The sequence below is a fragment of the Streptomyces sp. NPDC008137 genome (assembly GCF_042957035.1).
GTDB lineage: Bacteria > Actinomycetota > Actinomycetes > Streptomycetales > Streptomycetaceae > Streptomyces.
Genome location: NZ_JBIBHN010000042.1, coordinates 1 through 56,794 on the forward strand (window position 1 = coordinate 1; position 56,794 = coordinate 56,794).

49 protein-coding genes (1 of these 49 cut by a window edge) are annotated in these 56,794 nt (G+C 72.1%); 23 read left to right on the top strand and 26 right to left on the bottom strand.

The features are described from left to right. Window positions 1-118 precede the first annotated feature (118 nt). Window positions 119-1,681, bottom strand: coding sequence for a DUF692 family multinuclear iron-containing protein (locus ACFZBT_RS37500; protein ID WP_391113885.1), 1,563 nt, complete (start codon window positions 1,679-1,681; stop codon window positions 119-121). A 162-nt stretch (window positions 1,682-1,843) separates the two neighbouring features. Between ACFZBT_RS37500 and ACFZBT_RS37505 the strand changes: the two genes are divergently transcribed. Then, window positions 1,844-2,416: an ion channel gene (locus tag ACFZBT_RS37505; protein WP_391113888.1), complete on the top strand. Its 573-nt coding sequence runs from the start codon at window positions 1,844-1,846 to the stop codon at window positions 2,414-2,416. A gap of 12 nt (window positions 2,417-2,428) precedes the next feature. On the opposite strand, the gene ACFZBT_RS37510 is transcribed toward ACFZBT_RS37505, so the two are convergent. Together ACFZBT_RS37510 and ACFZBT_RS37515 are read right to left on the bottom strand one after the other, a co-directional pair. Then, window positions 2,429-2,878, bottom strand: a complete 450-nt coding sequence (locus ACFZBT_RS37510) for a hypothetical protein (RefSeq protein ID WP_391113890.1) — start codon at window positions 2,876-2,878, stop codon at window positions 2,429-2,431. A gap of 111 nt (window positions 2,879-2,989) precedes the next feature. Then, the gene (locus ACFZBT_RS37515; protein WP_391113893.1) at window positions 2,990-3,922 is read right to left on the bottom strand and encodes a LysR substrate-binding domain-containing protein; all 933 of its coding nucleotides are present in this window, start codon (window positions 3,920-3,922) and stop codon (window positions 2,990-2,992) included. A 116-nt stretch (window positions 3,923-4,038) separates the two neighbouring features. Here ACFZBT_RS37515 and ACFZBT_RS37520 point away from each other — a divergent pair, with 116 nt between their 5' ends. Further along, a complete protein-coding gene (locus ACFZBT_RS37520) occupies window positions 4,039-4,404 on the top strand; it encodes a darcynin family protein (protein WP_391113896.1) in 366 nt (121 codons plus the stop codon). Window positions 4,405-4,415: 11 nt separating this feature from the next. Here ACFZBT_RS37520 and ACFZBT_RS37525 read toward each other — a convergent pair whose 3' ends face one another. Then, on the bottom strand, window positions 4,416-5,156 hold the full coding sequence (locus tag ACFZBT_RS37525) for a peptidyl-tRNA hydrolase (protein WP_391113899.1): 741 nt from the start codon (window positions 5,154-5,156) through the stop codon (window positions 4,416-4,418). A gap of 42 nt (window positions 5,157-5,198) precedes the next feature. On the opposite strand from ACFZBT_RS37525, the gene ACFZBT_RS37530 reads away from it, so the two are divergent. Then, on the top strand, window positions 5,199-6,065 hold the full coding sequence (locus ACFZBT_RS37530) for an ATP-binding cassette domain-containing protein (protein ID WP_391113902.1): 867 nt from the start codon (window positions 5,199-5,201) through the stop codon (window positions 6,063-6,065). Then, a complete protein-coding gene (locus ACFZBT_RS37535) occupies window positions 6,062-6,733 on the top strand; it encodes an ABC transporter (protein ID WP_391113905.1) in 672 nt (223 codons plus the stop codon). The genes ACFZBT_RS37530 and ACFZBT_RS37535 overlap by 4 nt, the downstream gene beginning before the upstream one ends. Here ACFZBT_RS37535 and ACFZBT_RS37540 read toward each other — a convergent pair. The 3 genes from ACFZBT_RS37540 to ACFZBT_RS37550 all read right to left on the bottom strand — a co-directional run bounded on the left by ACFZBT_RS37540 (window position 6,725) and on the right by ACFZBT_RS37550 (window position 9,339). Continuing rightward, window positions 6,725-6,904 carry a hypothetical protein gene (locus tag ACFZBT_RS37540; protein WP_391113908.1) on the bottom strand — a complete coding sequence of 60 codons (180 nt, stop codon included), beginning with the start codon at window positions 6,902-6,904 and terminating at the stop codon, window positions 6,725-6,727. The genes ACFZBT_RS37535 and ACFZBT_RS37540 overlap by 9 nt on opposite strands. Window positions 6,905-6,922: 18 nt before the next feature. Continuing rightward, on the bottom strand, window positions 6,923-7,759 hold the full coding sequence (locus ACFZBT_RS37545; RefSeq protein ID WP_391113911.1) for a polysaccharide deacetylase family protein: 837 nt from the start codon (window positions 7,757-7,759) through the stop codon (window positions 6,923-6,925). A gap of 62 nt (window positions 7,760-7,821) precedes the next feature. Next, window positions 7,822-9,339: an FAD-dependent oxidoreductase gene (locus ACFZBT_RS37550; protein WP_391113914.1), complete on the bottom strand. Its 1,518-nt coding sequence runs from the start codon at window positions 9,337-9,339 to the stop codon at window positions 7,822-7,824. 86 nt (window positions 9,340-9,425) lie between these two features. On the opposite strand from ACFZBT_RS37550, the gene ACFZBT_RS37555 reads away from it, so the two are divergent. Together ACFZBT_RS37555 and ACFZBT_RS37560 are read left to right on the top strand one after the other, a co-directional pair. After that, window positions 9,426-9,827 (top strand): metalloregulator ArsR/SmtB family transcription factor, encoded by a 402-nt coding sequence (locus ACFZBT_RS37555; protein ID WP_391113917.1) that lies wholly within the window; start codon window positions 9,426-9,428, stop codon window positions 9,825-9,827. Further along, complete coding sequence (locus ACFZBT_RS37560; RefSeq protein ID WP_391113920.1) at window positions 9,824-10,309, top strand: SRPBCC domain-containing protein; 486 nt, start codon at window positions 9,824-9,826, stop codon at window positions 10,307-10,309. The genes ACFZBT_RS37555 and ACFZBT_RS37560 overlap by 4 nt, the downstream gene beginning before the upstream one ends. Before the next feature lie 114 nt (window positions 10,310-10,423). On the opposite strand, the gene ACFZBT_RS37565 is transcribed toward ACFZBT_RS37560, so the two are convergent. The 6 genes from ACFZBT_RS37565 to zapE form a co-directional block, all read right to left on the bottom strand. After that, window positions 10,424-11,809: an alkaline phosphatase PhoX gene (locus tag ACFZBT_RS37565; RefSeq protein ID WP_391113923.1), complete on the bottom strand. Its 1,386-nt coding sequence runs from the start codon at window positions 11,807-11,809 to the stop codon at window positions 10,424-10,426. Window positions 11,810-11,899: 90 nt separating this feature from the next. Next, window positions 11,900-12,811: an SPFH domain-containing protein gene (locus ACFZBT_RS37570; RefSeq protein ID WP_391113926.1), complete on the bottom strand. Its 912-nt coding sequence runs from the start codon at window positions 12,809-12,811 to the stop codon at window positions 11,900-11,902. A 199-nt stretch (window positions 12,812-13,010) separates the two neighbouring features. Further along, a complete protein-coding gene (locus ACFZBT_RS37575) occupies window positions 13,011-14,510 on the bottom strand; it encodes a SulP family inorganic anion transporter (RefSeq protein WP_391113929.1) in 1,500 nt (499 codons plus the stop codon). Window positions 14,511-14,518: 8 nt separating this feature from the next. Further along, window positions 14,519-15,100, bottom strand: a complete 582-nt coding sequence (locus ACFZBT_RS37580; protein ID WP_391113932.1) for a carbonic anhydrase — start codon at window positions 15,098-15,100, stop codon at window positions 14,519-14,521. An 84-nt stretch (window positions 15,101-15,184) separates the two neighbouring features. Then, entirely contained in the window at window positions 15,185-15,610 is a 426-nt protein-coding gene (locus ACFZBT_RS37585) for a hypothetical protein (RefSeq protein WP_391113935.1), read from the bottom strand. Between the two features lie 198 nt (window positions 15,611-15,808). Continuing rightward, window positions 15,809-16,909, bottom strand: a complete 1,101-nt coding sequence (zapE, locus tag ACFZBT_RS37590; protein ID WP_391113938.1) for a cell division protein ZapE — start codon at window positions 16,907-16,909, stop codon at window positions 15,809-15,811. Between the two features lie 37 nt (window positions 16,910-16,946). Here zapE and ACFZBT_RS37595 point away from each other — a divergent pair, with 37 nt between their 5' ends. The 4 genes from ACFZBT_RS37595 to msrB all read left to right on the top strand — a co-directional run bounded on the left by ACFZBT_RS37595 (window position 16,947) and on the right by msrB (window position 20,349). After that, on the top strand, window positions 16,947-17,753 hold the full coding sequence (locus ACFZBT_RS37595; RefSeq protein WP_391113941.1) for a dihydrofolate reductase family protein: 807 nt from the start codon (window positions 16,947-16,949) through the stop codon (window positions 17,751-17,753). Window positions 17,754-17,917: 164 nt separating this feature from the next. Continuing rightward, complete coding sequence (locus tag ACFZBT_RS37600; RefSeq protein ID WP_391113944.1) at window positions 17,918-18,391, top strand: indole-3-glycerol phosphate synthase; 474 nt, start codon at window positions 17,918-17,920, stop codon at window positions 18,389-18,391. A 144-nt stretch (window positions 18,392-18,535) separates the two neighbouring features. After that, window positions 18,536-19,927, top strand: a complete 1,392-nt coding sequence (gene murC / locus ACFZBT_RS37605; protein ID WP_391113947.1) for a UDP-N-acetylmuramate--L-alanine ligase — start codon at window positions 18,536-18,538, stop codon at window positions 19,925-19,927. Window positions 19,928-19,941: 14 nt separating this feature from the next. After that, complete coding sequence (msrB, locus tag ACFZBT_RS37610) at window positions 19,942-20,349, top strand: peptide-methionine (R)-S-oxide reductase MsrB (protein ID WP_391113949.1); 408 nt, start codon at window positions 19,942-19,944, stop codon at window positions 20,347-20,349. An 8-nt stretch (window positions 20,350-20,357) separates the two neighbouring features. Here the strand turns inward: msrB and ACFZBT_RS37615 are convergent, their stop codons facing one another. Beyond that, a complete protein-coding gene (locus ACFZBT_RS37615; protein WP_391113952.1) occupies window positions 20,358-23,252 on the bottom strand; it encodes an ABC transporter substrate-binding protein in 2,895 nt (964 codons plus the stop codon). Window positions 23,253-23,475: 223 nt separating this feature from the next. On the opposite strand from ACFZBT_RS37615, the gene ACFZBT_RS37620 reads away from it, so the two are divergent. Next, complete coding sequence (locus tag ACFZBT_RS37620; protein ID WP_391113955.1) at window positions 23,476-24,960, top strand: glycoside hydrolase family 3 N-terminal domain-containing protein; 1,485 nt, start codon at window positions 23,476-23,478, stop codon at window positions 24,958-24,960. Between the two features lie 4 nt (window positions 24,961-24,964). Here the strand turns inward: ACFZBT_RS37620 and ACFZBT_RS37625 are convergent, their stop codons facing one another. Beyond that, window positions 24,965-26,233 (bottom strand): glycosyl hydrolase, encoded by a 1,269-nt coding sequence (locus ACFZBT_RS37625; RefSeq protein WP_391113958.1) that lies wholly within the window; start codon window positions 26,231-26,233, stop codon window positions 24,965-24,967. Between the two features lie 18 nt (window positions 26,234-26,251). On the opposite strand from ACFZBT_RS37625, the gene ACFZBT_RS37630 reads away from it, so the two are divergent. Both ACFZBT_RS37630 and ACFZBT_RS37635 read left to right on the top strand, forming a co-directional pair. Then, entirely contained in the window at window positions 26,252-27,382 is a 1,131-nt protein-coding gene (locus tag ACFZBT_RS37630; protein ID WP_391113961.1) for a BadF/BadG/BcrA/BcrD ATPase family protein, read from the top strand. After that, window positions 27,379-29,667 carry a glycoside hydrolase family 3 N-terminal domain-containing protein gene (locus ACFZBT_RS37635; protein ID WP_391113964.1) on the top strand — a complete coding sequence of 763 codons (2,289 nt, stop codon included), beginning with the start codon at window positions 27,379-27,381 and terminating at the stop codon, window positions 29,665-29,667. The genes ACFZBT_RS37630 and ACFZBT_RS37635 overlap by 4 nt, the downstream gene beginning before the upstream one ends. Here the strand turns inward: ACFZBT_RS37635 and ACFZBT_RS37640 are convergent. From ACFZBT_RS37640 to ACFZBT_RS37665, 6 genes are all read right to left on the bottom strand, one after another. Continuing rightward, the gene (locus ACFZBT_RS37640) at window positions 29,631-30,509 is read right to left on the bottom strand and encodes an ABC transporter permease subunit (RefSeq protein WP_391113967.1); all 879 of its coding nucleotides are present in this window, start codon (window positions 30,507-30,509) and stop codon (window positions 29,631-29,633) included. The genes ACFZBT_RS37635 and ACFZBT_RS37640 overlap by 37 nt on opposite strands. Further along, window positions 30,506-31,543: an ABC transporter permease subunit gene (locus ACFZBT_RS37645; protein ID WP_391113971.1), complete on the bottom strand. Its 1,038-nt coding sequence runs from the start codon at window positions 31,541-31,543 to the stop codon at window positions 30,506-30,508. The genes ACFZBT_RS37640 and ACFZBT_RS37645 overlap by 4 nt, the downstream gene beginning before the upstream one ends. Before the next feature lie 2 nt (window positions 31,544-31,545). Then, window positions 31,546-32,919, bottom strand: coding sequence for an extracellular solute-binding protein (locus ACFZBT_RS37650; RefSeq protein ID WP_391113974.1), 1,374 nt, complete (start codon window positions 32,917-32,919; stop codon window positions 31,546-31,548). 114 nt (window positions 32,920-33,033) lie between these two features. Then, the gene (locus ACFZBT_RS37655; RefSeq protein ID WP_391113977.1) at window positions 33,034-33,633 is read right to left on the bottom strand and encodes a peptidyl-prolyl cis-trans isomerase; all 600 of its coding nucleotides are present in this window, start codon (window positions 33,631-33,633) and stop codon (window positions 33,034-33,036) included. Window positions 33,634-33,683: 50 nt separating this feature from the next. After that, on the bottom strand, window positions 33,684-37,892 hold the full coding sequence (locus ACFZBT_RS37660; protein ID WP_391113980.1) for an NEW3 domain-containing protein: 4,209 nt from the start codon (window positions 37,890-37,892) through the stop codon (window positions 33,684-33,686). Between the two features lie 108 nt (window positions 37,893-38,000). Continuing rightward, window positions 38,001-38,885, bottom strand: a complete 885-nt coding sequence (locus tag ACFZBT_RS37665; protein WP_189721595.1) for a MurR/RpiR family transcriptional regulator — start codon at window positions 38,883-38,885, stop codon at window positions 38,001-38,003. A gap of 121 nt (window positions 38,886-39,006) precedes the next feature. Here ACFZBT_RS37665 and ACFZBT_RS37670 point away from each other — a divergent pair, with 121 nt between their 5' ends. Further along, complete coding sequence (locus tag ACFZBT_RS37670) at window positions 39,007-39,771, top strand: sugar isomerase domain-containing protein (RefSeq protein WP_391113985.1); 765 nt, start codon at window positions 39,007-39,009, stop codon at window positions 39,769-39,771. Between the two features lie 55 nt (window positions 39,772-39,826). On the opposite strand, the gene ACFZBT_RS37675 is transcribed toward ACFZBT_RS37670, so the two are convergent. Then, entirely contained in the window at window positions 39,827-42,955 is a 3,129-nt protein-coding gene (locus ACFZBT_RS37675) for a beta-N-acetylglucosaminidase domain-containing protein (protein WP_391113989.1), read from the bottom strand. A 235-nt stretch (window positions 42,956-43,190) separates the two neighbouring features. Between ACFZBT_RS37675 and ACFZBT_RS37680 the strand changes: the two genes are divergently transcribed. The 6 genes from ACFZBT_RS37680 to ACFZBT_RS37705 all read left to right on the top strand — a co-directional run bounded on the left by ACFZBT_RS37680 (window position 43,191) and on the right by ACFZBT_RS37705 (window position 50,630). Beyond that, window positions 43,191-44,249 (top strand): substrate-binding domain-containing protein, encoded by a 1,059-nt coding sequence (locus ACFZBT_RS37680; protein ID WP_391113992.1) that lies wholly within the window; start codon window positions 43,191-43,193, stop codon window positions 44,247-44,249. Window positions 44,250-44,277: 28 nt separating this feature from the next. Next, complete coding sequence (locus tag ACFZBT_RS37685; protein WP_391113995.1) at window positions 44,278-45,627, top strand: extracellular solute-binding protein; 1,350 nt, start codon at window positions 44,278-44,280, stop codon at window positions 45,625-45,627. A gap of 90 nt (window positions 45,628-45,717) precedes the next feature. Continuing rightward, a complete protein-coding gene (locus ACFZBT_RS37690) occupies window positions 45,718-46,659 on the top strand; it encodes an ABC transporter permease subunit (RefSeq protein ID WP_391113998.1) in 942 nt (313 codons plus the stop codon). Next, complete coding sequence (locus ACFZBT_RS37695) at window positions 46,656-47,474, top strand: ABC transporter permease subunit (protein ID WP_391114001.1); 819 nt, start codon at window positions 46,656-46,658, stop codon at window positions 47,472-47,474. Before ACFZBT_RS37690 ends, ACFZBT_RS37695 begins: the two co-directional genes overlap by 4 nt. Before the next feature lie 29 nt (window positions 47,475-47,503). Then, on the top strand, window positions 47,504-49,564 hold the full coding sequence (locus ACFZBT_RS37700; RefSeq protein ID WP_391114004.1) for a beta-galactosidase: 2,061 nt from the start codon (window positions 47,504-47,506) through the stop codon (window positions 49,562-49,564). 127 nt (window positions 49,565-49,691) lie between these two features. Beyond that, entirely contained in the window at window positions 49,692-50,630 is a 939-nt protein-coding gene (locus ACFZBT_RS37705) for a Dyp-type peroxidase (protein WP_391114007.1), read from the top strand. Window positions 50,631-50,654: 24 nt separating this feature from the next. Here the strand turns inward: ACFZBT_RS37705 and ACFZBT_RS37710 are convergent, their stop codons facing one another. Genes ACFZBT_RS37710 through ACFZBT_RS37725 form a run of 4 tightly spaced genes read right to left on the bottom strand, consistent with a single transcriptional unit; the run spans window position 50,655 to window position 53,753 of the window. Next, window positions 50,655-51,197: an MOSC domain-containing protein gene (locus ACFZBT_RS37710; protein ID WP_391114010.1), complete on the bottom strand. Its 543-nt coding sequence runs from the start codon at window positions 51,195-51,197 to the stop codon at window positions 50,655-50,657. Between the two features lie 41 nt (window positions 51,198-51,238). Beyond that, a complete protein-coding gene (locus tag ACFZBT_RS37715; protein WP_391114013.1) occupies window positions 51,239-51,982 on the bottom strand; it encodes an FAD:protein FMN transferase in 744 nt (247 codons plus the stop codon). A gap of 3 nt (window positions 51,983-51,985) precedes the next feature. After that, the gene (locus ACFZBT_RS37720; protein ID WP_391114016.1) at window positions 51,986-52,399 is read right to left on the bottom strand and encodes an FMN-binding protein; all 414 of its coding nucleotides are present in this window, start codon (window positions 52,397-52,399) and stop codon (window positions 51,986-51,988) included. Window positions 52,400-52,412: 13 nt separating this feature from the next. Next, complete coding sequence (locus ACFZBT_RS37725) at window positions 52,413-53,753, bottom strand: ferric reductase-like transmembrane domain-containing protein (protein ID WP_391114018.1); 1,341 nt, start codon at window positions 53,751-53,753, stop codon at window positions 52,413-52,415. A 152-nt stretch (window positions 53,754-53,905) separates the two neighbouring features. Here ACFZBT_RS37725 and ACFZBT_RS37730 point away from each other — a divergent pair, with 152 nt between their 5' ends. From ACFZBT_RS37730 to ACFZBT_RS37740, 3 genes are all read left to right on the top strand, one after another. Further along, entirely contained in the window at window positions 53,906-54,604 is a 699-nt protein-coding gene (locus tag ACFZBT_RS37730) for a response regulator (RefSeq protein WP_391114035.1), read from the top strand. Continuing rightward, window positions 54,601-56,082, top strand: coding sequence for an ATP-binding protein (locus tag ACFZBT_RS37735; RefSeq protein WP_391114021.1), 1,482 nt, complete (start codon window positions 54,601-54,603; stop codon window positions 56,080-56,082). The genes ACFZBT_RS37730 and ACFZBT_RS37735 overlap by 4 nt, the downstream gene beginning before the upstream one ends. 67 nt (window positions 56,083-56,149) lie before the next feature. Next, window positions 56,150-56,794 carry the 5' portion of an ATP-binding cassette domain-containing protein gene (locus ACFZBT_RS37740; protein ID WP_391114023.1) on the top strand. The gene runs 501 nt beyond the window's last position, so the window shows 645 of its 1,146 coding nt (coding positions 1-645); it begins with the start codon at window positions 56,150-56,152; the stop codon falls past the right edge of the window.

Consider the following 56,794-nt stretch of genomic DNA (forward strand, 5'->3'; position numbering starts at 1 on the left):
ACGGCTCGATCACCGCCCACGACTCATCAGTCAGCTCATGACGACGCACCACGAACAAACCAACGATGCCGCCACTTTGCGGACACGACCTAGAGGCTCCTTCTCGGAGTGGGTTCCCTCAACGCCGCAGCAGGACCCTGCGTGTGGCGCGAGCGAGCCGGTGGGCCGGGCGCCGGGAGCGCGGCTCCGGGCCCGACCGCTCCAGCCACCACTCCCGTAGTTCCCGCCGCGCCTGCGCGTCCCCGGGCCGCCCGGCGGACAGCAGGTGCTCGGCGAAGGTGAGGGCGTCGCGTCGGTAGCCGTCGGTCATGGGGTGGGTCTGGGCGTACCCGAGGAAGGCGGTGCGGTAGTCCTCCCCGAGGATCACCGGCAGCTCGGGCGCGACCTTCCCTACAACATCCGCCCGCTTCGCGGCGAGCGCCCGCGCCTGCACGCCGACCCGCACCCGGTCGAACCCCTCGGGCACGGGCGTCCCCGCGACCAGCGCGGACAGCAACGCGGCCTGCGCGAGCCCCACCCGCTCACGCGCACCGGGGTGGGGCAGGTCGAAGGCGCCCCGTGTCGCCCCGACCGCCCCGGTCTCATCGCCCCGCTGCGGGGCATCGGCGTGCAGCCGGCGTCCGGCGCTCAGGGCCCCTTCTCCCTGGCGCTCGGCGTCGGCGAGCGCCGGGCTTTCGGCTGCCTGGGCCTCTCGGGCCGTCCGTCCGATACCGGCTGCCGTGAGTGCCCCCTGGGCTCGCCCGGACGCCTCGGTTTCCCCGGGTGTGTCGCCGTTCCCGGTTCCGACCGTCTCTGCCTCCGCCCGCCGGGTGGCCGCGGCGCCCGCCTCCAGGAGCTGTGTCTTCACGCGCTCGACCGCGCCTGCCTCCAGCGCGCGCCGGATCGCGCCCAGCTCCCGCTCCAGTTCCGCCGGTTCCGGGAAGTTCTCGTCGCGTTCCAGGAGGACGCCCGGTGGACAGACGCGGGAGGCGAGGTCGGTGAGGATGTCGAGGACCGGGCGGGGGACGGGGTGGGCGTGGCTGTCGTGCCAGACGCCGTCGCGTTCGAAGCCGCCCGCGACATGGACGTAGGCGATGGCCTCCAGGGGCAGCTCGGCGAGGGCCTTGGCCGGGTCCTCGCCGCGGTTGACGTGGTTGGTGTGCAGGTTGGCCACGTCGATGAGGAGACGGACGCCGGTGCGGTCGGCCAGTTCGTACAGGAACTGGCCCTCCGTCATCTCCTCGCCCGGCCAGGAGATCAGCGCGGCGATGTTCTCGACGGCCAGCGGCACGGGCAGTGACTCCTGCGCGATGCGGACGTTCTCGCACAGGACGTCGAGGGCGTCCCGGGTCCGGGGCACGGGCAGCAGATGGCCCGCCTCCAGGCGCGGGGACGCCGTCAGCGCACCGCCCGCCCGTACGAACGCGATGTGCTCGGTGACCAGCGGCGAGCCGAGCGTCTCCACCCGCTCGGCCAGCGCGGCGAGCCGCCCTTCGTCGGGCCGCTCCGCGCCCCCGAGGCCCAGCGAGACGCCGTGCGGCACCACGGCGATGCCGCGCTCGCGCAGCCGCTCCAGCGACTCGGGCAGATGCCCGGGGCAGACGTTCTCGGCCACGGCCTCGACCCAGTCGATCCCCGGCATCCGCTCCACGGCGTCCGCGATCTCCGGTCGCCACCCGATGCCCGTCCCCAGTCGCTCCATTCGTCCCCCTCCTCCGCACGGCCCGTTCCTCGAACGTGAGGGGGGTATGGCCCAGCCGCCCGGCCCCGAACCCTGCCGCGGACGCCTTCAGAGGAACATTTGAGGTTCACCGACGGAGGCACCGGGCTCGCGCCGCCCCCTGATACGCCGTAGACCGGAACTGTGCCCGAAGGCAGCGAGCAGCCGCAGCGCCCCGCGCGTGGGCGTGAGCCGGATCCCGGGGCGGCCGGTGTCCGCCGGCTGCGGATCGGGGCCGGAGCCCTGCTCGTGGCGGGCGGCACGGCCTACTTCCTGTTGCCGCTCGAAGGGCTCGGCGCCGACCGCCCCTGGCTGGGCTGGCCGCTGTTCGTGCTGTGCCTGACGCTCGTGGCCGCGCTGCTGCTGCGTCATGTGCGCGACGTGGTGCTGGAGAAGCCGCAGGCACGGTCGGGCCTCATGATCTCGCTGCTGATGTGCCTGGCCGTACTGGTCTTCTCGTCCGGCTACTACGCCCTCGCCCAGCAGCCGGGCCAGTTCGTCGGTCTGCGCACCAGGGTCGACGCGCTGTACTTCACCGTCGTCACGCTCGCGACCGTCGGCTACGGCGACATCACGCCGAGCGGACAGGAGGCCCGCATGGTGACCGTCCTGCAGATCCTGTACACGTTCGTCTTCCTCACCGCGGCGGCCACCGCGCTGACCCGTCGGCTGCACACGGTGGTCGCCGACCGGGACCGGCGTCCGCCGCCGAACTGACCCGGCCGGTGCCTACGCCGTGCTTGAGGCGCGGTAGTTGAACACCGACCACAGCACGAACAGACCGGTCACGATCATGATGATCGACCAGAACGGCTGGTACGGCAGCCAGATGAAGTTCGCGATCAGCGCCAGCCCGACCACGCCCGCGCCGACGACCCGCGCCCAGGTGGCCCCGGTGAACAGGCCGAACCCGGCCAGCACCACGAGCACCCCGACGACCAGGTGGATCCAGCCCCACGCGGTCAGGTCGAACGCGAAGACGTAATCGCCGAAGCTCGTGTACACCTCGTCGTTCGCGATCGCCGCGATGCCCTGGAACACCGCGAAGAGGCCGTAGACGACCATCAGAGTGCCGCCGAGGGTGAGCCCCCCTGCCGCCCAGGAATCGGCGTCGCTGCCGGAGCCGCCGGGCGTCCGGTCGGGGGCGGGCGGAGTGGGAGGGTGCGCTGCACTGGTCATGACTGCCTCCTGGGTCGGGTCGACTCGTCATCCCACTGGAGCACCCGCCCGCGACCGGCGCGTCCGCGGCTGCGCCGAACGGGTGGACGTCCCGCGGCCCCGTCAGGGACGTCAGGGACTCGGCCGGAGGGTCCGGCGGACCGCGTCCCGGAGCCAGCGGTGCGCTCCGTCGGCGGCGTGGCGGGGGTGCCAGGCGATGCCGATGACCAGGGGCGGCAGCGGCACGGGGATGTCGAGCAGGCCGAGTCCGAGCGCGGTGGCGGCCTCGGTCAGGGGTGACGGCTGGGCGCCGGGCAGCGCGGCGGGGACGAGGCAGACGACGTCGCCGCGGGCGGCGAGGTGCAGCGCGGCCAGGTGGCTGGGGAGCACGGCGGTGACCCGCCGGCGGAGGTTCCGCTCGGCCAGGGCGGTGTCGAGGGGCCCGGTGAACCGGCCGCGGCGGCTGACCACCACGTGCTCGGCGGCGGCGAGCCGGTCCGGGGTCAGGGTGTCCCGGGTGAGGGGATGACCGTCCCGGACCGCCGCCACCATCCGCAGCCTGACCAGTTCCTCGACCTGGGTCTCGGGATCGACGTGGTCGATCGATCCGATCTCCAGGTCGATCCGGCCGTCGCGGAGGGCCGGCCCGGCCTCCAGTTCCTCGGCGCGCAGCCGCAACGAGACGCCCGGTGCCTCCTCCCGGGCCAGGTCCAGCAGCCCGGGGGCCAGCGCCGCGGCCACCAGGTCGGAGGCCTGGAGGGCGAAGGTGCCGCGCAGGGTGGCGGGGTCGGCCTCGGAGCCGGGGCCGAGCAGTGCCCCGAGGCGGCGCACCACCGCGGCGGCCTCGTCACGCAGCGCCTGGGCCCGGGGGGTGGGGACCATGGCCTGCCCCGCCCGGACCAGCAGGGGGTCCTGGAGGAGACGGCGGAGACGGGCGAGGGTGCGGCTCATGGCCGCGGGGGAGGTGTGCAGGCGTTCGGCGGCGCGGGTGACGCTCTGCTCGTCGAGCAGGGCGTGCAGGGCCACGGCGAGATTCGCGTCGACGACCGGATCCGTGCTGTTCACCAGAGTAATTCCGTTCCAGGCAATGATCCCTTGCTGAAGTTCCCATTGTGGCAACGGTGTTGGGCTCCGGAGGATGAGGAACGTCAGCCGCTCGACGACCCACCGAAGGAGCCACGATGTCCACCGAGGAAACCACTGTGCCCGTGACGGCTTTCATGCTCGTCAAGACCACACCCGAATGGCTCGCCATGACCCCCCAGGAGCGCGTGAACGCCTTCGCCACCGAGGTCGTCCCCGTGGTCGAGGCCAGGACCAAGGGCGTCCGGTCGCGCTTCTACGACACGGAGTTCTACTCCGCGCGCGTCACCGACGTCTGGGTCTGGGAGGCGGACGACCACCACGCCTACCAGCTCCTCGTCGACGCCCTGCGGGAGACGCTCTTCTGGGACCGCTGGTTCGAGGTCGTCGACCTCCTCGTCGGCACCGAGAACGGCTACGCGCGCACCTACGGCGTCGACGCCGTGACCACCATCACGACCTGACGCGCGCCGCCCTACGGCCGTCCCTCGCGCGCGAGGGCACGGATCCGGTCGACCCCCTCCACCGCGAAGGTGGCACCGGGGGCGATCTCCGTGAACCCCGCGTCCCGGACCACCGGCAGCCCGCTGTCCGTCAGTTCCGGCCAGCGGGCCGCGGCGGCCGTCCGTACGGCGAGCGGGAAGCCCGCGTCATGCCAGGCGGCCCGCTCCTCGTCGGTCAGTTCCCACCAGGCCAGCTGGGCGGCGTGGCCCGCCTGGGCCATCGCCTTGCCGGCCGTCATGCCGAGGTGCGGGTTCACCCACAGCACGGCGGCGGCCGGGTCCGCGTCCACCGGCGGCTCCGGGTCGTCCAGGTCGGTGCCGGAGACCTGGAGCCGAGCCAGGTCCTTGGGCCAGCCGTCCAGCGGGACCGGCGGGAAGACCCGCACCTGGGCCGACTCGCCGGTGACCGTGATGCCGGGCAGCGCCTCGGCCCGCCGCCACTCGGCCCCGCGCGCCCGCCGCACCACCTTGCGGATCCGGGCGTCCTGCCAGTCCCGCATGGCCTGGGCCCACTCGCCGTCGCCGGCCGACCGCTCGTCGCCCAGGATCGTCAGCACGGCCAGCGCGGCCGTCTCGAGCGCGTCCGTACGCGCCGGCGGTTCCGCCCGCTCGATCCGCACGACCAGCGGAAGCACGAACTGCGGTGCCGTGTCGCGCGCCGAGGGCTCGGACCGGAAGGGGCTGTCACTGACGGGCGTCGGGTGTTCGTTCACGAAGCCCAGTCTGCCAGCCGCAAGATCGTGCAGGATGGGCCCATGCGACCCGACCTGTCCCTGGAGAACGCGGGCCGCCGCTACGGCCTGCGCGGCCCCTGGGTGCTGCGTGGCGTCGACCTGACGGTGGCCCCGGGCCGGCTTGTCCGCGTCGAAGGCGCCAACGGCACGGGTAAGTCCACCCTCCTGCGCCTGCTCGCCGGTATCGACGCTCCCAGCGAAGGCCGGATCACCGGCCGGCCGCGCACGGCCTACGTCCCCGAGCGGTTCCCGCCGGCCCTGCCCTTCACCGCCGTCGGCTACCTCACCCACCTCGGCACCGTGCACGGCCTGTCCCGCACGACTGCCGCACGGGCCGCCGGTGAGTGGCTGGAGCGCCTCGGAGCCGCCGCCTACGCCGATACGCCGATGGCCCGGCTGTCCAAGGGGAGCAGCCAGAAGGTCGCGGTCGCCCAGGCCCTGCTGGCGGAGCCGGAGCTGCTGGTGCTGGACGAGGCGTGGACCGGTCTGGACACCGATGCCCGCGCCGAGTTGGAGCGTGCGGTCGCCGCGCGCACGGCGGCGGGTGGATCCGTGGTGTTCGTCGACCACGATCCGCGCCGCCTCACGGGTCTGCCCGACGCGACGTACGCCGTGCGCGACGGGAGCCTTGTTCCGTGCGAGGTGCCGGGACCCCGGCCGTCCGGACCGCGCGTCACCGTCGAGGCGCAGGGCCCGCCGGACGGTCGGCTTCCCGACGACGTGCGGCGGACCGCCGCCTTTGCCGAGGAGACCGGGCCGGGCCGCTACCGCCTGACCGTTCCCGCCCCGCACTCCGACATCCTGCTCCGCGCCCTGCTCTCGGCCCGGCCTCCCTGGCACGTGGTGCGCGTGGCTCCGCAACCGGATGCCCCCGGGAGCAGCCGATGACCGCCCTCATGCGCTACCACGCCGCCCTGCTGCTGCGCTCGCAGCGCTGGCTGCCGCCGTTCCTGCTGTACGCCGCCTTCCTCGCCATCAGCGTCCGGGCCGGACAGCCGGTGCTCGACTCGCTCGGCTACTCCGCCGCCGCGCTGCTGCCCGTCGCGGCCTGGCTGGCGCGGATCTGCGTCACGGGCGAGCCGGAGCCCGCTCGCGGCTGCGTGGCGGCGGCCGCCGGGCCCGCCCGGGCCCATGTGGCCTGCCTGTTGGTGGCGCTGGCCGGCGCGGCGGCACTCGGCTCGGTCACGACCCTTCTCGTGACACTGCTCAGCGACCCGGTCGCCTCGGACCACCGCACCCGGGTGCCGCTCGCCCCCGCCTGCGGTGCCGGGCTGCTCGCCGCCCTGGCCTGCGCCCTGCTCGGCACGGCCGTCGGCGCGCTCACGAGTCGGCCGCTGCTGCGGTCGCGAGGCCGTGCCGTCCTGGCGCTGCTGCTCGCGGCGCTGTTGTCCCTGGTGGCCACCGGCTCCCCGGCGCAGGCGGCGGTGCAGGGCCTGGTGGCCGGCTCCCGGTCGGGCACCGTCCCGCTCCCGCTGCTGCCCCTGACCGCAGCGGCCCTGGTCACGGCAGCGGCGCTGGCCCTGGCCGGTGCGCTCGCCTCCCGTCGATCACCCTGAGCAGGCCGTGCGCTGTGCCTCCTGCCACTCGCAGACCGGGCAGAGCGTGATGCCCTTGTACGACTCCGGGTACTCCGTGGGCTCGCGGCACAGCACGCACTCGGCGTACGGCGGGCCCTCCGCGAGGGGTGGCCTGGCCGAGGCGATCAAGCAGTAGTCGTCCTCGCTCATACCTCCAGCGTAGGCCGGTCAGGGCCGCTCGCCCACGGCCCCGAGCAGGTCGGACACCTTCACGAACCGGAAGCCCCTGCGGCGCAGCTCGGGCACGATCGTCCGCACGGCCCGTTCGGTCGCCGGGGCGGCGCTGCGGGTGCAGTGCAGGACGACCACCGAGCCGGGCCGCACCCCGTCCAGCACCTGCCGGACGATCACGTCCGGGTCCGTTTCGAAGGCGTCACCGCCGACCACGTCCCACTGCACGGCGGTCACCCCGGTCGGGGCCAGGGCCTTCAGGGCCCGGCGGTCGTAACAGCCGCCGGGGAAGCGGAAGTACGGCATCGGATTCCGTACGCCGGCCTTCCGGAACGCGGCGTAGGCCCGCTCCACATCCGACCGCTTCCGCTCCTCGGGCACGGTCGGGAGGTCGTAGCAGTCCGGTGTGTAGGCGTAGTGGCTGTAGGAGTGGTTGGCGACCTCGAAGAGCGGGTCCCGGCCGATGGAGCGGGCCTGGTCGGGGTACTGCTCGGCCCAGCGGCCGGTCATGAACACCGTGGCCCGCACCTTCAGCGCGCGCAGCGTCGAGATCAGCCGCGGGTGGTCGAACCGCTCGCCCGCCGCCGCCCGCGCCCCCTGCCCGGCGGTCATGTCGGCGTCGAAGGTGAGCGCGACGGTCCGGCCGCGGGTGCGGGGGCCGTGCTCGAAGACGGGAGTGAGGCCGGCCGGACCGGGGGCGAGGGTGGGGGGCCTCGGCGGTGGTGCGGGTACCGGAGTGGTGACCGCCCGCGGGGGATGGGTGGTGGTACCGCAGGCGGCGAGGGCCGTGCTCAGGGCGCACATGACGGTGGCACGGCGGAGAAGGGCGATCACCGTATGAAGATATGGGCGGAAGCGTGCCCTTATGCGTGACGACCGCGGGTGTCACCCGGCCGTCAGATGTCCCGCTGCTCCAGCGGCTTCGTTGCCGGGCCCTGGATCACCTTGCCGTCCGTGTCGAAGCGGGAGCCGTGGCAGGGGCACTCCCAGGCGCGCTCGGCCCCGTTGAAGGCGACCAGGCAGCCCAGGTGGGTGCAGCGGGCGGAGACGGCGTGCAGGCTGCCGTCGTCGTCCCGGTAGACCGCGAGGCGGTGGCCGTCGGCGCGCACCACGGCGCCCTCGCCGGGCGGCAGGGCCTCCACGGGCGGCACCGGCCGCAGCCGGTCGCCCACGAAGTGGCCGGCGACCTTGGCCTGCGTCCTGAGGAACGACGGGGCCTCACGCACGGCGGGCCTCAGCCGGCGCGGGTCGTACAGCCCGCGCCACTCGCACTCCTCGCCCGTGATCCGCGCGGTGAGCAGACGGCCCGCCATCATGCCGCCGCTCATGCCCCAGCCGCCGAAGCCGGTGGCCACGTACGTGTGCCGCGCACCCGGGTGCAGCGGGCCGACCATCGGCACGGTGTCGGTGGGGTCGATGTCCTGGGTGGCCCAGCGGTGGGTGACGTCCAGGTCCGGGAAGTGGTCCCGGGCCCAGGCGGTGAGGTGTTCGAAGCGGGCCCGCGGGTCGCCGGTGCCCGGTGTGAAGTGCTCGCCGGTGACCACGAGCAGCCGCCGATCGCCCTCGTACGGTGCCGTGCGCACCGAGCGGATGCCCTCGTCGGGCGTGATGAACATGCCGTCCGGGTCCCGGTCCGCGGGGATCGTCCCGGCCACGACCAGCTCGCGGCGCGGCGACAGCCGGGCGAACAGCAGAGCCCGGTCGAAGATCGGGTAGTGCGTCGCGACGACGACGTCCCGGGCCCTGACCGTCGCCCCGGTCGTGGTCGACAGCCGGCACGGCTCGCCCTCGTCCAGGCCGAGGACGGCGGTGTCCTCGTGGATCCGCCCGCCGCGTCCGGTCAGGTCGGAGGCGAGTGCCAGCAGGTACTTGCGCGGGTGGAACTGGGCCTGCCCGGTGACCCGGACCGCGCCCGCCACCGGGAAGGGCAGCCCGGTCTCCGTCACGAACGAGGCGGGCAGTCCGGCCTCGGCGGCCGCCCGTGCCTCGGCGCGCAGCTCGTCCACCCGGCCCGCGTCGCACGCGTAGGTGTAGGCGCTCCGGCTCTCCCACTCGCAGTCGATGCCGAGTTCCTCCACGATCCCGGCCGCGCGCTCGATCGCCTCGGACTGGGAGCGGGCGTACAGCCGCGCGCCCTCGGGGCCGCGGGTGCGCCGCAGTTTGTCGTAGACGAGCGTGTGCAGGGCGGTGACCTTGGCGGTGGTGTGCCCGGTGACCCCGGCCGCGACCCGCCCGGCCTCCAGCACCGCCACGCTCCGTCCGGCCCGCGTCAGCTCCCACGCCGTGCACAGTCCGGCGATCCCGGCGCCGATCACCGCCACGTCGACGTCGAGGTCCTCGGCCAGGGCCGGGTGACGGCCGTCCGGTGCCGTCTGAAGCCAGTACGAGCTGCTGACCTGCTCCTTCTCGCGCATGGGTCGCCGAGTACCCCCGAGGGTCCGCTTCAACGGGCGGGCGTGTCGTTTTACAGGACGGGGCAGCGGAGCTAACGTACAACCAAATGGTTGTAGATGAGTTGGGTGACGAGACGGTGGACCGGCTGTTCCACGCCCTGGCCGACACCACGCGCCGGGACATACTGCGCCGCTGCGTGCGCGGGGAGCTGTCGGTGTCGCGGCTGGCCGCGTCCTACCCGATGAGCTTCGCGGCGGTGCAGAAGCACGTCGCCGTGCTGGAGCGGGCGGGCCTCGTCACCAAGCAGCGCAGCGGACGGGAGCAGCTCGTGTGCACGGACCCCGAAGCGGTGGGCCGCGCACGCCAGGCCCTCGACGAACTCGAGTCGGCATGGCGCGGGCGCGTGGACCGGATGGCCCGGCTGCTCGCCGAGGACCCCGGAACGGACGAGAACGACGAGAACGACGAGAACGACGAGAACGACGCCACGGAAGGACCCCGGAGATGAGTGTCACCAGTGTCGACAAGGACCTCGACCACCTCACCCTCACCCTGATCGCCGACTTCGCCGCCCCCGTCGAGCGGGTCTGGCGGCTGTGGGCCGACCCCCGGCAGCTGGAGCGGTGGTGGGGACCGCCGACCTACCCGGCGACCGTCGAGCAGCACGATCTGACCGCGGGCGGGGAGGTCGCGTACTTCATGACCGGCCCGGAGGGCGACCGGCACCGCGGCTGGTGGCGGATCACCTCGGTCACCGCGCCCACGGCCCTGGAGTTCACGGACGGCTTCGCCGACGACGACGGAAAGCCCAAGGACGACATGCCGACCATCTCCGTGCGGGTGACCCTCACCGAGCACGGCGGCGGCACCCGCATGGAGATGCGTTCCCTCTTCGACTCCCGTGAGCAGATGGAGCAGCTGGTCACCATGGGCATGGAGGAGGGCCTGAAGGAGGCCGTCGGCCAGATCGACGCCCTGCTCGCCGCCTGACCGGCCCGCCCTTGCCACCGGTGCCCATGCCCTGGAGGGCCGGCGGGACTCGGCGCCCGTCGCCCGCGGCGCCGGGTTCGGCACCCGGCGCCCCGGTGCGGAGCGCGGTCCCGGCTACCGGCGCCAGGGGCCCGTCACCGCGAACGTGGTGCCGGGTGTGTAGCAGTTGACGTACATCGTGTCGCCGTCGGGAGAGAAGGTCACTCCGGCGAACTCACCCCACTCGGGCTTCTCGGGGGTGCCGATGTTCTGCCGGCCGCGGGCCATCGCGTACACCTCGCCGCGCCGGGTCACGCCGTAGACGTGCTGGGCGCCGTTGCCGTCCTCGCAGACCATGAGGCCGCCGCTGGGCGCCAGGCAGATGTTGTCCGGTGAGTCTCCCGGCAGCTGGATGTCGCTGTCCGGACCGAAGACGATCACCAGGGTCAGCCGGCGGCGCTCGGGGTCGTAGCGCCAGACCTGCCCGTAGTGGTCGGCCGTCGAACCGTCCGAGCGGTGGGCGAAGGACGACACGAAGTACACCGAACGGCCGCCCCAGTAGCAGCCCTCCAGCTTCTGCGCGTGGGTGATGCCCCCGCGGCCGAAGTCCTGGAAGCGGATCGGCGTCTGCGCGGCCAGCGGATCCGGTACGTCCACCCACTCGATGCCGTCGAACTCGGCGCCGATCTCCTGGATCGTGGACAGATCGGGTACGCCGGGCACCCGCATGGCCTGCAGCCGGCCGCCCGCGCGCAGCGAACCCCGGCCGCCCAGCGGCTTCTTCGGCAGGAAGCGGTAGAAGAGGCCGAAGGGTTTGTCGAAGGCGTCCTCCGTCTCGTACACCACACCCCGCCGGGGGTCGACGGCGATCGCCTCGTGCGCGAAGCGGCCCATCGCGGTCAGCGGTACGGCTCCGGTGCGGTGCGGGTCGACCGGGTCGACCTCGAAGATGAAGCCGTGGTCCTTGGTGTAGCCGTTGGTGCCCGCCTTGTCCTCGGTCTCCTCGCAGGTCAGCCAGGTACCCCAAGGGGTGGGGCCGCCCGCGCAGTTCACGGCGGTGCCGGCGATCGCGACGCGTTCCGACAGGACGTGGTTGCGGGAGTCCAGCGTCAGGGCCGTACAGCCGCCCTTGCCCGCCGGGTCGTACGTGAGGCCCTCGACGGTGGGGACCGGGACCTTGCCGGTGGCGCGGTTCTCGTGATTGCGGACCAGGTGGACCCGGCCGCCCTTGCCCGCGAAGGCCGACATGCCGTCGTGGTTGGAGGGGACCTTGCCCTCACCCGACCGGAGCTGGTCTCCCTCGCGGGAGAGAACCCGGTAACGGAAGCCCTTCGGGAGGTCGAGCAGGCCCTTCGGGTCGGGGACGAGCGGGCCGTAGCCGTGGTGACCGAGACTCTGTGCGGCCGCGGTGTCGGTGAAGAGTTCGGACAGGGCGCCGGAGAATCCGATCCCGATGCCCAGGGCGCCCGTTCCGGCGAGCACCTGACGACGCGTGGTGGTGAAACGACCGGTTTCGGTCATGGGGGAGCCTTCCTGCTGGCGGACAGGAACTGTGATCCCGCTGTGTCTATCACCTGGTGCGGGCCTCGTGAACCACGCGCGTAGCGCGGGTCACTGCTCCACCGCCCGCCGCAGCGCTTCCATGGCCTGTTCCGTCTTGTCGAGGGGGTGCTCCGCCTCCTCGAGGGCATGCTCCGCGGGTGCCTGTGGCTGTGCCTGTGTCTGTTCGGGTGTCTGTTCCCGTGTCTGGGGCCGGCGGTCCTCCTCACGGCCTCGTTCCAGGAACCGCAGCAGCTCCACCGGGATGGGCAGCACCAGCGTGGAGTTCTTCTCCGCCGCCACGGCCATCACGGTCTGGAGCAGCCGGAGCTGGAGCGCGGACGGCGTGTCGGCCATCTGGTGCGCGGCCTGGGCCAGCTTCTTCGAGGCCTGGTACTCGGCGTCCGCGTTGATCAGACGGGCCCGCCGTTCCCGGTCGGCCTCGGCCTGGCGGGCCATGGAGCGCTTCATCGTGTCCGGCAGGGACACGTCCTTGATCTCCACCCGGTCGATGGTCACGCCCCACTCCACGGCCGGGCTGTCGATCATCAGCTCCAAGCCTTGGTTGAGCTTCTCCCGGTTGGACAGCAGATCGTCCAGCTCGCTCTTGCCGATGATCGAGCGCAGGGAGGTCTGCGCCATCTGGGAGACGGCGAAGCGGTAGTCCTCGACGTTCACGATCGCGGCCGCCGGGTCCACGACCTTGAAGTACACCACCGCGTCGACCCGCACGGTGACGTTGTCGCGGGTGATGCCCTCCTGGGCGGGGATGGGCATGGTCACGATCTGCAGGTTGACCTTCCGCATCCGGTCCACCGCGGGAATGATCATGGTGAACCCGGGCCGCCGCACGTCCCCGTGCACACGCCCGAGCCGGAAGACGAGCCCGCGCTCGTACTGCTTGACGATCCGCGCCGCCGCGGCCAGATACACGAGGCCACCGGCGCAGACCGCCGCCACCGCCCCCATCAGCTCCTCGACCATGCCGACCTCCCCGTCCAGAGGTCCGATTTCGTATGCTTCTGTAACGATATGCCGGGATTAGGGTTCTAGGCCATGCCCCCAGGCCCGCGAAGGACATGCGGCCCTGCGACGGACATGCGGCCTGCGACGGACATGGGAACGGCCCGGGGCGCGCTGGGGGGCGCGTCCCGGGCCGGGGTGTCGGTGTCGCGGCGGGCCGCTAGGCCACCGTCACCTTCTCGCCCTCTTTCGACTGCTCGGAGTCCAGCTCGGGCTCCGTGACCTTCACCGGCTCCGTGCCCGTCGCGCTGTGGCGCTCTGCCCAGTTCTCCAGGGCCGTGCGGCAGGCGTGGTCGAGGTGGTGCAGACCCGACAGGTCCAGCTCGACCGGGCGGTCCTGCGGCAGGCTCTCCAGGCTGTCCAGGATCTTCGGCAGCCGCAGGAACGTCGCGTTGCCCGACAGGTACGCCTGGATGGGGCCGGCGCCCTTGTCGATGACCTCGAGCTTGATGTGCGAGGCCTCCCAGGCGGTCTTGACGACCGACAGGGCCAGACCGATCAGGACACCCTCGAACATGTTCACCGCGACGATCGACACTGCGGTGACGACCAGGATGACCGCCTCGCCCCGGTGCTCACGCCACAGCGGCACGATCTTGCGGAACGGGATGAGCTTGAAGCCCGCGTGGACCAGGATGCCGGCGAGCGCGGGCAGCGGGATCAGGGCCAGCGTGGCCGGCAGGAGCGCCGCGAAGAGGAGCAGCCACACGCCGTGCATCACCCGGGAGGCCTTGGTCCTGGCGCCCGCGCTGACGTTGGCCGAGCTGCGGACGATGACCGCGGTCATCGGCAGCGCGCCGAGCACGCCGCAGAGCGTGTTGCCCGCGCCCTGCGCCATGAGCTCCTTGTCGTACTGGGTGCGCGGCCCGTCGTGCAGCCGGTCCACCGCGGCGGCGCTGAAGAGGCTCTCGGCGGAGGCGATCAGGGTGAAGGCGATGATCGTGCCGATGATGCCGACGCCCACGCCGCCCAAGGTGTCGAGGCCGGGAGGCTGGATGGAGTCCAGCAGACCCTTCACCTCGACGGTGGCGACCGGCAGGTTGAACGCGGCGGTGGCCGCGATCGCCAGGATCACCGCGGCGAGCGCGCCCGGAACGGCCTGCGCCTGCTTCGGGAGCTTCTTCCACAGCACCATCACCGCGATGGTGGCCGCGCCGAGCACCAGGGAGGTGAGTGCCTTGGTGCTGCCGAGCGCGTCGACAGCGGCCCCGGGCAGGCCCAGGATCTTGTCTATGCCGGAGGCGGGCGCCTTGAGTCCGGCCATCGAATACAGCTGACCGGCGATGAGCACCAGACCGATTCCGGCCAGCATGCCCTCGACGACCGAGACGGAAATCGCGCGGAACCAGCGGCCCAGCTTCAGCGCGCCCATGATGAGCTGCAGCAGACCGGCGGCCAGCACGATGATGCCGAGCGCTGGCAGCCCGTAGGTGTCGACCGCCTCGTAGACCAGCACGGTCAGACCGGCGGCCGGACCGGACACCTGGAGGCTGCTGCCCGGCAGGAATCCGGTGACGAGGCCGCCCACGATGCCGGTGACCAGGCCGAGTTCGGCCGGGACACCGGAGGCGACGGCCACGCCCACGCACAGCGGGAGCGCGACCAGGAACACGACGAGCGAGGCGGTGAAGTCCTGCCTCAGATAGGGGAACTTGGTCATGGCGCCCCTCACAGCTTCTCGAAGGAGTCGGTGTCCGCGCGGTGGTTGCGCACGGTCCCGGTGTGCACTTCGTAGAACCAGGCGTGCAGCCGGAGCCGGCCGTCCGTCAGACGGCTCTCCACGCTCGGGTACGCGCGCAGCCGCTCCACCTGGGCGAGCACGTGGTTCTGCACGGCTTCGGTGACCGTCTTGTCGGCCGGGTCCGCGCACTTGGGCTCGTCGCAGGCGTGCGCGAGCCAGTCCCGCACAGCGGGTACGCCGGTGAGGTCGTCGCCCCGCACCACCGCGCCGACGGCGCCGCAGTGCGAGTGGCCGCAGACCACGATCTCCTTGACGCCGAGGACTTCCACGGCGTACTCGATCGTGGCCGCCTCGGAGGTGGGGTGTCCGAGGGTGTAGGGGGGAACTACGTTGCCCGCCGTGCGCAGCTCGAAGAGCTCGCCGGGCCGGGCGCCCGTGATCAGGGCCGGGACGACCCTGGAGTCGGAGCAGGTGATGAACAGGACGTCGGGGGACTGGCCCTCGGCGAGGCGGGCGAACTCCTCAGGGCGCTGTCCGTGCGTGCGGGCGTTGTCGATGAGGGGTTGCATGAGTGTGGTGACTCCTCCTGGCGCGCGATGGGGACGCGTCGGACGGGCATGACAGAGGTGGGGGGGGCGGAACGACTCTGTTCCTCAGCAGCGGAAGACCTGAAGCGCTGCCGGTGTGTGCGACGTCGAGGATCTCGACGCGCGATGGTGCGCGGCGCCGGCTCTGACCTGGTCCTGTGCTGCCGGCTGGATGTGCCGCAGCCGGGCCCGCTCCGGCGCGCAGGGCGCGGAGTCGGCGTGGTGGAACCGGTCGCGGGTCCGCAGGGGACCGGTCGGGTCCCCGAGGTGTCCGGCGCGGCAGTCGGCGATCTCGTCGCGCAGCGCCTTCCCGGAGAGGATTCCGGGGCGCGCGGCATGGCCGGAGGGCTCAGCTCCGGGCTGGGCCTTGGCCACTGCTTTACGGGGTGTGTGCGCGGATGCGAAGGGCGCCGTCGGTGCGAAGAACTGAAGGGCGAGCAGGGCGGCGGCGAGGAGCGAAACCACGGTCCGTGCCGTCGTACCTCGGTACATGCGCCCCCCTTCAGCTCTTCATACGTCTAGCGCTGACCAACACTTGGTCAATGACTGGTCAAGAAACACGTTAACCCTGCAAAGTCATTTGCAGGGTTAACTTAACGTTTCAAGCTGAAGAGAGCCTGAAAACCGTGGGTGGGTTGGCTTGAACCACCCCTTGGCGGCACGGTAGTTGGCGCGGTATTGGGGTTGTGGTTACCGGGAGTTCGCCAGCCTGCCCGCGTCGCGGGCCAGGGCGGTGAGCCGGGAGATGGCCCGGAAGTACTTCTTGCGGTAGCCCCCGTTCAGCATCTCCTCGCTGAAGAGCTGGTCGAAGGGCAGGCCGCTGGCCATCACGGGCACTTCGCGGTCGTAGAGCCGGTCCGCCAGGACGACGAGCCTGAGGGCCGTCGACTGGTCGGGAACCGGCCGCACGCCGGTGAGGCACACCGCCCCGATTCCGTCGGTCAGCGCGCCGTACCGGCTGGGGTGGACGCGGGCGAGGTGCTCCAGGAGGGGCGAGAACGCGTCGAGCGAGGCGCCCTCGGTGGCGTGCGCCGTCTCGGTCACCTGTTCGTCGGAGTATGGCGGCGGTGCCTCGGGCAGACCGCGGTGGCGGTAGTCCTCGCCGTCGATGCGCAGGGCGCGGAAGTGGGCCGACAGGCCCTGGATCTCCCGCAGGAAGTCGGCCGAGGCGAACCGGCCCTCACCGAGCTTGCCGGGCAGCGTGTTGGAGGTGGCGGCGAGCGCCACGCCCGCGTCGACGAGCTTGCCGAGGAGGGTGGAGACCAGGACGGTGTCGCCCGGGTCGTCGAGCTCGAACTCGTCGATGCACAGCAGGCGGTGGCCTGACAGCGTCTGCACGGTCTTCTGGAACCCGAGGGCGCCGACCAGGTTGGTCAGCTCCACGAAGGTGCCGAACGCCTTGAGCTCGGGCTCGGCCGGGGTGGCGTGCCACAGGGAGGCCAGCAGGTGGGTCTTGCCGACGCCGTAGCCACCGTCGAGGTAGACGCCGCGCGGGCCGGCCGGGGCCTTCTTCGGCGCCTTGCCGAAACCGAACAGCCGCCGCTTGCCGGAACCGCCCGCTCCTCGGTCGAGGCCTGCCGCGAAGCTCTCCAGGACCTGGACGGCCTCGGTCTGGCTGGGCTGGTTCGGGTCGGGGATGTACGTACCGAAGCGCACCGAGTCGAACCGCGGCGGCGGCACCATCTCGGCGACCAGCCGGTCCGCGGGAACGTGCGGCTCACGAGCGCACAGGGACAGCGGAGCCGCGTCGGCTATCGGGCCGGTACCGGAGGGGGCGGGAGAGGAGGACACGGTTCACCATGCTACGGCGCGTGGAACACTGCACGGCATGCGACGTCTGTTCCCTGTGACCGATGAAACAGCAGCTCCGGCCCCGGGTGGGGCGTCCGGTGGGGAGGGGGCCGGGCGGGAGTGGTCTCTGGCCGAGCTGGCGGCCGCGTACGCCTATCCCGAGCCGCACGCCGGGGGGCCGCTGCCGTGGCTGCGCGCCAACATGGTGTCCACGCTGGACGGGGCCGCCCAGCACGACGGCCGTTCGCAGCCCATCTCCAACCCGACCGACATGCGGATCTTCGGCACGCTGCGGGCGCTGGCGGACGTGGTCGTCGTGGGCGCGGAAACGGTCCGCCAGGAGGGGTACCGGCCGGCCCGCGCGCGTGCCGAGTTCGCGGCGATGCGGGAGGCGGTCGGGCAGGCCCCCGCCCCCGTGATCGCGGTCGTCACCGCCAGCCTCGACCTGGACTTCTCGCTCCCGCTGTTCACCTCCCCCCTGGTGCCCACCCTGGTCCTCACGGGAGCCGCGGCCGCCGCGGACCGCGTCGCCACCGCCGAGAAAGCGGGCGCGCGCGTGGTGACCGCCGGGGACGGCCTCGGCGTGGACCCCGCCCGTGCCGTCCAGGCCCTCGCCGAGCTGGGCCACACCCGGCTGCTCACCGAGGGCGGGCCGCGGCTGCTGGGGCAGCTGGTGGCGGCCGGCGTGCTCGACGAGCTCTGTCTGACCGTCTCCCCGATGCTCACGGCCGGCGACGCCCAGCGCATCGCCGGAGGGCCCGCCATCACGGTCCCGCGGCGCTTCTCGCTGCTGTCGATGCTGGAGGAGGACGGCTTCCTGTTCACGAGGTACGGGCGGTCCTGACGTACTGAACCGCGCGGCGCGGGGTAGAGGCGGGCAGGAAGCCGGACGGTCAGTACGTTCGGAATATGCCGTTCTGTTTGGATTCCGAAGGGCACACTGGATCCGGCAGTTCCCGTGCGAACACGGGGCAGGATGGTTTCCGCAAGGATGAGAAGGGGCGCCTGGTGTTCACAAGCGTATTGATGATCGAGAAGGCCCTGACCTCCGCCGACGTGGAGTTCGTCACCACGTTGCACGGGGAGGAGCCGGTCTCCTTCCAGGTGCTGCTCCAGCCGCGCGGCGAGCAGGCGGACCGTCTGCTGCGGGCCATCGACGACGTCGCGCTCGGCGAACTCGACGATGCCGTGCGCGAGGGGGAGACGCCGGAGGGCGAGGAGGCGCTGAGCGTCGGGCAGCGGGCACTGGAGGTGTCCCTCGCGGCGCTGCGGACGTCCGGGAGCGGGGCGGAGGGGCGGCTGATCGAGGATCATCCGCTGGACGCGCTGAAGTCACTGGTGGAGGAGGTCGGCGCGGATGAGGTCATCGTGCTGACCGACCCCCACTACGTGGAGGAGTTCTTCCACCGGGACTGGGCGTCGCGGGCCCGGCACAAGGTGGGGGTGCCGGTGCTGAAGCTGTTCTCGCACAGCAAGGCGTAGGGCCGGGTTGTTGTGCTTTTGCCGGGTGCGGGTTGTGTCGGGTTGCTCGCGCGGTTCCCCGCGCCCCTGAGGCTGACACAGCACTCCCCGCTCCTGAAATAGGCTGGGGCCGCTAGCCCTCGTCACTCGAACTTGGAGACATGCATGGCACCCGGCCTTCCCACCGCCATGGACCGACCGCACTTCATCGGGATCGGTGGGGCCGGGATGTCGGGTATCGCGAAGATCCTCGCGCAGCGCGGGGCCGTCGTGGCGGGCAGTGACGCGAGGGAGTCGGCGACGGCCGAGGCGCTGCGGGCGCTGGGTGTGACGGTGCACATCGGGCACGCCGCCGAACACCTGGCCGACGACGCCAGCTGTGTGGTCGTGTCGTCGGCGATCCGGCAGGACAACCCGGAGCTGGCCCGCGCGGCCGAGCTCGGCATCCCCGTCGTGCACCGCTCCGACGCGCTCGCCGCCCTGATGGAGGGCCTGCGGCCGATCGCGGTCGCCGGTACGCACGGCAAGACGACCACGACCTCGATGCTCGCGGTGTCGCTGAGCGCGCTCGGCCTGACGCCGTCGTACGCGATCGGCGGGGACCTGGACGCGCCCGGCTCCAACGCGCTGCACGGCGACGGCGAGATCTTCGTCGCCGAGGCGGACGAGTCGGACCGCAGCTTCCACAAGTACGCGCCCGAGGTCGCGATCGTCCTCAACGTCGAGCTGGACCACCACGCCAACTACGCCTCGATGGACGAGATCTACGAGTCGTTCGAGACGTTCGTGGACCGGATCACCGAGGGCGGCACGCTGGTGATCGCGGCCGACCACGAGGGCGCCCGGGAGCTGACCCGCCGGGTCGCGGAGCGCGGTGTGCGGGTGGTGACCTACGGCGAGTCCGAGGACGCCGGCGTGCGCATCCTGTCGGTGGTGCCGCAGGGGCTGAAGAGCGAGGTCACCGTGGTGCTGGAAGGCGAGACGCTGACCTTCGCGGTCTCCGTCCCCGGCCGGCACTACGCGCACAACGCGGTGGCCGCGCTGGCGGCGGGCGTCGCCCTCGGGATCCCGGCGGCCGAGCTGGCCCCGGCGATCGCCGCCTACACGGGCGTGAAACGGCGGCTCCAGCTGAAGGGCGAGGCCGCGGGCGTCCAGGTCATCGACTCCTACGCGCACCACCCCACCGAGATGACGGCAGACCTGGAGGCCATGCGCGCGGCGGCGGGCGAGGCCCGGATCCTGGTCGTCTTCCAGCCGCACCTCTTCTCGCGGACGCAGGAGCTGGGCAAGGAGATGGGCCAGTCCCTGGGCCTCGCGGACGCCTCGGTAGTGCTGGACATCTACCCGGCCCGCGAGGACCCGATCCCCGGCGTCACCAGCGAGCTGATCATCGAGGCGGCCCGGGCGGCGGGCGCCGACGTCACGCCGGTGCACGACAAGGCGGACGTGCCCTCGGTCGTCGCGGGAATGGCGAAGCCCGGTGATCTCGTTCTCACCATGGGAGCGGGCGACGTCACCGACCTCGGCCCGCACATCCTGGACCGTCTGTCGAACTGAGGGGCTGGAGGCTCATGCCGTACGACGTCGAGAAGCCGGACGAGCAGTGGCGCACGGAACTGACCCCGGGCGAGTACGCGGTCCTGCGCCAGGCGGCAACCGAGCCCGCCTTCACCGGTGAGTACACCGACACCAAGACCGAGGGCGTCTACTCCTGCCGTGCCTGCGGTGCGGAGCTGTTCACCTCGGACACGAAGTTCGAGTCCCACTGCGGCTGGCCGTCCTTCTTCGACCCGAGGGACACCGACGCGGTGGAACTGATCGAGGACCGGACCCACGGCATGGTGCGCACCGAGGTGCGCTGTGCGCGCTGCGGCTCGCACCTCGGGCACGTGTTCGAGGGTGAGGGGTATCCCACGCCCACGGACCAGCGCTACTGCATCAACAGCATCGCGCTGCGCCTGACCCCCGCCGAGGGCTGAGACGGCCCTCAGCGGATCCGGCACTCCTTCTGTGTGAGCCGCTTCGTGTTCCCCGCGGTGCGGCTGCACACCACCCGTGTCTCGGAGCTGGCGTCGTCGGCGCGGCGGACCTCCTTGAGGACGATGCTGTGGCCGGTGCGGTCGCCGTACAGCGGGGCACGGGTGAAGTCGATGGTGCCGGTGGCCATGCCCTCGATCTTGACGTTGCGCAGGTTCACCCAGGTCGAGGCGCGGCTCTGGGGCCGGTCGTCCCGGGTGGCCGCCCAGTACAGGGCGCGGGTCGCGTCGTGTGCCAGGGCGGTCTGGCCGCTGGCAAGGGCGGGGCTGTCGTAGCGCAGGTTCCCGTCCCGCAGTCCCGGCAGGTGTGCGGACGCGTCCAGGTAGAAGGTCGTCGTGGTGGCGGCCGTCCGCAGCTCGGCCAGGGCCGAGTGGTACAGCGTGACCTTCGGCGCGACGGACTGTCCGCCGGCGGTGAAGTCGGCCTTGGACAGGTCGTCGCCGGTGAGAATGGCCAGGGGCGTTCCGGCGCAGCCCGGCTCGGTGCCCAGCTGGGTCATCAGGGGATCGATGTCCTCCACCCGGCCGGCGAAGTAGATCACCGACGGGACCCGGCCGCCCCGGCAGATCTCCTGGGCGTGCGAGCGGAGTTCCGGCTTGCCGCCGCTGAGGGTGTAGCGGCGCTGGTCGAGCGGGGTGAAGCCCTGCCGTCCGAGCATGTCCTGGCCGTAGCGCGCCTGTTCGTCGGTGTAGAGGTCGTCGGTCTTCGCCGTGTCACGGGCCAGGACCAGGGAGTACTGCCGCCGGCCCGGAGTGCGCAACTGGGCCGCGATCAGGCCGAGTTGCTCGGTCTGCCACTGGTCCGTGGCGGCCAGGCTGAACCAGTTGGCGTACTCGCGGGGCAGATAGGTGGCGGAGTTCGTGCCGGAGACGATGGGCAGCCCGGCCTCCATCAGCGTGCGGGTCGTCGCCCTGCTCGACTTCAGGTCGCGGCCGGTGCCCACGACCCCCACCACGGTCGGGTCCTGGGCGGCGTACGCGGCGATCTGCTCGGCCATCTCCTTCTGGTGGCCGAGGTCCACGCCGCCGTTGGCGAGCAGGACCCGCAGTTTCACACTGGAGTTCTTGTTGATGACGGCCTGGGCCAGATACACGCCCGCCAGTTCCTCGGCGCCCTTCACGAGCGAGGAGCCGTCCGAGGGATCGGCGCTCAGCGGGCCGGCGTAGACGACGGTGACGTATTTGCCGGAGATGGGGGTCCCCCCGCTCGAGCGAAGCCGAGAGTGGGGGAGGGCGAGGACGTTCGCGTTCTGCCCGGCGATGCGGTCCTCCAGCTCGCCCACCGTCCAGGGCGTCGCATCGCCTGCCGTCAGGGCCTTGGGCTCGTCGCCGGGGTCGGGCGCGGGCAGCCAGTCGGCGAAGCGGACGCCGTCCGTCGCGATGCCGATGCATTCCGTGCCACCGCCGGGTGTCTCCTCGCGGCGGGTGTCCCGGTTGGCGGTCAGTACGGATGCCGAGCAGTACCTGTCGTGCAGGGCGTCGGCCCGCATGACGGTCCCGGCGGTCAGCAGGGCGATCACCAGGAGCAGGGTGTGCAGGGACCACACCAGCCGGGCGGGCGTGGGGCGGGTGGAGGCCCGTAGATGCCGGGTGCGTTCCTCGACGGGGCCGAGCTGGTCGTGCGGCAGCGGGATCCTCATCACCCAGGGCAGGACGGACCGCTCCCGGCTTGGCGACTGTTCGGCGCGCAGGTTGTGCGCCCACTCCCGGTGCCAGGTGCGCAGCCGCTCACCGAACCTGGGCGGTACGGCGGTGGGGGCGGGCGTCGCCGGAACCGCGCCGCGCTCCAGGCGTGGCACGTCCCGCGTGTGCACCGCGGCGACCACCACCAAGGGGTCGAGCTCACTGCGGCGGCTTCGGACGTCGCTGATGGCCCGGATCAGTTCTATGCCGCCGTTGCGGGCGTCCGCGTGGGGCAGGAACAGCATCGGCGGGCGCGGCCGTTTGAAGCCGCGCAGGTCCCAGCTCCAGCGGCGGTGGTTGTCCCGCAGGTCCTCGCGCAGAGCCAGCACGCAGAGCTGGAGGTGGAAGTCGCCGCCGGCGGTGAGTGCCTCCGCCACGTCGTACGCCCGGGCCGCGATCGCCTTCCAGGACCGCACCGGCCGCAGCAGTGAGACCTCGGTGGGATCCTCGTGGTCCGCCGCCCTGAGGAACGTCGTGGTCATGAACCAGCGGCTCTCCCGGCGCAGCCACAGGAAGATCGGCGCCCGCCCCGGCAGGGCGTAGTTGAGGACGGTCAGCAGCAGCAGGAAGACGAGACCGGCGCCCACCGCCACGTACCACTCGCTGCGGGCCATGAGCGCGGCGAGCACGGTCACGAGGCTCGCCGGGAGGATGTGGGCCATGTCGAACTGCGGCAGCCCCGAGCGCCAGCGCGCGGTGTTCCTCGGCCGCCAGCGCTGCTGGGCCAGTTGGTTCAGCAGCCGCTGCCGCTGGTCCTGACCGGCCTCGGGGCTGCCCGGCTCGGGCGCCGGCCAGGTGTCGCCGAGGGCCGCGACCGCGTCGTCGATGGCGTGCACCAGCCGCAGCCGCGGGAAGGCGTAGCGCCGGTAGACCGCCTTCGGGCCGCCCCACTTCTTCGGATCGCTCAGCGCCCGCACCATGGCCGCGGCCCGGCGTACCTCCGTGGGACCCTCGTAGGCGTCCTGCGCCACCGCGCAGCGCGTGCCGTGTGCCTCCTGGCCCGCGTAGAGCTGCCGGACCAGCCCGGTCACCGCGTCGTCGTCCGCGCTCTCCTCGGCGTGCACGACGAACACCGGCATGGGTGGCTCGGTGCTCGTGCGGAAGTCCTGGATGAGGATCTCGAGCTGATCCTGGAGGTGGAGCCCGGCGCCACGCTCCGGCATGCCGTCATGTCCCCCGGGACAGTCCGGCGGCGTGCGATCAGCGTTCACCATGGGCAATCCCCCGTTCGCCTTCGGTGACTTACGAGGCTAGCCGGTGTGGGTGGGGTGCGAGTGGGTGACGGAAGAACTTCCGGAACGTTTCGGCGGGGTCTGTTCCGATTCGCTGAATGGGCGATCCATCACTCTGTTGACATTTGGTTGAACGAGCCAGAGGATTCCCGGGGTGACCCACTCCGCGCATCTGCCCCCCGGCCTCGACGACGCCGCCCACCGCTGCCTCGTCGCCGGCTTCACCGGCACCACGACCGTGCCCGACACCCTCAAGCGGCTCGTCGACCGCGGCCTCGGCGGGGTCATCCTGTTCACCCGCAACGTCCGCGACGCGGAACAGGTGCGGCGGCTCACCGCGGAGCTGCGGGCCCTGCGGCCGGACCTGCTCGTGGGGATCGACAACGAGGGCGGCGGGATCGGGCACCTGGTGGGCGCGGACGCTCCCGAGGTGCCCGGCTCGTACGCGCTCGGAGTGGCCGACGATCCCCGGCTGACCGGCCGCTGCGCCGACGCCCTGGCCGGGCATCTGGCCTCGCTCGGCATCACGGTCTCCTACGCCCCGGTCGCCGACCTCCAGCACCATCCCCGCAACCCGATCGTGCGCACCCGGTCCTTCGGCGCCGAACCCGCCCTGGCCGCCCGGCATCTGCGGGCCTGGATCACCGCCACCGAGCGGCGGGGCGTCGCCTCCTGCGCCAAGCACTTCCCCGGGCACGGCGGCACCGAGACCGACAGTCACCACGGCATCGCCGTCGACCCGCGGTCGTACGACGAACTGCGGGCCGACTTCGAGCCCTTCCGGGCGGCCGTCGACGCGGGCGTTCCGATGATCATGAGTGCTCATGTCGTCTACCCGGCGCTGGACCCCGAGCGGCCCGCCACCCTGAGCCGCCGCATCCTGGGCGATCTGCTCCGCCACGAGCTGGACTTCGACGGGGTCCTGGTCAGCGACGCCCTGGAGATGAAGGCCATCGCCGACCGCTACGGCGAGGCCGCCGGGGCGCGGATCGCCCTCGCGGCCGGCGCCGACCAGGTCATCGTGGCCGTGCCGGACCTGGAGGTCACCCTGGCCTGCCGGGACGCGGTGCTCGGCGCGCTGCGCTCGGGCGTGCTGTCCGAGGAGCGGGTGCGGGAGGCGGCCGGGCGGGTGCGCCGCCTCGCCGTGCGGTACGCCGCTCCGGCCGCAGGCACCGTCGAGGGCTGGGGCGCGGGGGCCGGTCTCGAGGCCGCCCGCCGGGCCGTCCGCAGCCGGCCGCTGCCGCCGGGCGTGCGGGGCGCCCATGTCGTCGACCTGTTCCCGACGCCGCATCCCGCGCTCAACTGGGGCGGCGAGGACCTGCTGACGGAGGTGCGGGCCGTCGACCCCACGGCCACGGGCACCGCGGTCAGCGGAGAGCCCGCGGATCCGGCCCCCTTCGTCGAGGAGATCCTGCGCGCCTCCGGTGACGCACCTCTGGTCGTCGCCACCTGTGACGCCGGGCTCCACCCCTGGCAGGAACGGCTGCGCGCCGCCCTGCTGTCACAGCGGCCCGACGCCGTGCGGATCGACACCGGGCTGCCGGAGGGCGGCGCACTGTGCTCCTACGGGCGGGGGCGGGTGAATCTGCGGGCCGTCGCCGAGGCGCTGGCGGGCAGCATGGGCACCCCGGCCGTCTGAGGGCTCACGGCACGCGTACGACCTCCTTGATGCCGCGCGCCGCGAGGTACGCGGCGTCGTCCGCCCGCCCCGCCAGGACCACCGCCGGGTGGACACCCTCGGCGCGCAGGGCCATCCACGCGTCGAAGTACGCGCCTCCCGGGCCGGACACGGAGCGGGTGGACGGCGTGCAGTCCAGGACCAGGGCCGTGTCGCGGGGCAGGGCGGGGTGGTGCCCCGCGCGCACCTCGGCGACGGTCTCGGCCAGGGCCGCGGCGATCGGCTTGGTCTCGCCCCGCGCGTCGAACAGGCCCAGGGTGTACTCCAGTTCCGGGTAGTCGGCCAGGGACCGGTCCACGTCGTGGGAGCACCACCAGGTCACGCCCCACAGCCCCTCGCACCCGGCCGCGTTCCGCACGGTCGCCCGGGCGAAGTCCGGGGCGTCGGCCGCCGGGATGTGGGGTTCCGGTGCGCCCGTCTCCTGGACCCAGACCGGGCGGGCCGGGTCCTCGGCGTAGGCCTTGGCGAGTTCCGTGCCGTACTCGGCGAGGTGCCGCACCTGAGGGGAGCGGGGGCCGTAGCGGCGGGCGCAGTCGCCGGAGAACACCCAGGGGTGGACGGTGGTGACATCGCCCTTGCGGGCCGAGGCCTCGGGGGTGAAGGGGTGGTCGTCGCCGTACCAGGCCGCGTCGTAGGCGGAGTGGGTCGCGAGCCGGCCCGGAGGCAGGTGCTCGCGGGTGGCGGCCAGCAGGGTGTCGAGGTAGTGGTCCACCTCGTCCGCGGTCACCGGGTTGTGCTCGACCAGGTTGTTCAGCTCGTTGCCCAGTTGCAGGCCGATGAGGTTGGGACGGCCGGCGAGTGCCCTGCCGAGTGTCCGCATCAGCTCGGCCTGGGCGGCGACGGCCTCCGGGTCGGTGAAGACATTGCGGTGGTGCCAGCTCCGCGTCCACTCCGGGTAGAAGTCGAAGCTGGACAGATGGCCCTGCACACCGTCCACCAGGACGTCGAGACCGGCCTCGGCCGCCAGGTCGACCAGATGTGCGAGCTGGTCCACGGCGGCGGGGCGGATGAGCGTGCGGTTGGGCTGGAGCAGCGGCCACAGGTGGAAGACCCGGACGTGGTCGAGGCCGAGCGCGGCGATCTGGTCCAGGTCCTCCCGGGCGTGCGCCGGGTCGAAGTCGTGCCAGGCGTGGAACCAGCCGCGGCGGGGCGTGTAGTTGACGCCGAAGCGGAGCGTGGGGATGGGATCCTCCTCGGGTCGAGCACCCAGATCCCTTGCTCTGGGTGAATGCATCAATCACCATAGTCGGCGATGGGTAATGAATTGAACCAGGAGCGTCAAGTCGGCTCGGCCTTGGTGGTCGGCCTCGACGCGGGCGGCACGCGGACCCGGGCGGTCCTGGCGACCGCCGCGGACGGACGTCCGCTGGGCGAGGGTTCCGCCGGGCCGGGCAACGCCCTCACCGTCGCGGTGCCGCGGCTCACCGAGCATCTCGCCGAGGCGGTCGGGCAGGCCGTGCCCGAGGCCCTCCGTGCCCGGGTCGTGGCCGTGGCCGGCGGTTTCGCGGGGGCCACGGACGCCTTCGCCGACGAACCGGGGCGGCACAACGCCCTGACCGCCCTGACAGCCGCCCTGCGCCGGCTCGGTATCGACGCCGGGCCGCCCCTCGTCCGCAGCGACATCGAGGCCGCCTTCGCCTCCGCGCCGGGCGCCCCGGCCGACGGCCTCGCCCTGGTCGCCGGCACCGGCGCGGTCGCCCTGCGCGTCACCGGACGCCGCGCGGTCGCCACCGTGGACGGTGACGGCTGGCTCCTCGGCGACGACGGCAGCGGCTTCTGGATCGGCCGCGCCGCGGTACGGGCCGCCCTGCGCATGGCCGACGGAAGGGGTGCCCCGACCGTACTGGCGGCCGCGGTGGGAAGGGAGCTGGGCGTGCCGGAGGAGGTGCTGCCCGGCGGGCCGTCCCTCGCCCCGCCCGGCGGTGTCGTGGTCCGTCCGCTCGGAGAGGACGCCCCCTACGAGGCGGGCGCCGGGGCCGACTCCTTGAGCCCCGCCGGGCACGGCCTCCCGCCCCACGACGAAACCCCCTGGTCCCGCCCCCACCGCGAGGCCTACCGCGGGCACCTGCTCCCTGCCGTCATGGCTCAGCCGCCCGTCCGCCTGGCCCGCCTCGCACCCCTCGTCGTCCGGGCCGCCGGGGACGCCGTCGCCCTCGCCATCCTCGACGAGGCGGCCGACCAGCTCACCGAGACCGTCAGGGCGTTGAAGCCCAGTCCGGGAGAACGGGTCGTGGCCACCGGAGGCCTGCTCGGCCCCGACGGGCCGCTCACCTCACGCCTGGAAGCCCGCCTCCAGACCCTCGGCCTGACCCTCGACTGGGTGCCCGACGGCCGCCGGGGCGCCGTGGCCCTGGCCCGGCTCGCGCACCAGGGCCGTACATGACCGCCGTGTACCGAGACCCCGCCGCCCCGGTCGACGCCCGCGTCGGCGACCTGCTCTCCCGGATGACCCTGCGCGAGAAGGCCGGCCAGCTCAACCAGCGGATGTACGGCTGGGACGCCTACCGCCGCACCCCCGACGGCGGCTTCGAACTCACCGAAGCCCTCCACGCCGAGACCGAGCGCTTCGCCGGACTCGGGGCCCTGTACGGGCTGTTGCGCGCCGACGCCTGGTCGGGCGTCGACCACACCACCGGGTCCGGCGCCGAGGCCGGTGCCGGACTGGCCCACCTCGTCCAGCGGCATGTCGTGGAGCACAGCCGGCTCGGCATTCCGGCCCTGTTCGTCGAGGAGGTGCCGCACGGGCACATGGCTCTCGACGGTACGGTCCTGCCCGTCAACCTGGCCGTGGGCGCCGGGTGGGACCCGGGCCTGTACGAGCGGGCCGCCGCCCACGCCGCCGCCGAACTGCGCGCCAGAGGCGGCCATGTCGCCCTGGTCTCGGCCCTGGACATCGCACGGGACCCGCGCTGGGGCCGGACCGAGGAGTGCTTCGGTGAGGACCCGTACCTGGCCGCCCGGCTCACCGAGGCGCTCGTGCGCGGTATGCAGGGGGAGCCTCTCGGTGAGCCGGACGGGCTCTTCGCCCCGGACAAGGCCCCCGTCGTCCTCAAGCACTTCGCCGGCCAGGGCGCCACCGTCGGCGGCCGCAACTCCGCCGAGTCCGAACTCGGTCTCCGGGAGCTGCACGAGATCCACCTCCCCGCCGCCCACGCCGGGGTCCGGGCCGGAGCCGCCGCCGTCATGGCCGCCTACAACGAGGTCGACGGGATGCCCTGCTGCGGCAACCGCGCCCTGCTCACCGGACTGCTGCGCCACCGCTGGGGTTTCGACGGACTCGTCATGGCGGACGGTCTGGCCGTCGACCGGCTGGCCCGCGTCACCGGCGACAAGGTCTCCGCCGGTGCCCTCGCCCTCGACGCCGGGGTCGACCTCAGCCTGTGGGACGAGGGCTTCACGCACCTGGAGGAGGCGGTCGAGCGGGGGCTGGTGAGCGAGGAGGCCCTGGACCAGGCGGTCGCCCGGGTGCTGCGGCTCAAGTTCCGCCTCGGGCTGTTCGAACAGCCCTACAGCGCGGGCCCGTTCCCTGCCCCCGCCGTGGGACGCGAGCTGAGCACCGCCCTCGCCCGGTCCGCCGTCACCCTGCTCCACAACGACCAGGGCGTGCTGCCCGTATCGAAGGGCTCCCGGATCGCCGTCCTGGGGCCGCACGCCGGCACCGTCGCCCACCAGCTGGGCGACTACACCGCCCCACAACGCCCCGGTACCGGCACCGGCGTCCTCGACGCACTCCGGCGCACCGGCATCGACGTACGCCACGCCAAGGGCTGTGCCCTCACGGGGGACGACCTCTCCGGCATCCCCGAGGCGATCGCGGAGGCCGCCGCGTCCGATCTGGCCGTGCTCGTGCTGGGCGGCAGCAGCGCCCGTGCGCCCGGCACGGGGTTCGACGCCAACGGCGCCGCGCGCACCGTCGTGTCCGAGATGACCTGCGGGGAGGGCGTCGACCTGGCCGGGCTCCGGCTCGGCGCGGCCCAGCACGCCCTGCTCGACGCCGTCACGGCGACCGGCACACCCACCGTCGTCGTCCTGGTCCAGGGCCGCCCGCACGCCGTCCCCGAGGCCGCCGAACGGGCCGCCGCACTGCTCACCGCCTGGTACCCGGGCCCCTGGGGCGGAGAGGCGATCGCGGACGTCCTGCTGGGGCGGGCCGAGCCCGTCGGCCGGCTGCCCGTCTCCGTACCGCGCTCAGCGGGTCAACTGCCCGTCCACTACAACCACAAGGACACCGAGTACGGCGGCTACGCCGACGGCAGCGCCGAGCCGCTCTACGGTTTCGGGCACGGGCTGTCGTACACGAGCTTCGCCTACGGGCCGCCACGGCTGGTGGGGCGGACCGTCGAGGCCGACGTCACCAACACCGGGGAACGGCACGGGCGTACCGTCGCGCAGCTGTATCTGCGCCGACTCGTCACGCCGGTCTGGCCGCGCGCCCTGGAACTCCGGGGATTTCGGGCCGTCGACCTGGAGCCGGGGGAGTGCCGTACGGTCGCCTTCGACCTCGGGCCGGAACAACTGGCGCAGGTGGGCGCCGACCTGGAGACGGCGGTCCTGCCCGGCACGGTCGAGATCCGCGTCGCGGAGTCGGCGCGCCGGGCCCTGACCGCCGTACCGGTCGGGCTGCGGGTCGATCAGAGCTTCACGGCACCGGACGAGACGCCCCTGTAGAACCACCGCTGGGTGATGACGAACAGCACCAGCACCGGGATCACGGAGATCACCGAGCCGGCCATCACCATCCGCTGGTCGTAGCCGAACGACGAGCTCTGCAGCCGGGCGAGACCGAGTGTCAGTGTGAAGTGCTCCTCCGAGCGCAGCACGATCAGCGGCCACAGGAAGTCGTCCCAGGCGCTGATGAAGGTGTTGATGGTGACGACGAGGATCGCGCCGTAGGCGGAGGGCAGATACAGATGGCGGAAGCGTTTCCACTCGCCCGCCCCGTCCAGCATCGCCGCGTCCTCGATCTCGCGCGGCACGGCGAGGAACGCGGCCCGCATGATGAGGACGTTGATCGCGGCGACGAAGCCGGGCAGCCAGACACCGGCCAGATGGTCGACCAGGCCCATGTCCCGGATGCTGAGGAACAGCGACACCATGATCGACTCGAAGGGGAACATCATGGACGCCATCAGCACCACCCAGACCAGCTTGCGGCCCTTCCAGCCGGGCTTGGAGAGCATGTAGCCGGCCAGGGTGGAGAAGACGAGCTGGCTGGTGACGGACAGCGCGACGATCACCATGCTGTTCCCGATGTACGTCCACACCGGCACCTGGTCGAAGATCTCGCGGTAGGCCCGCAGGGTCGGGTGGTGGGGGATCAGCGAGGCACCGGCGCCGAAGACGTCCTCGCCCGCGCCCTTGAGGGACGACAGCAGCTGCCACAGCAGCGGGCCGACGGTGATGAAGAGGACGAACACCAGCAGCAGATAGCGGACGACCAGTTCGCGCGGTCGGCCGTAGTCCCGCCAGCGGGGCATCAGACGTCGGCGCTTGTCGACGGCGGTCGTCATGCCTCGTCCTCCTTCGTCAGGCGCTGGGCGAGCAGCGTGAGGCCCAGGGTCAGGGCGAACAGGGCGACGCTGACGGCGGCGCCGTAGCCGGCGTTGCCGGTGAGCGGGTCGAGGCCGACGTCGCGGATGTAGAAGGGCAGCGTGCGGTCCGCGCCGCCGGGGCCGCCGGTGGAACCGCCCAGCATGTAGATCTCCGTGAAGACCCTGAGGGAGCCGATACCGGTCAGGGTGCCGACCAGCATCATCGAGGTGCGGACGCCTGGCACGGTGACGTGCCAGAAGCGGCGCACGACACCCGCGCCGTCCACGGCCGCCGCCTCGTGCAGCTCCTTGGGGACGTTCCCCAGGGCGGCCAGGTAGAAGATCATGTACCAGCCGAGGCCCTTCCAGAGCGTCAGCCCCATCGCCGACAGCAGGATCAGCCACGAGTCCGACAGGAACGGGATGGCGTCCCGGATGATGTGGGCCTGCTGCAGCCAGGTGTTGACCAGCCCCTGGTCGCTCAGCAGCCACTGCCAGCTCAGGCCCACGACCACGCTGGAGGCGAGCACCGGCGTGTAGAAGGCGGAGCGGAAGAAGCCGATGCCCGGCAGGTTCTTCTCCACCAGGATCGCGAGCAGCAGCGGCAGCAGCACCATCAGCGGGACGACGATCAGCGCGTACAGCAGGCTGTTGCGGGTGGCCAGCCAGAAGTCCGGATCGCCCAGCATCCGGCGGTAGTTGTCCAGGCCGACGAGGTTGTACGCCCCGCCGAGCGGCTTGGCGTCGGTGAAGGAGACGACGACCGTGTTGAGGAACGGGAAGACCCCGAACACGGTCGCGCCGATGATCGCCGGGGCCATCCACAGCCAGGGCAGCCACCAGCGGCGGTGGAGCGCCGCGCCCCCCGCGTCGGCGCTCGGGCCGGGCGTCACGAAGCGGAGGGCACGGCGCAGGGGCCCCGGCGGCCGGGAGGGGGAGGCGCCGCCGGGGCGTCGGGCGCCCGCACCCGGGGGAGCGGGGACGGGCGCCTGGTGGACGGTCGGTTGCGTCATCCTCAGCTGCCCTGCTCGATGAGCTGGTCGGCCTTGGACTGGGCGTCCTTCAGAGCGTCCTCGGCGCTCTTCTTGCCCTGCATGGCGAGCTGGATCTGGGCCGAGATGGCGTTCAGCTCACCGGGCGTCAGGGCGATCTCGTCGGCCGTGGCGGTCTTGCGGTCACTGGCGACGATCTTGCGGGCCTCGGCGAAGGGGTCGTCGCCCTTGACCGACTGGAAGAACGGGTCGTTCAAGGAGGCCGTGGTGGAGGGGAAGATGACGACGTTCGGGTCCTTGGCCCAGGCGAGCTGGTTCTCGGCGTTCGTCAGGAACCGTGCGAAGGACAGCGCGGTGGAGGCGTTCTTGCTGGTGGACGCGACCCCGACGTACTGCGGGGCGCCGACGGTGTGGCCGAGGGCGTCGAGCATGAACGGGGCGACACCGGTCTTCTTGTAGACGCTCGGGTTGTTCTGCTGGATGAACCGCAGGAAGTTGGGGTTGGTGGGGCCGTAGACCAGCTTGCCCTGGCCGTAGACGTTGGCCGGGTCCTGCGTGGAGGACAGGGAGTCCCTCGGCATGCCACCGGCCTTGTACAGCTTGGTCATGGCCTCGACCCACTGGGCCGTCTTCGGGTCGTCGGCGAAGGTGAACTTCTTGCCGTCGGCCGAGAGGATCTCTATGCCCATCTGCTGCCAGTCGGCCGGGATGCGCAGCTGCGGGTTGGCGAGGAACGCGTAGTACTTGCCGCCGGAGGCCTTGGCCACCTTCTGCGCGTCGTCGAACAGGCCGAGCACGGTCGTCGGAGGTTTGGCGGGGTCCAGGCCCGCCCTCTTCATCAGGTCGGTGTTGAAGGTCTGCACGATGCCGCCGGAGTACCAGGGCAGCACGCTGTGCACCTTCTTGCCGTCCGCGTCGGCGTACATGCTGGACTTCCACAGCGCGGGGGCGAACGGCTTGCCCGCGTCCGGGGCCTTGTCGTCCAGGTTCAGCAGGTAGCCGTTCTTCGTCAGCGCCACCGCCGTGTTGACGTTGATGTTCACCACGTCCGGCAGGGTGCAGCCCTGGGCGTCGGCGACCAGGCGCTGGGTGAAGGTGGCGTCGCCCGGGTCGTCGATCCAGTTGACCTCGGTACCGGGGTGCGCCTTCTCGAAGGCGTCGATGACGCCGTTGAAGTACTTCCCGAAGTCCTTCTTCAGGTTGGTGGTCTGGAACGTGATCTTTCCCTTGACCTCGCCGGAGAGCTTGCCGGAACCGACGTTGCCCTTGTCGACCTTGCAGCCGCCGGCCGTGGCGTCACCGCCGTCGGAACCGCCGCCGGACAGGCCGCAGCCGGCGGCCGTCAGGGTCAGGACGACCAGACAGGTCAGGGATCCGGTGAGTCTTCTTGCGCGCATTGCTGCCCTCCTGGGACCAGTCGTCGCTGGATCGAGTCGCTGGATCAAATCACCAAGTCGGACTTCGATTGATGAAAATGTGGACCAGAATTCATCGGAGGTCAATGGTTTTGCTCAGTGGCGGTGTTCGTGGTCCTGGTGCGTGGGGTCGCCGGGGTGTTCGTAGCCCTCGGCGTACTCGACGTCCGCGCGGGCCTCGTCGAGCCAGGTGAAGAAGGCGCGGTGGGCTGCGGCTTGGCGTAGTTCGTGTTCGATGCCGTGGCGGACGTGCCGGTACGGATGGATGTCCGTGGGAGCCGGTCCGTCGTAGGGGTCGACGCCGCGTCGCAGGGCGTCGGGGGTGAGGAAGCGGTCCTGGTTGCGGGTGTAGTAGTCCTGTACGGCCGTTTCCGGGATGTCCTGTTCGCGTGCCAGGTCGGCGAGCAGGGCTCGGGCGGCGGGGGAGTGGGTGAGGGTCGCGGCGATGATGCTGCCGAGGGTGGCGACGTCGGGGTCGGGGACGTTCGGCAGGTGTGTCGGGAGGGCGCTGGGCGGTGGGGGGAGGCCGCGTTCCGCGCAGGTGCGGCGGGCGAGTTCGTCGGCGATGACCACCTGGGTCGCCCAGCGCCGTTGTTGGCGGTGCCGTCTTGCTTGTGCCGCTGCGTCGTGGCTGGTCGCGCAGTTCCCCGCGCCCCCAAAGGGCGATGTACCGCCCCCGCTCAGGAATGCGGCCACGCGTTCCTTCGGGATCGTCTCACCCCGGACGCGCGCCGCGTGATCCCCCGTCATGGCGTCACCACCAGCTCCACCGCCCTCGTGTACGCCACGCGGCCGTGCCAGGCCACTTTCGCCAGCAGCCAGTACGAACCCGGTGGGATCGCCGTGCCGTCCACCTCGATCACGGACTCGGTCTGCTCCCCGCCCGGCACCGTGAAGCCCTGGCAGCCCGGGGCGACTCCCGGCCACGTGCCCCAGGAGGAGACGGCCCAGAGGGTGCCGTTGACGGGGCCCTGGGTGGGGTTTCGCAGGGTCATGGGGACGCGGGCCCGTTCTCCCCGGCGGACGGTCACCCGCTCGGCTCCCAGATCCGCCACCAGAGTCGGGCCGGTGTGCCCCGCCGCCACGTCCAGGGCCACCACGTCCTCGTACGTCTGGCCGCCGTAGGACAGCCGCGCGGCGAGCCAGTGGCGGCCGGGGGCGGGGTCCGGGGGCGGGGTCACCGTGATGTCGGTGAGGGTGAAGCCGCCGGGGGCGAGGGCGTAAGGGAGTTCGGCGGGTTCGGTGGTCCAGCCGGGTGGGGTCTCGAAGGTCACCGTGCCCGATACGGGGGTGTCGGTGAGTTCGGAGGAGACGCGGACGGTCGCGGTGACCGGGGCGTCGGCGGTGAGGCTGCTGGGGGAGAGGTAGACCGCGACGGGCATGTTGCCGCGTGGGGCGGGGCCGGAGTTGTGGAGCCAGTAGCGGGTGGCGACCGGCTGGGCGGGCTCGTGGGCGTCGATGCCCGGCCCGGTCGCGAGGTCCGGCGCGTGGGCCGGGGTGGCCAGGATCGTCGCGACCTCGAAGCCGGACAGCTCGACCCCCAAGGCGCCGTCCCCGTCCGGGACGAGGGGTTCCCCGGGCGTCTCCAGGACATCGGCGCGGGCACCCGCCGACCAGGGCACCGGGCCGGACAGCCGGGCCAGCGCCGGGCGTCCGTCGGCCTCGTGCGCGCGGACGACGACGCCCCGCCCCGGATCCACGGGCGCCGCACCGCCCCGGGCCAGCGGGGAGCCGGCCGGCTTGAGTGCGTCGAGCAGTACCCCGCCGTCGGATTCCAGTCCCAGCAGAGCGACTTCCCTCGGGAGGGCGCCGGAGGAGCGCCGGAGCCGGGCCGTCAGCGGGCGGTTGTACGCGTGCCCGGCCTGGGGCAGGCGCAGTTCGCGCCAGTCGCCCGGGCCCGCGACGACGGCGTACTCGAAGGTGTGCGACCAGCGCTGGAGCTGGAACCCCGACCCGTCGGGGGCGGTCCGGCGCGGTGGGTCGATCCAGATGCCGGACGGCCAGCCGGTGCAGGAGCGCATCAGGGACATGTAGAGGTCCCCGGAGGAGGTGACCACACAGCCGGGCGTGCCACGGTTGAGGACGGCGAAGCCGCGCCCGTCCCAGGCGTCACCGGGCGGGAGAGCCTCGCCGCCACCGGCTGCCGTCGCCGTCACCGTGAAGTCGTCCAGGTCGGCGACGATCGCGTCGACCGCCTTGGCGTCGTCCTCCGGGCGGGCACCCGCCACCACGAGCAGCGGCAGACGTTCCAGGTCGCGCAGGTCGGCCCCGGGGACCCACTCCTCGCGCAGCGAGGCGCGCGGCGCGACCCAGACGGCGGCCACACCCCGCTCGGCGAGCTGGCGCCTGAGTTCCCGCCCGGCCGCCGGGTCCCAGCCGAGCGCCTCGGCGACCACGGTGTTGCGGTCGGGGCCGCCGACGGCGATCCGGATGTCGGGGAGGTTGGAGTCGACCTCCAGGTCGCCGTAGCGGGGCCCGCCCGCGATGGTCGAGGTCGCCGTGACCCCGGCCCGGACCAGGGCCGCCGCGAGCGGGGCACCGAGCTCGCCCGCCGTGTCCCAGTCGGAGTAGACGAGTTCGGCGACGCCGATCGAGCGGTGTCCGAGAAGCGTGCCGGAGTCGTCGTGCACGGCGACCCGGGCGGTGGAGCCCAGGCCGAACCAGGTGTTCGCCGGGTTGTCCAGCGTCCAGGGGAACCGCTCGCTGTCCACCTCCACGAACCCGAACCCGCGCCCGATCACCGCGTCGGCCACCTCGTGCACCGGCAGCCCGCCCCGTACGTCCGAGGGCCAGCGCACCCGGATCAGCCGGTCGGCGCCGTCGTAACCGTCGACGGTCGTGGTGACGTCGAGCCGGTCGACGCCCTGCCACAGCGTCAGGCGCTGGGTGCAGCGGAAGAGCCCGAGGTCGGCGGTGACGGTGATCCGGGAACCGGCCGCTGAGCGCTCGGCGCGCACCTCGGCGGTCACGTCCCGGCCGCGGGCGGCGGTCGTGCCGGTCGGGGTGAGGTGCCAGGGGCCCTCGCCGAAGCGCGGGTGCCTCGGGTACTCCTCCTGGACGACGATCTCGTTGCCGATGTCCCCGGGCCGCAGCAGCTCCCGGCCGCCCTCGGACAGGGCGCGCAGACTGCTGACGCCACCGCCGCGTGCCGGGTCGACCGTCACCTCGTAGAACTCGTTGCGGATGGTGAGGCCTTCGGCGGGTTCCCATCCGGGGACCGTCCCCTCGGTGAGCGGGAGCGCCTTGAGGCCCATGCCGGGTGCCTCCGGGACGACGATGTGCAGACGGCCGTCCTCGCGGACCGCGGGGAGCCCCCGGGGGACGAGCCCCGGGTCGTCGACCGTCAGCACGTCCCGCCGCGTCCAGGTCGCGGAGTTGAAGACGACCAGGTCGGGGCCGTCGCCGGGGGCGACCTGGTCGGCCAGGGCCTGGGTGGCGTCGGCGTGCACGCTCACGGCCAGGTCGTGCAGCTCCCGCCAGCCGGTCATCAGGTCGATGTACACCTGATCCGACTCCGAGCCGGTGATGGCGTCGTGGTGGGCGCCGTAGACGAGCTGCCGCCAGGCCTTGTCCAGGGCGGCGTCCGGATAGGGGTGCCCGGTGACGAGGGAGGCGAGCGTCGCCCAGGCCTCGGCGTCGGCGAGCAGCGACTCGCCGTGGCGCTGAGCCTGCTTGGTGTCGATGTAGGAGACGTCCTTGCCGGTGTAGACGGGGTTCATGTCGCGGGTCTGGGGAGAGGCCTTGCGGCCCTCCGCCTCCAGCTCCGCGCGGACGGCGGCGAAGAAGTCCCGGGGAACCGCGCTGATGAACCGCGGCCACACGTACCGGGCGTTCCAGTCGCGGTGGATGTCCATGACCCAGCGGCACGGCGGCGCGTAGTCCCCGCCCACCGGCAGCAGCACGTTGCGGGTGAGCGCGACCTGCTTGAGCCGCTGGAACAGCCGGTACGCGGCGGCGTTCGCCTCCGGCAGGGTGGGCGCGTTGTCGATCGCCCAGCCGGCGCCGTAGTGGTTGACCATGTACGCGGTCAGCAGGCCGCGCCCCGACGGGGCGATCCAGTCGAACTCGGCCGGGAACTGCATCCGGCCCGGGTCCCTCGGCTCCTCGCCGAACACCGACAGCGTCGGCCCCCACTGGTGGAACGGCCCGCGCGCCCACGAACTGGAGCTGACCCCGGCGTCCGCCATCAGCCCCGGGAACTGCGGGTCGTGCCCGAAGGCGTCCAGCTGCCAGGCCGTCTCGGGCGAGGCCCCGATGATCCCCCGCTGGAAGCCGTCGCCGTACAGGGCGTTGCGCACGGTCGCCTCGGCGCCGGTGAGGTTGGTGTTGGGCTCGTTGTAGGTGCCGCCCATGATCTCGACGCGGCCGGTGCGGATCAGCTGCCGCAGGAAGGCGCGCTCCTCCGGGAAGGAGTCCCAGTAGGGCTTGAGATAGTCGACCTCGGCGAGCACGAAGGTGTAGGCCGGGTCGCGGCGGGCCAGGTCGCAGTGGGCCCTCACCAGGCTCATGCCGGACTGGCCGCGCGAGTCGAAGGTGCGGGCGGGCAGTCCGCTCGTCGCCGGGTCGTCGGCGACGTCCCAGGTCTCGGTGTAGGCGCCCTGGGTGTTCCACCAGACGGGGTCGTAGTGGAAGTGGCTGACCATGAACATGGTCCAGCCGGGTTCGGCCGCCGTGAACGCGCCGGTGCGGGTGGTGACCTCGTCCCCGTCCGTGGCGGTGACGGTGATCTCGCGGCGGTCGCCGGGGACCAGGTCCTCGCCGGTCACGGGTATCTCGGCCCGTACGGTGCCGTCCTCGCCGACGGTGGTCTCCGCGGTGCCGGTGAGGCCCGGGCCGCCGACGGTGAGCCGGACCGTCCGGCCCGGGGCGTGGCTCAGCTCGACGGCCACCACCTGGCGCGGCTGCTCGGTGGTCCCGGCGAAGAGCTCGGTCGACTCGACAGAGGTGACACGCATGGGGCTCCTACGAGTGCTCTGGGGGAGCCCCATCCTGCACGGCAGGAATGATTCAAACAACCATCTTCACGTCAACTTGGTGGTTCATCCATGCACCCTCGGCCGGATTCACTTGGTCCGGCGGGACTTCACCGCGTGCTGCGGGGTGATGTGGTCGGTCAGTGCCAGCGAGGCGCTCGCCCGCTGGTAGGTGAGCTGGGCGACCCGGACGTAGAGGCAGTCCACGAGCATCAGCACGGAGTGCCGGCTGCTGATGCTCTCCGCCCGGAAGCTGGTCTCCGAGGAGGACGGGATGAGCCGGATGTCGGCGGACCTGGACAGCGGCGAGCGCGGGTCGGTGGTCAGGGCGATGGTGGTGGCGCCGCGCTCCTTGGCCATCTCGAACGGTTCGAGGGTCTCGCGGGTCGTCCCGGAGTGGGAGATGCCGATGGCCACGTCCGCCGGGGTGAGCAGGGCCGCCGAGGTGGCGGCCGCGTGCACTTCGGTCCAGGCGCGGACCGAGCAGCCGATGCGGAACAGCCGGGTCTCCGTCTCCTGGGTCACCGCGCCACTGCCGCCGACGCCGTAGACGTCGATGCGCCGCGCACGGGCCAGGGCCTGGGCCGCGCGTTCGAGCGCGTCGAGATCGATCCGGTCGATGGTCTGCTGGATGGCCCGCAGGTCCGCCGTACCGACGACCTGCACGACCCGCTCCAGACTGTCGTCCGGCGAGATGTCCGGACCGATCTCGGCGGTCCCCCAGTCGGACACCTCGCCCCGGCCGCGCTCCTGGGCCAGTTCGATCAGCAGGTGCTGGTACGAGTCCAGCCCGATGGCACGGCAGAAGCGGGTCACGGTCGCCTGGGAGGTGCCGGTGCGGCGGCCCAGCTCGGCGGCCGAGCAGTGGGTGACGGCGGCCGGATCCTCCAGGATCAGCTCGCCGACCTTCCGCAGGGAGCCCGCCAGCCGGGGCAGCTCGGTGCGGATCAGTGTGGTGACGTCCGTGGGAGGCATGGGGAGAAGGTATCAGCCACCCTTCCTCGCATGACTTGAATACCAGGACCCGATATGGTTTGTAGATTCATCGATTGAGAAAGTATAGGGTGGTTCAATCCATCAGTGGGGAGTGTGTCGCGTGTCCGTCGAGTCTGTGAGCGCCCAGGGGTTCGCGCGGGAGAGCCTCGCCGTCCTCCAGCAGGTCATCGAGTCCGCCCGCGACGAGGTGGCCGCCGCCGCCGACCTGGTCGCCGAGTGCGTCCGCGCGGACGGCGTCGTCCACGCCTTCGGCACGGGCCACTCGCAGGCCCTCGTCCTCGAACTCGCCGGCCGCGCCGGCGGACTGGTCCCCACCAACCGGCTGAGCATCGCCGACCTCGTCCTCTACGGCGGCGAGGACCCGGCCGTCCTCGACGACCCGCTCCTCGAACGGCGGGCCGGGGTGGCCCGGCGGATCTACGACCTCGCCGCCCCGAACCCCCAGGACCTGTTCGTCGTCATCTCCAACTCCGGCGTCAACAACGTCATCGTGGAGATGGCCCTGCACGCCAAGGAACACGGCCACCGCGTCCTGGCCCTCACCTCCCTCACCCACACCCGGGCCGTCCCCGCCGCCCATCCCAGCGGGCGGAAGCTGGCCGACATCGCCGACGTCGTCCTCGACAACGCGGCCCCGCGCGGCGACTCCCTGCTCGAACTCCCCGGCGGCGGCTCGGTCTGCGCCCTCTCCACGCTCACCGGCGTGATGCTGGTCCAGATGACGGTGGCCGAGGCCGCCGGACGTCTCCTCGCCGCCGGCGAACGCCCCCCGGTCTACGTCTCGGCGAACGTGCCCGGCGGCTTCGAGGGCAACCTGGAGCTGGAGAAGAGGTACGCGGGCCGGATCCGCCGCACCGCGAGCTGAACCGGACCGTACGGAACGGCCGGGGCCTCGATGAGGGGCCCCGGCCGTCCGCATCTCACTTCACCGGTACGGGCGTCAGCGCCACGGCCAGCGGATACGCGCCGGTCGTCAGCGGCGTCCCGACGGCACCCGACTCCGTGTCGACGGGTACCAGGGCGCCCGCGTCGGCGGTGGTGACGTACGCCCTGCCGCCGTTCCAGTCCAGGGCGACGTCGAAAGCGGACCTGCCGACCGTCACCGCCTTGCCGGGGGCGCCGGTGACCGTGTCGACGGGCGTCACGGTGTCGCCGGTGCTGGGGCTGACCCACAGGGTCCGGCCGTCAGGCGACAGGGCGAGACCGTAGGCCTGGCCGGAGACCAGCAGGGTGGGCTCGGTGTCGTTCGTGGCGGTGTCGATCGGAGTGACCGTGGAGCCGCCGGAGTTGGACACGTACACCGTCTTCCCGTCCGGAGCGGCCACGATGTTGAACGGGCTCGGACCGACAGGGACGGCGGCTGCGGCCTTGCGGGTGGTCAGGTCGACCGGGGTGACCGTGTTGTCCTTGATGTTGGGCACGTAGAGCGTCCGGCCGTCGGGTGTGATCGCCAGGTTCTCCGGCCCGTTGCCGACCTGGACGGGTGCCCCGGGGGTGAGGGAGGCCGTGTCCACGGGCTGGACCGTGCCGTCCCCGTAGTTGGCGACCCACAGGGTGCGGCCGTCCGGAGTGAGCGCGAGTCCGGCGGGGACCTTGCCGACGGGGACCGTGGCGGTGACCTTCCCCTGCGCCACGTCGATCACACTGACCGTGTTCGAACCCTGGTTGGCCGCGTAGGCGGTACGTCCGTCCGCACTCGTCACCACCTCGCCGGGGTTGGCGCCCACGGCGATGTTCGTGGTCTTCTTCGAGGACAGGTCGACGGAACTGACCGATGCCCCGCTGAAGTTGGCCGTCAGCGCTCTCGACGTGCCCGTGCCGTCGGTGATCTGGACCGGGAGCGCACGGTCGAGCACGCCCTCGCCCGCCACCCCGACGGACCGCACCCCGGCGCTCGCGTTCTCCCCGGCCGTGACGGTGACCGTCGCCGACGCGCTGCCCCCGGCCGGGACCGTCGCCGTGCCCTCGGCGGGCGAGACGGCCACGCCGTCGGGGGCCGTCAGCTTCCATGTCACCGTCCGGTCGGCGGTGGCGGCCTTGTCGGAGAAGGAGAGCGTGATCTTCGCGGAACCGCCCGGCTTCAGGCTGACGGAACCGGGCACGAACGCCGCGTTCACACCCGGGTCGGGCGCGTTCTCGATCATCGCCGTGTAGAGGAACTGGTCCATCACGCCCGGCGAGACCTGCTGGGGGATCGCGTCCAGCTCCTTGCGCCGGTCCCTCAGCCGGTTCCAGTACGTGGCGACCGCGTCGGAGTCACCGCGTTTACCGGCCAGCAGCAGGTCCACGGCCGTGCGGCCCGCGCTGCCGTAGCGGCCCAGCTTGTCCAGCCAGGCCGAGGTCTCCTCCAGGAACCCCGGGTTGTCGAGCCGGGCCCGGAGTTCACGGGGCGTGGCGGCCATGTCGCCGAAGTACGACCGGAGCGCGGCGGCGGCACGGTCGAGGCCAGAGTCGTCGTCGTACGCCTTGCGGAACGCGGCGATGAGGGCGCTCAGCGTCGGGGACTCGGTCGGGTCGAGCTGGGACGAGTAGTTGTTCTCGGCGAAGATCCGCAGCCACTTGGCGGCTCCGGCACTGGCTCCGGCTCCGGATCCGGTTCCGGCGAGGTCGCGGACCGAGGCGAGGAAGGCGGCCCGGGGGTCGTAGGCGTCCGGGTTCCACAGATAGGCGGCGGAGGTGAACAGGGCGATCCGGCTCGCCTGGCCCTGCACCATCGGGTTGGCGGTCACCCCGGTCGCCGCCTTCGCCACGCCGGGCTCGCGGCCGGTGTAGGGGCCGAGCAGGAGGCGGCTGGTGACGTAGTCGTTCACCGGGTAGTTGTCCCAGACCAGGATCGGATGGCCATAGACCTCACGGGCCTTGGCGACCTGGTCGGCGGTGATGGTGGGCGCGATCACGCCGACACCGGTCCACTCCACGACCACCGACGGGTCCAGTTTCTCCCGCAGCGCCTTCTTGTAGGGGGAGTCGGCGAGGTCGGAGTACTCGGTGGGAACCATCTCCAGGGGGTGCAGGCCGGGGTGGCCGGCCGAGAACGCCTTCCAGACCTCGTTGAGCAGATGCGCCTGCGCCGCCCCGGCCGCACCGCCGCCCGTGCCGAACTCCTTCGCGTCGGCCTCGCAGTTCCACTTCGCGTAGCTGATGTCGTCCAGCGGGATCGCGAAGGAGCGCACGCCGATGGCGTACAGCGAGTCGAACTTGCGGGTGAGCGCGTCGATGTCGGCTTCCGAGGAGTAGCAGACGGACAGCCCCGGGGAGAGGGCGTAGGTGAAGCGGACGTGGTTGGCGTCGGCCCGGTCGACGAGTTCCTTCAACTGCCGCAGTTCGGCGGCCGGATACTCGTCGCGCCACTGCGCGCGCAGGTAGGGGTCGTCCTTCGGGGAGTAGACGTAGACGTTCTGCTTGGTGCGGCCGTAGAAGTCGAGCTGGCTCAGCCGCTCGGTGTGGGACCAGGGAGTGCCGTAGAAACCCTCGATCACTCCGCGCAGCGCGGCCGCGGGCCAATCCCGGACGGTCACCACGGGCACGGTCCTCGTGACCAGTTGGCGCAGGGTCTGGGCCGCGTAGAAGGTGCCGGTGCGGTCGGTGCCGGACAGGGCGAGGAGGGTGCGGCCGTCCTCGCGGCCGGAGGCGAGGACGTAGCCGCCGGAGGGCAGTCCGGCGGGGGAGGGGGCCTTGAGGTGCTTCAGGGCCGAGGCGGTCGCGGTGTTCTCCTTCGGGCCGCCGATGAAGACGGTGAAACCGGCCTTCGCGGGCGGCTCGGCGGCCGTCACGATCCGTTTGGCTCCGGCGTCGCGCAGGACGGTCTCGACGACCTGCCGGGCCGACGGATCGGTCTCACGCCCGACGACCGCCACGACCCGCTCGGGGACCGTGAGCCGGCCGGGCCCCGTGTGCATGCTCTGCGGCCGAGGCCAGACCTGGGGCGGGGCGGCGACTTTCGGGGGCTCGTCCGGTGCGGCGGCCGAAGGCGGCACCTGCGCGAGCGTGAGGCCCAGTGCCAGCAGCAGCGCGGCGCCGGGCAGTCTGAGACGACTGGCTGGGAACACGGATTCTCCTTCCCGGGGAGGGATGAAGGGAGAGGTGAATGGAGCCACCGAGTGATGCTAGAGATGCTGAATCAAGCAATCAATGGGCCGTCGGAGATCGTCTCCGCCCGGGGCATTGACGCCGCCCTCCCGGACTCGCACACTGGCGTGACTACGTAGTCAAGCCAGCCTCTCCGGGCTCGATGCCGCAACTGACTACGTAGTCCATGACCGTGGCCACACCCTGGGAGCCCTGATGACGACGACCGGAGCCGAAGGCGGACGTCGCCGTCGTGGTCCCGGCATGACCGAGGTCGCACGGGCCGCCGGGGTGTCGCAGAAGACCGTCTCCCGGGTCGTCAACGGCGAGCCGCATGTCAGCCCGGAGGTGCGCGATCGCGTCCTGAGGGTCATCCGCGAACTGGACTACCGTCCCAACACCGCGGCCCGGGCCCTGCTCCTCGGCCGCTACCGGCGGATCGGCGTGGTCTCCCTGGGCAGTTCGCTCTACGGCCCCTCGACCCTGCTCATCGCCCTGGAGCGCGCGATGCAGCGCGCCGGGTACTCCGTCGCCCTGGCCAGCACCCTGGAGGGGCAGAAGGTCTCGGTCGCCGTGGACGCGCTGCTGGAGCAGGGGGTGGACGGGATCGTGCTGTCCGAGCCCATCGACGACGGCGTGCCGCTCAGGCTCAGCGCCGATGTTCCGGTGGTCAGCGTCGGTGAGGGCGTGGAACTCGCCCAGGGCACCTGTGCCGTGGTCGGCGGCGACGGCACCGCGGCCGCCCGGCTCGCCACCGAGCATCTGCTGTCCCTGGGGCACCGCACCGTCTGGCACCTGCCCGGCCCGCAGGACTGGTGGGCCGCACGTGACCGTCTGCGCGGCTGGCGCGAGGCCCTCGCCGCCGCCGGCGCGCCCGAGCCGCCCCTGCCGTCACCCGGAGACTGGAGCCCGGCCTCCGGGTACGCCGCCGGACGGCAGCTCGCCGGACTCTCCGATGTGACGGCCGTGTTCGCCGCCAACGACGACATGGCCATCGGCGCCCTGCGCGCGTTCGCCGACGCGGGCCGCGCCGTCCCCGGTGACGTGAGCGTCGTCGGCTACGACGACATACCCGCCGCCGCCTATCTCTCCCCGCCGCTGACCACCGTCCGGCAGAACTTCGCCGCCGTCGCCGACCGCGCCGTCGACGTACTGATCGCCCTCATCGAGGGCCGCCCCGCACCGGCCGAACCCGCCGACCAGGCGGTCGAGCTGACCGTACGGGCCTCCACCGGCCCGATACGCGATCCGGGCCCCGCGCTTCCCCGCCCGTAGCCGCACCGCACCACGTGAGGAGTCACGTGTGTACACCCCACCGTTCCCTGCCCCTCCGACCCGCCGCGCCCTGCTGCGCGGAGCCCTCGGCCTCGGTACGGCCGCCGCACTCTCCGCCTGCGGGCAGGGCGATACGACGCCCCGCACCTCCGGCGACGTCACCCTCTCCCTGTGGACCCACGACCCGGGCTACGAGGCGTTCTTCGTGAAGGGCGTCCCGGAGGCCGACCGGGCCACCGACTTCCGCTACCACCTGAAGGTCACCCGCTCCGGACCCCCGGACATCGTCACCAAGCTGCTCGCCCAGGCCGTCGCCGGACGCGGCACACCCGACCTGGTGGGCTTCGAGATCGGCAGCTTCCCGCGCATGCTGCGGGGCGACATCGCCGAGCGGCTGCTGCACGACTTCGCGCCCGACATCGCGGCCGTGCCCGGTCTGAAGGACGACCTGCTGCCCGCCCGTACCGCGCCCTTCAGCAGGGACGGCCAGGTCTACGCCTTCGACTCGGACACCCCGATGGTCGTCTATTTCTACCGCGAGGACCTCTTCGACGAGTACGGGCTCCTGCGAGGCGACCAGACCTGGGAGGAGTTCGCCGAGGCCGGTGCCCGGGTGTACCGCGACCACAACGCGTCGATGTGCGTCGTCTCCACGGTGGGCAGCGACCCGGGCCAGGTCGTGCAGTCCTTCCAGATGCTGCTCTACCAGCGCGGCGGGGCGTTCTTCGACGCGGACGGGCAGCTGCTCCTGGACTCGCCGGAGGCCGAGGAGGTGCTGCGCTTCCTCTGCGAGGGGCTGCGCAGCGGGTTCGTCATCGACGTGGCCGACTACTACGGGGCCGCGATGCAGACCGCGCTGAAGAGCGGCCGGGTCATCGGTCTGCCCATGGCCATCTGGTACAAGAACTACGGACTGGTGGCCAACGTGCCCGAGCAGAAGGGCAAGTGGCGCGTGCGTGCCCTGCCCCGGTTCGGCGGAGGCGGCGGGCTGACCGCCGCGCTCGGCGGCACCGGGTTCGGTGTCGTCAAGGACAAGGCCAACACCCGGGCCGCCACGGAGTTCCTCTTCAAGACGTGGCTCACCCATGACGGGCAGGTGCGGCGGTTCACCGAGACCGGTTATCTGCCCACGCGGCGGTCCGTGTACGAGGATCCGCGCCTGGGGGCGTACGAGGACGAGTTCTGCGGTGGGCAGCGGCTGTTCGGGCTGTATCGCTCGTTGCTGCCGGATGTGCCGGCGTTCCATCAGAGTCCGGACCAGTCGATTCTCTACGACGTTCTCGCGGGGAATCTGTTGCGCGCCTATCGCGGCAGCTTGACGCCGCGGCAGGCCTTGAAGCAGACCGCTGCGGATTTTCGTGACCAGGCCGGGCGGTAGTTCGGGTGCGGCGCCGTTGGGGCTTGTCGCGCAGTTCCCCGCGCCCCTTGGGGCCTGCTGCCGAACTCGGCGGATCAGGAGAAACTCACCATGACCACCACCGTTGCCGGGTCGCCCGGCACCGCCCGTGCGCACAGCGCCCCGGGCCGGAAAGTAAGCCGCCCCCGCGGCACCTGGGCGCCCTACCTCTTCATCTCCCCCTTCTATCTCCTCTACGTCCTGTTCATGCTGGTCCCCGTCGGCGTATCGGTGTGGCTGAGCCTCACCGAGTGGGTCGGGCTGGGCACCCCGCACTGGGTCGGGCTGCGGAACTACCGGCTGCTCGCCACCGACATCAGCTTCCACCGGGCGCTCGGGAACACCGCCGTCTTCGTGCTGGTCGCGGTCTGTGTCATCGTGCCGCTGGCGCTGCTGATCGCCCAGGCGCTCAACGCCAAGGGCCTCAGGGCACGTGACCTGTGGCGGACCGCCTACTTCGTGCCGGTCGTCGTCTCCCCGATCCTCGTCGCCCTGGTCTTCGGCCTGATCTTCGACCGGCAGTTCGGGCTGGCGAACGCGGTGCTGCGGGCCCTGTTCGGCACCGGCGGAGTCGACTGGCTCGGTGATCCGACCATGGCCAAGGTGAGCATCGCCCTGGTCATGCTGTGGCGCTGGACCGGCTATCTCACCGTCTTCTTCCTCGCCGGGCTGCAGAACGTGCCCCGGGAGCTGTACGAGGCCGCCGCGATCGACGGGGCCGGACGGCTGCGCACCTTCACCACCGTCACCCTGCCGGCGCTGAAGCCGGTGACGGCGTTCGTCGTCGTCACGTCCTTCATCGGCGCGGCCCAGATCTTCGAGGAGCCGTATCTGCTGACCGGCGGCGGACCGGCCGAGTCGACCCTCTCGGTGACCATGTTCATCTACCGGGCCGCCTTCCAGCGCCAGCAGTTCGGCTACGCGGCGGCCGCCGCCGTCGTCCTCTTCGTCCTCGTCTTCGGCCTCAGCCGGCTCGTCAACCGTGTCCTCGGCATCGGGAGGGCCACCTCATGACACGCGCCCGACTGCCCCTCTACGGCGTCCTGGTCCTGCTGTTCCTGGGCTTCCTCGCGCCGCTGCTGTGGGCGCTGAGCGGCTCGTTCAAGCCGCGTGGCGAGATCTTCGGTTACCCGCCGAAGCTCGTCCCCGACCCGTTCACCCTGGACAACTACCGCACCCTGCTCACCGAGCAGCCCTTCGGCCGCTGGTTCCTGATGAGCACGGTGGTCGCCGTCGTCGCCACCACCGTGTCCGTCTTCGTCTGCGCGCTCGCCGGCTACGGCTTCGCCAAGTTCCGCTTCGCCGGGAAGCGGCTGCTGTTCAACGTCATGTTCAGCTCGCTGTCGATACCGTTCGCGGTGGTTCTCGTGCCGCTGTTCGTGATCCTCGTGAAGACCGGGCTGGGCAGCCCGTGGTTCGCGCTGATCGTGCCGTGGGTGGCGCCCGCGTTCGGGATCTTCATGATGCAGCAGTACATCGTGCAGTCGATTCCGGACTCGGTGCTGGAGGCCGCCCGGATCGACGGGGCGAGCGAGTTCGGCATCTTCCGCACCATCGTCCTGCCGCTGCTGCGGCCCTCGCTGGGCGCCCTGGCCGTCTGGCAGTTCCTGCAGAGCTACAACAGCTTCCTGTGGCCGCTGGTGCTGGTCTCCGACAGCTCCCAGTACACCCTGCCGCTGGGCCTGCAGACCCTGTTCGTGTCGGAGCAACGGCAGTACGACCTCGTGCTCGCCGGAGCCGTCCTCGCCGTCCTGCCCGCCGTCGCCCTCTTCGTACTGCTGCGCAAACAGCTCCTCGAAGGCCTGTCCACGGGCGCCGTAAAGGGCTGACCGCCCAGCAACTCATCTGAAGGAGAAGCATGTTCGAGCTGCCCCGACGCGTCCTGTTCGGTGCCGCCTACTACCACGAGTACCAGCCGTACGAGCGCCTCAAGGACGACCTCGACCTGATGGCCGAGGCCCGCTTCACGGTGATCCGCGTCGGCGAGTCGGTGTGGTCCACCTGGGAGCCGGAGAACGGCCGCTTCGACCTCGACTGGCTCCAGCCGGTCCTGGACGGCGCCCACGAGCGGGGCATCTCCGTGATCCTCGGGACGCCGACGTACGCGGTGCCGCCGTGGCTGGCCCGGCAGTACCCGGAGATCGCGGGCGAGTCCCGCACCGGAGAGCGCATGGGCTGGGGCGCCCGCCAGGAGGTCGACTTCACCCACCCCGCGTTCCGCTTCCACGCCGAGCGCGTCATCCGCAAGGTCGTCGGCCGCTACGCGGACCACCCGGCGGTCATCGGCTTCCAGGTCGACAACGAACCGGGCCTGCACCTCTTCCACAACCACGGCGTCTTCCAGCGCTTCACCGACGACCTGCGCGAACGGTACGGCGACGTGGAGACCCTCAACCGCGAATGGGGCCTGGTCTACTGGTCCCACCGGTTGTCCACCTGGGCCGACCTGTGGACCCCGGACGGCAACGCCCAGCCGCAGTACGACCTGGCCTGGCGGCGCTTCCAGGCCCGGCTCACCACCGAGTTCATCGCCTGGCAGGCCGGGATCGTGCGCGAGTACGCCCGCCCCGGCCAGTTCGTCACGACCTGCATCTCCTACGACCGCCAGGGCGTCGAGGACGACCGGCTCACCGAGGCCCTCGACGTCACCGCGGGCAACCCGTACTACACGATGCAGGACGCCCTCGCCCTGCCCGACGTGGGCGGCGACGGGCAGCACTGGACGACCAACGGCACCTGGGCGCTGTACCGCAGTGCCGACCGCATGTACTCCTCCCGGCAGGAGCCCTACCTGGTCACCGAGACCAACGCGCAGGCCATCAGCGGGCCGTGGGACAACCGCCCCGCCTACAACGGGCAGTGGCGCCAGGCCGCCTGGGCGCTGATCTCCCGGGGCGCCTCGATGATCGAGTACTGGCACTGGCACACCCTGCACTTCGGCACCGAGACCTACTGGGGCGGCATCCTCCCGCACAACGGCAGGCCCGGCCGCGTCTATCGCGAACTGGCTTCACTGGGAGGGGAGTTGGAGAAGTCAGGGGACCTGGTCGCCTCCCTCGCCCCGGACGCCGACGTCGCCTTCCTCTACGACGGGCCCAGCAAGTGGGCGCTCAAGGGCCAGCCGCCGCTCGCCGACGCCGACGGAAACCCGGACGGGAGGTCGTACGAGAGGATCTTCGACGCCTTCTACCGAGGCGCCTTCGACGCGGGACTCCAGGCACGCGTCCTGCACCCCGGGCAGCTCGCGGACGCCGATCTGCCACCCCTCCTCGTCGCCCCCGCCTACTACGCCGCCGACGACTCGGTCCTCGACCGGCTCCGCGCCTACGCCGAGGCCGGCGGCCACCTCGTCCTCGGCCCGCGCACCGGCTACGGCGACACCGAGGCCCGGGCCCGCACGGACCTCCAGCCGGGCCGGCTGGCCGAGGCCGCCGGGGTGACGTACGACGAGTTCAGCAACCTTCGCGACCCGCTGCCCGTCACCGGAACGGAGTCCCTCCCCCTCCCGGCCGACGCGCACGCCCTGCACTGGGCGGACGGACTGCGGCCGCGGGGCGCCGAGACGCTGGCGGCGTACACGCACCCGCACTTCGGCCGCTGGCCCGCGGTCACCACGCACCGCCACGGCGCCGGCCGCATCACCTACGTCGGCACCGTGCCCGACCCGGTCCTCGCCCGGGCCCTGTTCGACCGGTACGCCCCGGACGGCGTCTGGCGCCCCGCCCACCCGAGCGTCACGGCCACCTCGGCGACCGCCCGGGACGGCCGCCGCGTGCGCTTCCTGCACAACTGGTCGTGGGACGAGGTGTCCGTGCCGGTGCCCACGGCCGTGCGGGACGTGCTGTCGGAGACCGTGTACGCGGACGTCGTGCCCCTCGGGCCGTGGGACGTGAAGGTGCTTCAGGACGTGACGCCGTAGCAACCGTCCTTTCCGGCCGACGAGTTCCTGCCGCCTCTTCGCTGGGCATCGTGTCAGGGGCGTGGGCCGCGCCGCCCCGGAGGGGGAGCGGGCGGGCCCTGTCGGCCGGCGAAGGGATGGGAAAGCCATGACGTCACCGCTGCCCCCGGGAGAGACGCTCTCGCAGCCGCTGCTGAACCCGCCGGCGTCGGTCGCGGTGTTCCTGGTCGCCACGATCGAACCCGGCGGGGAGGCCGCCGTACGGGAGGCGCTGGGCTCCCTCGCGGGCCTGGTGCGGTCCGTCGGCTTCCCCAGCCCCGACGGCGGCCTCGGCTGTGTCGCCGGGGTCGGATCCCGGGCCTGGGGACGGCTGTTCGACGGACCGAGGCCCGCCGAACTGCACCCGTTCCGCGAGCTGGCAGGGCCCCGGCACCACGCCCCGGCCACCCCGGGCGACCTGTTCCTCCACATCAAGGCCGCCCGCACCGACCTGTGCTTCGCCCTCGCCGCCGAGCTGGTACGGCGGCTGCGCGGCGCGGTCACCGTGCGGGACGAGACACAGGCCTTCGCCTACTTCGACTCGCGCAACCTCCTCGGCTTCGTCGACGGCACCGAGAACCCCGTCGGCCCGCCCGCGGCCGAGGCGGCACTGGTCGGCGAGGAGGATCCCGCCTTCCGCGGCGGCAGTTACGCGATGGTGCAGAAGTACCTGCACGACGTGGACGCCTGGGACGCCCTCGCCGTGGAGGCCCAGGAGAAGGTGATCGGCCGCACCAAGCTCACCAACCTCGAACTCGACGCGCCCGGCTCCCACAAGGACGTCAACACCGTCCTCGGCCCGGACGGCTCGGAGCAGAAGATCCTGCGCTCCGCGATGCCGTTCGGCAGGCCGGGGCACGGGGAGTTCGGCACGTACTTCGTGGCTTACGCGCGCACGCCCGGGATACCCGAGACGATGCTGCGCAAGATGTTCCTCGGCGGGCCGGGCTCGGGGCCCGACCCGCTGCTGGACTACTCACGGGCCGTCACCGGCAGCCTGTTCTTCATACCCCCGGCGGACTTCCTGGAGGCCTTGCCCGAGGGCTGACGGCCTCAGGTCGCCAGGGCTCGTTCAGACGCGTTCCAGCGGCCGGTGCGGTTCGGCGGGGAGCCGCACCTCGATGGAGTCGCCGGGACGCACCACGCCGCCCTCGCGCACGACGCTCATGATGCCCGCCTTGCGCACGATCCGGCCTGCCTCGTCACGGCCGACGACCTGCTTCAGCAGCCCGTCCTGGAAGGCGTCGATCTGGACGCACGGGTTGCGCAGGCCCGTCACCTCCACCACCGCGGCCTCGCCGATGTGCAGAAGGGTGCCGGCCGGGAGGCCGAGCAGGTCGATGCCGCGTGTGGTGATGTTCTCCCCGAGTGCGCCGGGAGCCACCTCGAACCCGGCGTCCGCGACCTCGGCGAAGAGCTCCTCGTGGATGAGGTGCACCTGGCGCAGGTTCGGCTGGGTGGGGTCCTGGAGGATCCGCGAACGGTGCTTGACCGTCACCCCCGCGTGGATGTCGCCCTCCACCCCCAGCCCCGCGAGCAGGGTGATGCTGTCCCGGTTCGGCTTGGTGAACGAGTACTCGCCGTTGCTGCTGACCGCCGTCACCGTCGCGCTCATGCCTTCGGCCCCCTTCCGTTCGGCAAAGATCCTTCAGGAGCCTAGCCGGTCGGCGTCGTGGCCGTCCGTTCTCCGGCGGACGGGAACCCCGGCGACCGCAGGACCCGGCGGCCGGCGTCCACCGCGAACACCTCGCAGTTCTCCCGGGCCGCCGCCCACTCGACGCCTTCGGCGCCCAGCGCGAAGGCCGCCGTCGCGACGGTGTCGGCCTCCGTGAGGGTGGGGGCGACGACCGTGAGGCTGAGCAGCCCGGTCGCCGGGCGGCCGGTACGGCCGTCGACGATGTGGTCGCCGCGTTCGTAGCGGGCGGACGTCGCGACGGCCCGGTCCGTGAGGTCCAGGACCGTGCACAACCGGTCGGCGTGCTCGGGATGCCGTACGCCCACGCGCCAGGGCCCGCCGACGGCGACCACGTCACCGCCCGCGTTGAGGCAGAAGCGCCGCGCCCCGGCCGCCGCCAGCAGCTCCGCGCCCTTCTGCACCGACCAGCCCTTCACCACGGCGCAGGGGTCGAGACCGCGTCCCGGCAGGCGTACGTCGAACGCGCCCCCGGTCGCGACCCGGTACTCCTCGCACAGGTCCAGGACCTCGCGCAGCGCCGGGCTCGGCTCGGACACCTCCCCGCGGTCCAGCCGCGACACCTCGCTGTCCGGCCGGAACGGGCTGAACCGCGCGTCGACCTCGTGCAGCCAGGCGAAGAGGCCGTCCACCGCCGCCTCCGGGAAGCCCTTGTCGTCGATCCGGACCGACACCGGGAACCCCATCACGTGCTCGACGCGCCGCATCCCTCAGCCCTTCGCGTCGATGGCGGCCTGGAGGGACTCCTTGTAGCCGTCGCTGGTGATCGTGGCGCCGGACACCGTGTCGATGTCCGCGCTCTGCGCCTGGAGCGTCTCCTCGATCAGCTTGGGCACGGCGGCCGTGGTCTGCGGATGGTCCGGCTGCTGCAGCATCCGCACCGAGGCGATCTTGTCGCCGTCGAAGGTGACCTCGACCTGCACCGGGCCCTTCTCGGTGTCGAGGGCCGAGCCCTTCACGACCGTGGTCGTGGAGCCCCCCGACGAGGAGGCCGAGGGTGTGGAGGCCGGAGCTGCGGCCTCGGTGGCGGTCGACGACGACCCGGTGTCCTGGGAGGGCGCGTAACGCCAGACCGGGATCAGGCCCGCGATGCTCAGGACGAGGACGGGTATGGCTCGCTTCACGACAGTCTCCTCGTCATCCGGCCAGGCTGAAGCGTTCGAAGTGGATCTGCGCCTTGGGCACGTCGAGTGCGCGCAGGCTGCCGAGCACCGCGTTCATCATCGGCGGCGGGCCGCACAGGTAGACGTCCCGCCCGGCGACGTCCGGCACGAGACGGGCCAGCTCCCCGGGCGCCAGCCGGTCCGGCACGGCAGGTCCCGTCACCAGGTGCAGCTCCGCGCCCTTGGCGTGCGCGAGGTCGCGCAGTTCGTCGTACAGGACGGCGTCCTGGTCCGTGGCGACCCGGTAGATCACGACCGCGTGGCCGTGCAGTTCCTCCAGCAGGGCCCGGATCGGCGTGACACCGACGCCGCCCGCGATGAGCACGGCGTCCGGGCGGGTGCGGTGCAGGGTGGTGAAGGCGCCGTAGGGGCCCTCGGCGAACACGCGCGTGCCCACCTTCAGGTGCCGCAGGGCCGCGCTGCCGTCGCCCGCGCGCTTGGCGGTCAGCCGGAGGGTACGGCCGTCCGGGGCGGCGGACAGCGAGAACGGGTTGGCCTGCCACCAGCGGTCCTTCGTCAGGAACCGCCACAGGAAGAACTGCCCGGCCCGAGCGGGCAGCCGGTCGAGGTCGCGGCCCGTGATGTAGACCGAGACCACGTTGTCGTTCTCGGGTACGACGGCCGTCACCCGCAGCCGGTGACGGAGGTTGCGCCACAGCGGCAGCACCAGACGGCCCGTGAACACGGCGGCGAGGGCCACGCCCCACACGGCGTACCAGTACGTCTTCGCCGCGGACGACGAGGCGAACGTCGTACCGGCCGCGACCTGGTGCGTGAACGCCAGCACCACCGCGACATAGGTGTACAGGTGGATGAAGTGCCAGGTCTCGTAGGCCAGCCGGCGCCGCGCGGAGCGGGCCGAGACCACACCGACCACGATGATGATCGCCAGGGCGGTGATCGCGCGCAGCACGCCCTCGACGGTCTCCGCGAGGTCGACCAGCTGGTTCACCGGGTCAAGAGACGACGACTGGGCGTAGCCGAAGACGATGAACACCGCGTGCGCGAGCAGCAGCCAGAGCACCGAGAAGCCGGTCCAGCGGTGCCAGGACGTCAGCCGGTCCATGCCGATCCGCCGGTCGAACCAGGGCAGCCGGGCCACCAGCAGCAGCTGGAACGCCATGAGCAGCGAGCCGTACAGCCCGGTCAGCCGGCCCAGCACGATCAGCGTGTTCGAGGCGAAGCCGGCCTGGACGAAGAACACGGCCACCACGACCGCGTTGGCGAGCAGCAGCGCGTACAGGCCGGTGCGCCCCACCACTCTGGGGCGCACGCCCGCGCGGGTCGCCGCGGGAGGTTCTTGGAGGGTCGTCACGGTCGGCAGCTCCTTGATCGGATCCTGGGATACCGAGCTTGTCGCCAGGGAGCTGTCGAAATACTGTCGCTCGACTTTCAAGTGATTATCGATCCCGCGGCGAAGCCACGAGCGGCTAGGGAGGCGCAGGCCACGTGAAGCACTATGAGCGGGTGGAAAAAGTACGCCTCCTCGTCGTCGACGACGACCCGCCCATCGCCGACCTCGTCGCGACCGTCGCCCGCTACGAGGGCTGGGACGCGGTCACGGCGTACACCGGCGAGGACGCGCTGAAGCGGGCCGCCGAGTTCCACCCGGACATCGTGGTGCTCGACCTGATGCTGCCCGGCGTGGACGGCTTCGGTGTCCTGGACCGGCTGCGCGCCTCCGGGACGATGGTGCCGGTGGTGTTCCTCACCGCGCGCGACGGCGTCGCCGACCGGGTCGCGGGCCTGACGCGGGGCGGCGACGACTACCTGGTCAAGCCGTTCGCCGTGGAGGAGCTGATGGCCCGGCTGCGGACCGTGCTGCGGCGCAGCGCCGGCCCTGCCTTCCAGCGGTCCGTGCTCCAGGTCGGCGACCTGACGATGGACGAGGACACCCGCGAGGTGCGGCGCGGTGAGCGGCTGCTGTCGCTGACCCCGACCGAGTACGAGGTGCTGCGCTACCTCATGCGCAAGTCGCCCACCGTGCTCACCAAGGCGCAGATCCTCGACCACGTCTGGGAGTACGGCTTCGGCGGCCGCTCCAACGTCGTCGAGCTGGTCGTCAGCCGGCTGCGCCGCAAGCTCGACGAGACGGACGACGGCGGCACGCCCCTGATCCACACCGTGCGCGGCTTCGGGTACGTGCTGCGGCAGGTCTCCGAGTGATCGCCCGGCTGCGGAGCACCTACCGCAGGATGCGCCTGGGCACCCGGCTGGCCCTGGGCCTCGGCGCCCTGGCGCTGGTGGTGTTCGCCGTCGTCGGGACGGCCCTGACCACGTACATGCGGGACTACCTCTCGGCCCAGCTCGACACCCAGCTGGCGCAGGCCCAGATCGCCCAGTCCAAGAGCATCGCGGACTACGGAACGCTCTCGGGCAAGAAGTACTACAGCTGGTTCTACGCCGTGTACGACGTCTCGCACGGCACACCCGAGCTGCGCAGGCCCGAGGACCCCGCCGACCTGCCGGAGGACGTCGACGATTTCACCTCCCTGGCCCGGGCACAGACCGCCGCGCACACGGAACTCCTGCGCACCGAGCACCTCAAGGGCGCCGGCTCCTACCGGCTGCGGGCCTGCCAGGTCGAGCCCGGGGTCGTCCTGGTCAGCGCCGCGCCCATGGAGGACATCGAGGACACCGTCGGGCAGCTCATCACCATCCAGGTCGTCGCCTTCGGGGCCGCGCTGCTCGCGCTGGTCGTCTTCGGCCGCAGGACATTGCGCCGCGGACTGAAACCGCTCAGCGACATGGCGTCCACCGCGCACGGCATCGCCTCGCACGACCTGACCGAGTCGGCGGCCCGGCTGCCGCTGCGCGCCGACGGCCGGGACGGCGGGCCCGAGGTGGACGAACTGCGCACCGCCTTCAACACGATGCTGGAGCACATCGACCACTCCCTCGCCGTGCGCGCGGAGGCCGAGCAGCGGCTCCGCCGGTTCGTCGCGGACGCCTCGCACGAGCTGCGCACCCCGCTGATGTCGGTACGCGGCTACGCCGACCTCTTCCAGTACGCCGCCGCCAACGCCCCCGAGGAACGCGACCGGCATCTGGCCCGGCTGCGCGCCGAGGCCGCCCGGATGGGGGTCCTCCTGGACGACCTGCTGCTGCTCGCCCGGCTGGACGCGGCGGAGGTGGAGGAGCCGCTGCGGCTGGAGGACGCCGACCTGGTCGAGTTGGTGTGCCAGGCCGCTGACGCCTTCCGCGCGGGCCGCCCCGACCATCCGCTGACCGTGCTCGCGGGACCGCGGCCGGTGCGGCTGCGGATGGACCCGCTGCGCATCCGGCAGGTCGTCGACAACCTCCTCACCAACGCCGCCGTGCACACCCCCGCCGGGACGAAGGTGTCCGTGGAGGTGTGCCTCGCGCCCGGCTCGGCCGAGGTGCGGGTCGCCGACACCGGTCCGGGCATCCCGCCCGACGACCGGGCCCGGGTCTTCGACCGCTTCTACCGCGTCGACAAGGCCCGCAGCCGCGACCGCGGCGGCAGCGGCCTCGGCCTCGCGGTCGCGCAGTCCCTGGTCGCGGCCCACGGCGGCCGCATCGAGCTGGACAGCGAGCCGGGGGCGACGGTGTTCACCGTGCGCCTGCCGATGCAGGGGGAGGGGGTCACGGCCGCCCCGGGACCGGAGAACACCGCGGTCTAGACTCGTCCGGCACAGCGCGTACGACCATGGCCAGAAGTCTCCGCCAACCCGAAGGGGCCCCGGCGCCTTGATACGGATCGAATCAGTCACCAAGCGGTACCCGGACGGCACGGTGGCGGTCGACCGGCTCTCCATGGAGATACCCGACCGCTCGATCACCGTCCTCGTCGGACCGTCGGGCTGCGGCAAGACGACCACCCTGCGGATGATCAACAGGATGGTCGAACCGAGCGAGGGAACGATCCTCCTCGACGGCGAGGACATCCAGCGGCAGCCCGGCACCGCCCTGCGACGCTCCATGGGCTACGTCATCCAGAACGCCGGGCTCTTCCAGCACCGCACGATCGTCGACAACATCGCGACCGTGCCGCGCATGCTCGGCTGGGGCAAGCAGAAGGCCAGGGCCCGGGCGGCCGAACTGATGGAGCGCGTGGGCCTCGACGCCGCGCTCGCCAAGCGGTACCCCTACCAGCTGTCCGGCGGCCAGCAGCAGCGCGTCGGCGTGGCCCGGGCGCTCGCCGCCGACCCGCCGGTGCTGCTCATGGACGAACCGTTCTCGGCGGTCGACCCCGTGGTGCGCAAGGTCCTCCAGGACGAACTGCTGCGCATCCAGGAAGAGCTGGGCAAGACCATCGTCTTCGTCACCCACGACATCGACGAGGCGATCAAGCTCGGCACGATGGTCGCCGTGCTGCGGGAAGGCGGCCGGCTC

Bases quoted from the DNA above. Each gene is read 5' to 3' on its own strand.
- ACFZBT_RS37500 (WP_391113885.1), bottom strand. From the start codon at position 1,681: ATGGAGCGACTGGGGACGGGCATCGGGTGGCGACCGGAGATCGCGGAC.
- ACFZBT_RS37510 (WP_391113890.1), bottom strand. From the start codon at position 2,878: ATGACCAGTGCAGCGCACCCTCCCACTCCGCCCGCCCCCGACCGGACG.
- ACFZBT_RS37520 (WP_391113896.1), top strand. From the start codon at position 4,039: ATGTCCACCGAGGAAACCACTGTGCCCGTGACGGCTTTCATGCTCGTC.
- ACFZBT_RS37530 (WP_391113902.1), top strand. From the start codon at position 5,199: ATGCGACCCGACCTGTCCCTGGAGAACGCGGGCCGCCGCTACGGCCTG.
- ACFZBT_RS37535 (WP_391113905.1), top strand. From the start codon at position 6,062: ATGACCGCCCTCATGCGCTACCACGCCGCCCTGCTGCTGCGCTCGCAG.
- ACFZBT_RS37540 (WP_391113908.1), bottom strand. From the start codon at position 6,904: ATGAGCGAGGACGACTACTGCTTGATCGCCTCGGCCAGGCCACCCCTC.
- ACFZBT_RS37550 (WP_391113914.1), bottom strand. From the start codon at position 9,339: ATGCGCGAGAAGGAGCAGGTCAGCAGCTCGTACTGGCTTCAGACGGCA.
- ACFZBT_RS37555 (WP_391113917.1), top strand. From the start codon at position 9,426: ATGGTTGTAGATGAGTTGGGTGACGAGACGGTGGACCGGCTGTTCCAC.
- ACFZBT_RS37560 (WP_391113920.1), top strand. From the start codon at position 9,824: ATGAGTGTCACCAGTGTCGACAAGGACCTCGACCACCTCACCCTCACC.
- ACFZBT_RS37565 (WP_391113923.1), bottom strand. From the start codon at position 11,809: ATGACCGAAACCGGTCGTTTCACCACCACGCGTCGTCAGGTGCTCGCC.
- ACFZBT_RS37570 (WP_391113926.1), bottom strand. From the start codon at position 12,811: ATGGTCGAGGAGCTGATGGGGGCGGTGGCGGCGGTCTGCGCCGGTGGC.
- ACFZBT_RS37575 (WP_391113929.1), bottom strand. From the start codon at position 14,510: ATGACCAAGTTCCCCTATCTGAGGCAGGACTTCACCGCCTCGCTCGTC.
- ACFZBT_RS37580 (WP_391113932.1), bottom strand. From the start codon at position 15,100: ATGCAACCCCTCATCGACAACGCCCGCACGCACGGACAGCGCCCTGAG.
- ACFZBT_RS37585 (WP_391113935.1), bottom strand. From the start codon at position 15,610: ATGTACCGAGGTACGACGGCACGGACCGTGGTTTCGCTCCTCGCCGCC.
- ACFZBT_RS37595 (WP_391113941.1), top strand. From the start codon at position 16,947: ATGCGACGTCTGTTCCCTGTGACCGATGAAACAGCAGCTCCGGCCCCG.
- murC (WP_391113947.1), top strand. From the start codon at position 18,536: ATGGCACCCGGCCTTCCCACCGCCATGGACCGACCGCACTTCATCGGG.
- msrB (WP_391113949.1), top strand. From the start codon at position 19,942: ATGCCGTACGACGTCGAGAAGCCGGACGAGCAGTGGCGCACGGAACTG.
- ACFZBT_RS37615 (WP_391113952.1), bottom strand. From the start codon at position 23,252: ATGCCGGAGCGTGGCGCCGGGCTCCACCTCCAGGATCAGCTCGAGATC.
- ACFZBT_RS37625 (WP_391113958.1), bottom strand. From the start codon at position 26,233: ATGCATTCACCCAGAGCAAGGGATCTGGGTGCTCGACCCGAGGAGGAT.
- ACFZBT_RS37630 (WP_391113961.1), top strand. From the start codon at position 26,252: ATGGGTAATGAATTGAACCAGGAGCGTCAAGTCGGCTCGGCCTTGGTG.
- ACFZBT_RS37635 (WP_391113964.1), top strand. From the start codon at position 27,379: ATGACCGCCGTGTACCGAGACCCCGCCGCCCCGGTCGACGCCCGCGTC.
- ACFZBT_RS37640 (WP_391113967.1), bottom strand. From the start codon at position 30,509: ATGACGACCGCCGTCGACAAGCGCCGACGTCTGATGCCCCGCTGGCGG.
- ACFZBT_RS37645 (WP_391113971.1), bottom strand. From the start codon at position 31,543: ATGACGCAACCGACCGTCCACCAGGCGCCCGTCCCCGCTCCCCCGGGT.
- ACFZBT_RS37650 (WP_391113974.1), bottom strand. From the start codon at position 32,919: ATGCGCGCAAGAAGACTCACCGGATCCCTGACCTGTCTGGTCGTCCTG.
- ACFZBT_RS37660 (WP_391113980.1), bottom strand. From the start codon at position 37,892: ATGCGTGTCACCTCTGTCGAGTCGACCGAGCTCTTCGCCGGGACCACC.
- ACFZBT_RS37665 (WP_189721595.1), bottom strand. From the start codon at position 38,885: ATGCCTCCCACGGACGTCACCACACTGATCCGCACCGAGCTGCCCCGG.
- ACFZBT_RS37680 (WP_391113992.1), top strand. From the start codon at position 43,191: ATGACGACGACCGGAGCCGAAGGCGGACGTCGCCGTCGTGGTCCCGGC.
- ACFZBT_RS37690 (WP_391113998.1), top strand. From the start codon at position 45,718: ATGACCACCACCGTTGCCGGGTCGCCCGGCACCGCCCGTGCGCACAGC.
- ACFZBT_RS37695 (WP_391114001.1), top strand. From the start codon at position 46,656: ATGACACGCGCCCGACTGCCCCTCTACGGCGTCCTGGTCCTGCTGTTC.
- ACFZBT_RS37700 (WP_391114004.1), top strand. From the start codon at position 47,504: ATGTTCGAGCTGCCCCGACGCGTCCTGTTCGGTGCCGCCTACTACCAC.
- ACFZBT_RS37705 (WP_391114007.1), top strand. From the start codon at position 49,692: ATGACGTCACCGCTGCCCCCGGGAGAGACGCTCTCGCAGCCGCTGCTG.
- ACFZBT_RS37710 (WP_391114010.1), bottom strand. From the start codon at position 51,197: ATGAGCGCGACGGTGACGGCGGTCAGCAGCAACGGCGAGTACTCGTTC.
- ACFZBT_RS37715 (WP_391114013.1), bottom strand. From the start codon at position 51,982: ATGCGGCGCGTCGAGCACGTGATGGGGTTCCCGGTGTCGGTCCGGATC.